General features: G+C 63.3%; 46 protein-coding genes and 6 pseudogenes (1 of these 52 running past the window's edge). 40 read left to right on the top strand and 12 right to left on the bottom strand.

Annotation, left to right across the window (positions count from 1 at the left end):
* The 3 genes from DVS29_RS30210 to DVS29_RS30200 all read right to left on the bottom strand — a co-directional run.
* Positions 1–1,290, bottom strand: the 5' portion of a protein-coding gene (locus tag DVS29_RS30210; protein WP_118184195.1) for an ABC transporter ATP-binding protein. Its footprint begins 522 nt before the window's first position; only the first 1,290 of its 1,812 coding nucleotides appear in the window; it begins with the start codon at positions 1,288–1,290; its stop codon lies off the left edge, out of view.
* 332 nt (positions 1,291–1,622) lie between these two features.
* Positions 1,623–5,642, bottom strand: coding sequence for a CheR family methyltransferase (locus DVS29_RS30205; RefSeq protein WP_118184204.1), 4,020 nt, complete (start codon positions 5,640–5,642; stop codon positions 1,623–1,625).
* A gap of 496 nt (positions 5,643–6,138) precedes the next feature.
* Positions 6,139–6,615, bottom strand: a complete 477-nt coding sequence (locus DVS29_RS30200; RefSeq protein WP_118184194.1) for a PRC-barrel domain-containing protein — start codon at positions 6,613–6,615, stop codon at positions 6,139–6,141.
* Between the two features lie 33 nt (positions 6,616–6,648).
* Here DVS29_RS30200 and DVS29_RS37065 point away from each other — a divergent pair, with 33 nt between their 5' ends.
* Positions 6,649–7,122, top strand: coding sequence for a hypothetical protein (locus DVS29_RS37065; protein ID WP_124800736.1), 474 nt, complete (start codon positions 6,649–6,651; stop codon positions 7,120–7,122).
* Between the two features lie 515 nt (positions 7,123–7,637).
* Entirely contained in the window at positions 7,638–7,964 is a 327-nt protein-coding gene (locus DVS29_RS30195; protein ID WP_118184193.1) for a DUF4148 domain-containing protein, read from the top strand.
* 255 nt (positions 7,965–8,219) lie between these two features.
* Here DVS29_RS30195 and DVS29_RS30190 read toward each other — a convergent pair whose 3' ends face one another.
* Positions 8,220–9,536, bottom strand: a complete 1,317-nt coding sequence (locus DVS29_RS30190) for an NRAMP family divalent metal transporter (RefSeq protein ID WP_240655855.1) — start codon at positions 9,534–9,536, stop codon at positions 8,220–8,222.
* A gap of 451 nt (positions 9,537–9,987) precedes the next feature.
* Here DVS29_RS30190 and DVS29_RS30185 point away from each other — a divergent pair, with 451 nt between their 5' ends.
* The 7 genes and pseudogenes from DVS29_RS30185 (at position 9,988) to DVS29_RS37990 (ending at position 14,801) form a co-directional block, all read left to right on the top strand.
* Positions 9,988–10,431 (top strand): pyridoxamine 5'-phosphate oxidase family protein, encoded by a 444-nt coding sequence (locus DVS29_RS30185; protein ID WP_240655853.1) that lies wholly within the window; start codon positions 9,988–9,990, stop codon positions 10,429–10,431.
* A gap of 620 nt (positions 10,432–11,051) precedes the next feature.
* Positions 11,052–11,171: pseudogene (locus DVS29_RS38000) on the top strand (DUF1328 family protein); the annotation flags it as partial.
* Between the two features lie 596 nt (positions 11,172–11,767).
* Positions 11,768–12,546, top strand: a pseudogene (locus DVS29_RS30175) (IS5 family transposase); the annotation flags it as partial.
* 355 nt (positions 12,547–12,901) lie between these two features.
* Complete coding sequence (locus tag DVS29_RS30170; RefSeq protein ID WP_118184191.1) at positions 12,902–13,330, top strand: antitoxin Xre/MbcA/ParS toxin-binding domain-containing protein; 429 nt, start codon at positions 12,902–12,904, stop codon at positions 13,328–13,330.
* The gene (locus tag DVS29_RS30165) at positions 13,327–13,812 is read left to right on the top strand and encodes an RES family NAD+ phosphorylase (protein WP_118184190.1); all 486 of its coding nucleotides are present in this window, start codon (positions 13,327–13,329) and stop codon (positions 13,810–13,812) included. Before DVS29_RS30170 ends, DVS29_RS30165 begins: the two co-directional genes overlap by 4 nt.
* A 178-nt stretch (positions 13,813–13,990) precedes the next feature.
* Positions 13,991–14,425, top strand: coding sequence for a phage integrase family protein (locus DVS29_RS37995; protein ID WP_338069353.1), 435 nt, complete (start codon positions 13,991–13,993; stop codon positions 14,423–14,425).
* Entirely contained in the window at positions 14,346–14,801 is a 456-nt protein-coding gene (locus tag DVS29_RS37990) for a hypothetical protein (protein ID WP_240655851.1), read from the top strand. The genes DVS29_RS37995 and DVS29_RS37990 overlap by 80 nt, the downstream gene beginning before the upstream one ends.
* A gap of 442 nt (positions 14,802–15,243) precedes the next feature.
* Here the strand turns inward: DVS29_RS37990 and DVS29_RS30145 are convergent.
* Positions 15,244–15,614: pseudogene (locus DVS29_RS30145) on the bottom strand (YciI family protein).
* Between the two features lie 360 nt (positions 15,615–15,974).
* On the opposite strand from DVS29_RS30145, the gene DVS29_RS30140 reads away from it, so the two are divergent.
* From DVS29_RS30140 to DVS29_RS30120, 4 genes and pseudogenes are all read left to right on the top strand, one after another.
* Positions 15,975–16,757 carry an SDR family NAD(P)-dependent oxidoreductase gene (locus tag DVS29_RS30140; protein WP_118184186.1) on the top strand — a complete coding sequence of 261 codons (783 nt, stop codon included), beginning with the start codon at positions 15,975–15,977 and terminating at the stop codon, positions 16,755–16,757.
* Entirely contained in the window at positions 16,757–17,761 is a 1,005-nt protein-coding gene (locus DVS29_RS30135) for an AraC family transcriptional regulator (protein ID WP_118184185.1), read from the top strand. Before DVS29_RS30140 ends, DVS29_RS30135 begins: the two co-directional genes overlap by 1 nt.
* Positions 17,762–18,052: 291 nt before the next feature.
* Positions 18,053–18,478, top strand: a complete 426-nt coding sequence (locus DVS29_RS30125; protein ID WP_205962542.1) for a type II toxin-antitoxin system VapC family toxin — start codon at positions 18,053–18,055, stop codon at positions 18,476–18,478.
* A 99-nt stretch (positions 18,479–18,577) separates the two neighbouring features.
* A pseudogene (locus DVS29_RS30120) lies at positions 18,578–19,285 on the top strand (ShlB/FhaC/HecB family hemolysin secretion/activation protein); the annotation flags it as partial.
* A gap of 209 nt (positions 19,286–19,494) precedes the next feature.
* Here the strand turns inward: DVS29_RS30120 and DVS29_RS30115 are convergent.
* Positions 19,495–19,971 (bottom strand): annotated as a pseudogene (locus DVS29_RS30115) (transposase domain-containing protein); the annotation flags it as partial.
* Between the two features lie 197 nt (positions 19,972–20,168).
* Here DVS29_RS30115 and DVS29_RS30110 point away from each other — a divergent pair.
* From DVS29_RS30110 to DVS29_RS30095, 4 genes are all read left to right on the top strand, one after another.
* A complete protein-coding gene (locus DVS29_RS30110; RefSeq protein WP_118184183.1) occupies positions 20,169–21,413 on the top strand; it encodes an efflux RND transporter periplasmic adaptor subunit in 1,245 nt (414 codons plus the stop codon).
* Positions 21,414–21,424: 11 nt separating this feature from the next.
* Positions 21,425–24,649 (top strand): efflux RND transporter permease subunit, encoded by a 3,225-nt coding sequence (locus DVS29_RS30105; RefSeq protein ID WP_118184182.1) that lies wholly within the window; start codon positions 21,425–21,427, stop codon positions 24,647–24,649.
* On the top strand, positions 24,646–26,097 hold the full coding sequence (locus DVS29_RS30100) for an efflux transporter outer membrane subunit (protein ID WP_118184181.1): 1,452 nt from the start codon (positions 24,646–24,648) through the stop codon (positions 26,095–26,097). Before DVS29_RS30105 ends, DVS29_RS30100 begins: the two co-directional genes overlap by 4 nt.
* A gap of 105 nt (positions 26,098–26,202) precedes the next feature.
* Entirely contained in the window at positions 26,203–26,625 is a 423-nt protein-coding gene (locus DVS29_RS30095; RefSeq protein WP_124800734.1) for a hypothetical protein, read from the top strand.
* 992 nt (positions 26,626–27,617) lie between these two features.
* Here DVS29_RS30095 and DVS29_RS37055 read toward each other — a convergent pair.
* Positions 27,618–28,277, bottom strand: coding sequence for a hypothetical protein (locus DVS29_RS37055; protein WP_124800733.1), 660 nt, complete (start codon positions 28,275–28,277; stop codon positions 27,618–27,620).
* A gap of 265 nt (positions 28,278–28,542) precedes the next feature.
* Between DVS29_RS37055 and DVS29_RS30085 the strand changes: the two genes are divergently transcribed.
* From DVS29_RS30085 to groL, 4 genes are all read left to right on the top strand, one after another.
* Positions 28,543–28,860 (top strand): hypothetical protein, encoded by a 318-nt coding sequence (locus tag DVS29_RS30085; RefSeq protein ID WP_118184178.1) that lies wholly within the window; start codon positions 28,543–28,545, stop codon positions 28,858–28,860.
* A 183-nt stretch (positions 28,861–29,043) separates the two neighbouring features.
* The gene (locus DVS29_RS30080; RefSeq protein WP_118184177.1) at positions 29,044–30,573 is read left to right on the top strand and encodes a PAS domain-containing sensor histidine kinase; all 1,530 of its coding nucleotides are present in this window, start codon (positions 29,044–29,046) and stop codon (positions 30,571–30,573) included.
* A gap of 935 nt (positions 30,574–31,508) precedes the next feature.
* Entirely contained in the window at positions 31,509–31,799 is a 291-nt protein-coding gene (gene groES, locus DVS29_RS30075) for a co-chaperone GroES (RefSeq protein WP_118184176.1), read from the top strand.
* A gap of 48 nt (positions 31,800–31,847) precedes the next feature.
* Positions 31,848–33,488 carry a chaperonin GroEL gene (groL, locus tag DVS29_RS30070; protein WP_118184175.1) on the top strand — a complete coding sequence of 547 codons (1,641 nt, stop codon included), beginning with the start codon at positions 31,848–31,850 and terminating at the stop codon, positions 33,486–33,488.
* Positions 33,489–33,657: 169 nt separating this feature from the next.
* Here groL and DVS29_RS30065 read toward each other — a convergent pair whose 3' ends face one another.
* The 3 genes from DVS29_RS30065 to DVS29_RS30055 form a co-directional block, all read right to left on the bottom strand.
* Positions 33,658–34,893, bottom strand: coding sequence for a DUF3443 family protein (locus tag DVS29_RS30065; protein ID WP_118184174.1), 1,236 nt, complete (start codon positions 34,891–34,893; stop codon positions 33,658–33,660).
* Between the two features lie 10 nt (positions 34,894–34,903).
* Complete coding sequence (locus DVS29_RS30060) at positions 34,904–35,419, bottom strand: DUF2844 domain-containing protein (RefSeq protein ID WP_164708020.1); 516 nt, start codon at positions 35,417–35,419, stop codon at positions 34,904–34,906.
* A gap of 180 nt (positions 35,420–35,599) precedes the next feature.
* Positions 35,600–36,463 carry a hydroxymethylpyrimidine/phosphomethylpyrimidine kinase gene (locus DVS29_RS30055; RefSeq protein ID WP_118184172.1) on the bottom strand — a complete coding sequence of 288 codons (864 nt, stop codon included), beginning with the start codon at positions 36,461–36,463 and terminating at the stop codon, positions 35,600–35,602.
* A 275-nt stretch (positions 36,464–36,738) separates the two neighbouring features.
* Between DVS29_RS30055 and DVS29_RS30050 the strand changes: the two genes are divergently transcribed.
* The 8 genes from DVS29_RS30050 to DVS29_RS30015 all read left to right on the top strand — a co-directional run bounded on the left by DVS29_RS30050 (position 36,739) and on the right by DVS29_RS30015 (position 43,583).
* A complete protein-coding gene (locus tag DVS29_RS30050; protein WP_118184171.1) occupies positions 36,739–36,909 on the top strand; it encodes a rubredoxin in 171 nt (56 codons plus the stop codon).
* A gap of 192 nt (positions 36,910–37,101) precedes the next feature.
* On the top strand, positions 37,102–38,535 hold the full coding sequence (locus DVS29_RS30045; protein ID WP_118184170.1) for a hypothetical protein: 1,434 nt from the start codon (positions 37,102–37,104) through the stop codon (positions 38,533–38,535).
* Positions 38,536–38,750: 215 nt separating this feature from the next.
* Positions 38,751–39,329, top strand: coding sequence for a YqgE/AlgH family protein (locus DVS29_RS30040; protein WP_118184169.1), 579 nt, complete (start codon positions 38,751–38,753; stop codon positions 39,327–39,329).
* Positions 39,326–39,781 carry a Holliday junction resolvase RuvX gene (gene ruvX / locus DVS29_RS30035; protein WP_118184168.1) on the top strand — a complete coding sequence of 152 codons (456 nt, stop codon included), beginning with the start codon at positions 39,326–39,328 and terminating at the stop codon, positions 39,779–39,781. Before DVS29_RS30040 ends, ruvX begins: the two co-directional genes overlap by 4 nt.
* Positions 39,768–40,286, top strand: coding sequence for a bifunctional pyr operon transcriptional regulator/uracil phosphoribosyltransferase PyrR (pyrR, locus tag DVS29_RS30030; protein ID WP_118184167.1), 519 nt, complete (start codon positions 39,768–39,770; stop codon positions 40,284–40,286). The genes ruvX and pyrR overlap by 14 nt, the downstream gene beginning before the upstream one ends.
* A gap of 100 nt (positions 40,287–40,386) precedes the next feature.
* The gene (locus DVS29_RS30025) at positions 40,387–41,403 is read left to right on the top strand and encodes an aspartate carbamoyltransferase catalytic subunit (protein WP_118184166.1); all 1,017 of its coding nucleotides are present in this window, start codon (positions 40,387–40,389) and stop codon (positions 41,401–41,403) included.
* A 25-nt stretch (positions 41,404–41,428) separates the two neighbouring features.
* The gene (locus DVS29_RS30020) at positions 41,429–42,706 is read left to right on the top strand and encodes a dihydroorotase (RefSeq protein WP_118184165.1); all 1,278 of its coding nucleotides are present in this window, start codon (positions 41,429–41,431) and stop codon (positions 42,704–42,706) included.
* 16 nt (positions 42,707–42,722) lie between these two features.
* Positions 42,723–43,583, top strand: coding sequence for a lysophospholipid acyltransferase family protein (locus tag DVS29_RS30015; protein ID WP_118184164.1), 861 nt, complete (start codon positions 42,723–42,725; stop codon positions 43,581–43,583).
* 24 nt (positions 43,584–43,607) lie between these two features.
* On the opposite strand, the gene DVS29_RS30010 is transcribed toward DVS29_RS30015, so the two are convergent.
* The gene (locus DVS29_RS30010; RefSeq protein ID WP_118184202.1) at positions 43,608–44,468 is read right to left on the bottom strand and encodes a symmetrical bis(5'-nucleosyl)-tetraphosphatase; all 861 of its coding nucleotides are present in this window, start codon (positions 44,466–44,468) and stop codon (positions 43,608–43,610) included.
* Between the two features lie 421 nt (positions 44,469–44,889).
* On the opposite strand from DVS29_RS30010, the gene rfbB reads away from it, so the two are divergent.
* From rfbB to rfbD, 4 genes are read left to right on the top strand one after another with little or no spacing between them, the layout of a single operon-like run.
* Positions 44,890–45,951, top strand: coding sequence for a dTDP-glucose 4,6-dehydratase (gene rfbB / locus DVS29_RS30005; protein WP_118184163.1), 1,062 nt, complete (start codon positions 44,890–44,892; stop codon positions 45,949–45,951).
* A gap of 10 nt (positions 45,952–45,961) precedes the next feature.
* Positions 45,962–46,855 (top strand): glucose-1-phosphate thymidylyltransferase RfbA, encoded by an 894-nt coding sequence (gene rfbA / locus DVS29_RS30000; protein ID WP_118184162.1) that lies wholly within the window; start codon positions 45,962–45,964, stop codon positions 46,853–46,855.
* Positions 46,840–47,391, top strand: coding sequence for a dTDP-4-dehydrorhamnose 3,5-epimerase (gene rfbC / locus DVS29_RS29995; protein ID WP_118184161.1), 552 nt, complete (start codon positions 46,840–46,842; stop codon positions 47,389–47,391). The genes rfbA and rfbC overlap by 16 nt, the downstream gene beginning before the upstream one ends.
* 8 nt (positions 47,392–47,399) lie before the next feature.
* Complete coding sequence (rfbD, locus tag DVS29_RS29990; protein ID WP_118184160.1) at positions 47,400–48,293, top strand: dTDP-4-dehydrorhamnose reductase; 894 nt, start codon at positions 47,400–47,402, stop codon at positions 48,291–48,293.
* 34 nt (positions 48,294–48,327) lie between these two features.
* Here rfbD and DVS29_RS29985 read toward each other — a convergent pair whose 3' ends face one another.
* Entirely contained in the window at positions 48,328–49,230 is a 903-nt protein-coding gene (locus DVS29_RS29985; protein ID WP_118184201.1) for a glycosyltransferase family 2 protein, read from the bottom strand.
* A 68-nt stretch (positions 49,231–49,298) separates the two neighbouring features.
* Here DVS29_RS29985 and DVS29_RS29980 point away from each other — a divergent pair.
* The 7 genes and pseudogenes from DVS29_RS29980 to DVS29_RS29950 all read left to right on the top strand — a co-directional run.
* Positions 49,299–49,623, top strand: a pseudogene (locus tag DVS29_RS29980) (sugar nucleotide-binding protein); the annotation flags it as partial.
* 262 nt (positions 49,624–49,885) lie between these two features.
* On the top strand, positions 49,886–51,313 hold the full coding sequence (locus DVS29_RS29975) for a mannose-1-phosphate guanylyltransferase/mannose-6-phosphate isomerase (RefSeq protein ID WP_118184159.1): 1,428 nt from the start codon (positions 49,886–49,888) through the stop codon (positions 51,311–51,313).
* Positions 51,314–51,413: 100 nt separating this feature from the next.
* The gene (locus DVS29_RS29970) at positions 51,414–52,202 is read left to right on the top strand and encodes an ABC transporter permease (protein ID WP_240655847.1); all 789 of its coding nucleotides are present in this window, start codon (positions 51,414–51,416) and stop codon (positions 52,200–52,202) included.
* The gene (locus DVS29_RS29965; protein ID WP_118184157.1) at positions 52,192–53,550 is read left to right on the top strand and encodes an ABC transporter ATP-binding protein; all 1,359 of its coding nucleotides are present in this window, start codon (positions 52,192–52,194) and stop codon (positions 53,548–53,550) included. Before DVS29_RS29970 ends, DVS29_RS29965 begins: the two co-directional genes overlap by 11 nt.
* Positions 53,551–53,626: 76 nt before the next feature.
* On the top strand, positions 53,627–56,518 hold the full coding sequence (locus tag DVS29_RS29960) for a glycosyltransferase (RefSeq protein WP_164708019.1): 2,892 nt from the start codon (positions 53,627–53,629) through the stop codon (positions 56,516–56,518).
* Between the two features lie 56 nt (positions 56,519–56,574).
* Positions 56,575–57,582 carry a D-glycero-beta-D-manno-heptose-7-phosphate kinase gene (gene rfaE1, locus DVS29_RS29955; protein ID WP_276314353.1) on the top strand — a complete coding sequence of 336 codons (1,008 nt, stop codon included), beginning with the start codon at positions 56,575–56,577 and terminating at the stop codon, positions 57,580–57,582.
* On the top strand, positions 57,579–57,671 hold a 93-nt coding region (locus DVS29_RS29950; protein ID WP_116603299.1), incomplete at its 3' end, for an NAD-dependent epimerase/dehydratase family protein. The genes rfaE1 and DVS29_RS29950, both read left to right, overlap by 4 nt.

The following is a 57,671-nucleotide window of genomic DNA, read 5'->3' as shown; positions in this document are numbered from 1 at the left end:
GTTCGAGATGTCCTGTCCGGAAATGCGGACGCAACCAGAAGTAGTCCCATAAAAGTGTTGAAGCAATGCGAGGATCGTTGACTTTCCGGCGCCGGACGGCCCGACGAGCCCGACACTCTCGCCGGCCCCGATGTGCATGGACAGACCGTCAAGCACCGGCGGACGCCCGGGATAGGCAAAGGTGACGCTCTCAAAATCGATGCTGGCCTCGGCCAAAGTCAGCGTGGATGCCCTGGCCGGCTCGGGCATCGAATGCGGAATGAGCAGTGTGCGCGAAGCTTCTCCCAGCCGGGCAACGTGCTGGGTCAGCTCTACCATTGCAACGGCCACATCACGGGAGCCATGCAATATGGAAAATCCAAGTGAACCCAGAAGGACGACATCGCCGGTGGTTGCACGACCGACGCTCCACAGCCATATGCTCCAGCCCAGTACGATCGCCGAAAGAATCGCGGTCGCGATCGCGTGGAGAAGCCGCAACCGTTCAAGGTAAAGAAGGCTCGCACGCCGCGCCACGGTTTCGGAGTGCAGATGCCCGTTGAAGCGCCGCGCCTCCAGCAGGTGGGCGCCAAACGCGTGCACCAGGGTCAGGTTGCCGATGACGTCCACCAGCTCGCCGTCTACGGACGCCGCGGTTATCGCGAATGCTTCATGCTTTTCAGCACCCCTCCGGGCGAGGACGAAAAGACCGCTTGCCAGCAACACCGACCCGAGAACCAGTGCGACGCTCATCTGGACGCTCACCAGCGCTGTCATCATGATCGAACCGATCACTGCCAGTGCCGGAGGGAGCGCGACCCACGCTACCGAATTCTCGATGGTGTAGACCGCGTTTGCAGTTGCGCTGATGCGACTCGACAGCACGCCAGGTTGTCTGTCGGCAAAGTAGGTAGGCGCATGCCCGGTCAGATACTCGAACATGTCGCGGCGGATGTCGCCCGTCACCGAAACGAAGGTGCGTGCGGCAGTCCAGCCCGAGACGCGCCAGAAGAGATTGTCGGCAAAGATCAGCGTGACCAGGATGGCGAACGCGCGCACGACACCTGCCGGGTGGGCATGCCCGGCGGGTAATGCGTCGATGAGAACGCGCACCCCGTATTGAGAGGCGAGAGCACAGGCGACGGCAGCCACGATGGACGCCATGACAATCGCGTGTGCCATCTTCCGGCGCGCAACATAGCGCAGCAGCAGCGATAACGGATGGCCGGCATAACGCGAAAGTACCCTGGAGCGACGACGCCAGCGGATACGACGGGCGCGAACGCCTTGATCGGCGACTGGCGTAGTCATGATAGGTATGGAACGTGATGGATCGAGCGAAGCATTCACGTCACGCAAGGCGTGTGCCGCACGTTTGTCGACAACCCAATGTCCCGAGGGTGCACGCGGGCGCCTCTGCACAACCGCGGGCAAGGGTCTCCGGTTACCCCTACGGAAGTTCGCCCTTCACCGCGCAGTATTTCGGTCCTCCAATCTGGGCTCTCGCGAGGCCATCGCGCGTCGGTCGTTGAGGCACGGCGGTTCGTCTCGCATCTGCTGGGGTTCTTTCATCGTACTAACGGATCCGCTGTCGTCAGCAAGGTGAGCATGAGCGATCCAGTTGCAGTTTCGCCCGGCGCTCATCAGGCACTCTGTACAAACAGTCGTGCCAGCTCTTCGGGGTCGACTGGTTTGACCAGGTGATGGTCGAAGCCAGCTTCGGCCGACCGGATGCGATCGGCGGGAAGTCCATAGCCAGTCACAGCGACGAGGTTCGCCTCCTTGCCGGCCGTGAAAGTCCGCAGTATGCGCGCGACCTCGTAGCCGTTCATGTCGGGCAAACCGATGTCAAGCAGAATGACGTCCGGATTGAAAATCGCAGCCGCCTCGATCCCCGACGTCCCGTCCTGCGCACGTTCGACCTCGTGGCCGTCGATGGTGAGCAGCAGGGCGAGCGCTTCAGCAGCGTCCGCATTGTCGTCAATAATGAGAATACGCTTCGGTGACACCGCCGGTCGGGCCGGTGCGGCGTCCTTCCCGTCGTCAGTTCCGGGTGGTGCGGATCGGGGCAGGTCGACCACGAATTCACTGCCGCTCCGGCCGTCACTGATCGCCCTGACCGAGCCTGCATGCAGTTCGACCAGCCGCCGGACAACCGACAATCCGACGCCAAGCCCGTGGTGACGCTGATCGTCGCTGGCGGCCCCTTGCGCAAACAGCTCAAAAAGACCACCAAGCATTGAAGGCGGAATGCCTCTCCCGTTGTCCTTGATACTGAGTGACACCCGATGGGTCGAAGTCGTAGCCCGAACCTTGATTGAGCCGCCGGGAGCGGTGAACTTCGCCGCGTTGATCACGATGTTTTCGATTACCTGCGAAAGGCGCGTCGGATCCGCGTTGACAAACACAGGTTCATCGGGCAATGACACGCTCAGACTGTGCTGTCGTTCGTCGACAATGGGCTGGCACACCTCGAAGGCGCTCTGGATCACCGTTTTCAGCGGCACAATCTGCCGGTTCAACTCGATCGTATTGTTCGTGATACGCGTGATGTCGAGCATGCCATTTACGAGATGGGTCATGGCGCGACCCTGTCGCTGGATAACACCCACGGCCCACTGCCGCCTCGACTCCGGCAGCGCGTCCGAGGCAAGAAGGTTGCCCGCGGTGTACAGCGCGGCGAGCGGGTTGCGGAGCTCATGGCCAAGAACGGCCATGAATTCGCTCTTCCGCCGGTCCGCCTGCGCAAGCTGTTCGGCGCGCTCCCGAAGCTGCGCATTGCTCACGCTGCGGTTGGTCAGATCACGTTCGGTGGATGCGACGGCAACCGCGTTGTTCACGGAATCGACCAGAATGGACATCGTCAGCCAGATATCGACTTCATGGCCGTCCTTCGCCACTCGCCGCGTCTCGTAGGAATGCAGGGCTTCGTTGTTCGTTGCCTGCAGGACGAAGTCCAGGTGATCCTGTCTGGCGCCCGATGGAACAAGATCGGAAACGGACATCGTCAGCGCCTCCGCCTCACTGTAGCCGTACATCTCCGTAGCGGCCTTGTTCCATGCAAGGATTCGGCCCTTCAGATCAAACACCGTAACCGCGTCGTTGGAGTCCTGCACGAGCGCTGCGAGATGGCGTGCGCGTTCGTCCGAGCGCTTGATCTCGGTAATGTCCGTCCACGTGATTACCGTGCCGGCAGGTACCTTGCCATGCACCGGGGCATAGGGCGTGATCCTGCGGACAAGCCATCGGCCGGTTGCCGTTTTTACTTCCCGCTCGGCCTGCTCCTTCTCTCCCGAGACGACCCGCTCCACGTCCCACATCAACGCATCGCCCAGCGGCGCTCCGAGAACGTCCGCGATGGTACGACCTGTATCCGCAGGCGCCAGGCCGAACATCACTGCCGCACTGGGCGTGAAACGCCGGATCACTCCGTTCGCATCAAGCAGTACAGTTGCGATCTCGGTGCTTGCAAGCAGGTTCGTCAGATCGGTACTCAACTCTTCCAGCTGGCGGATCTTGTTTTCAAGCTGTGAGTTGACCAGGTTCAACTGTTCGTTGACCGCCTGCAGTTCCTCTTTCGACGTCTCGAGTTCTTCATTGGTGGAGCGCAACTCCTCATTCATCGAGAGGATTTCTTCGTTCGAGACTCTCAGCTCGCTGTTGCTCTGTTCGAGCTCGTCGATCGTGCTGCCCAGCGCGACCTGGGTCGTCCGCAGTTCACTCTCCAGATGCCACAAGTCAGAGTCAACCCCTGAAGGAATGGGCGATACGGGTCGATCAGGCATCGGCACCCGGGAGAAAATGACCAGCAGGGCCCTGCCCGAATGTGCGGTGTCGAAAGGTTGCGTCACGGTGAGTTTTACGGTCGGACCTTCTCCGTTTGATACCACTTCGCTAACCGCGGCGCCGGCATGCTCCTGCACCGCGCGCCGCAGCACGATCCTGAGTTTGAGGCGCAGGTTCGCACGCGCCATATCGAGAATATTCCCCGTCGGCTCCCCGGCCGGCTGCCCAAGATACTCGTCCGCGTCACCACTGACGTAGAGCACCTGGTGCGCGAGGTTGACCAGGACCGACGCCGCATGGTGCTCGGCCAACAGCGTGGCGTTCACCAGTTCTGCGTAACCCTTGCTGCGGGCCGCGACGCGGTTCGCCGGCGAGAACTCTTCACGACGGACTGCGCGGCTGGAGAACCGGTACCCGGAAAAGCTGGGGGCCGCGACGGGACTGCGCTGGTAGATGCGCCACGCCTTCGACACCTCGTGGAAATGCGTCGAGTCCGGATCCGTGCTCTCCGAGCGCCCCAGAAACAGATAGCGGTCCGGATTGAGCGAAAAATGGAACAGCTCAAACGCCCTCTGCTGTGCCTCGGGATCGAGATAGATCAGCAGATTGCGACAACTGATCAGGTCCACACGGGAAAACGGCGGATCAGCAATCAGGTTCTGTGGCGTGAAAAGAATCGTCTCGCGAAGTTCCTGACGGATCTGGTATCCGTGTTCGTATGCCTGAAAAAACCGTGCAAGCCTCGCTTTACCCACCGGCAACGCGACGCTCGGAGAGTAGACACCCGCCCGGGCTCTGGCGAGCGCGGTACGATTGACATCCGACGCGAGGATGAGAAACTTGCGTGATCCTCCCCGCTTTTCTATTTCCTCCGTGAGCAGGATTGCCATCGAATAGGCCTCCTCCCCGGTGGCGCACGCGGGCACCCACACGCGTAACACCTGGTCGCCTTCTGGCTCCTCCAGCAGGTGCTGGACGACCCGATCAGCGAGCGCCTGCCAGGCGGCGGGATCGCGGAAGAATTCTGTCACGCCGATCATCATGTCGAGGCTCAACGCGTCGGCCTCTTCGCTACTTCCCTTCAGTACTTCGCAATAGGCCGTGAGCGTATTCACGCGGTTCACGCTCATCCGGCGCGCGATGCGCCTCGCGAGAGTGCCTCTCTTGTATCCCCTGAAATCGGTGCCGGCTGCGGCCAGCGCCATGAGTATGGGCTCGAGATTGGCCGGTTGGTCCGGATTTTCGTCGTCCGGCAGGCTCACCGTCGCCAGGCGTTCGATGTATTCGACGAGCATCCCAGGCATTTCTTCTACTGGAAGCACATAGTCAGCAAGTCCTGTCGCAATGGCGTGCCCAGGCATCGCATTGTGCTCGGCGGACTCAAGCGTCTGCACCATCACCATTCCACCGCCAGCCTTGATCAGTCGAAGGCCGGCAGCGCCATCCGCATTTGCTCCTGTCAGCACGATCGCGATGGCCCGCTCGCGCTGGTCGGCGGCAAGGGAGGCGAAGAGCGCGTCGATCGGCATCGGGATTTCAGGGCGACCGACTGCTGGCACAAGGTTGAATCTACCCTGTGATATCGCGACCGAGACGCCCGGTGGGACGACATACACGTGGCCACCACGGATAGCGGAACCATCCGCGATGGCGGAAACAGCGAACGACGTGAACCCCGCCAGCAATTGGGGCAGATGACTTTCGGAATCGGGCGCCAGGTGCACAACCACAACAAATGCGATTTCTCGCGGCATGGCAGATGCGGCGCGGAAAAACTGGCCAAGAGCCTTCAGGGCGCCTGCGGAAGCACCAATCGCGACAACGTGCGACGGCGCGTGCTGCTCGCGCGCGGTCGAAGAATCATTTGGCTCGTTCATCTTTGGTTCCGTATCCCGACGATCGACCAGTGTAATCGACAGCAGCATTATTCATGCGAGCAGCCGGAAATCGTCTGCCACGGTTCACACGAACCTGAGCTGACAAGAACAATACGCGCGTGCATTTGCCCAATGACGTCCACGACGCGGGCGATGCCGGCCAACATCGATCCGATGCCACGGATGATGTATGGTCCCTTTTCGGTCATTTTTGATCTGCTATCCTAAATATACGCCTCATCGCCGCGGAGCGGTTGATTGGGATTCCGCCTCGGGATCATCGACTCGGAGACTCCAGGTCGTTACGCCTGGAGGACGTGGCCGTGAAGCTTCAACAGACTGCATCGACGGTTCATCCGGACGAATGGAATTCGCCAGACACGCATTCCAGGCATCGCCCGTTGAATTTCTCGTGTTTGCCCCGCCTTGAATGTGCACCGCCGTCGTGGCGGCCGGCAGGCGACGGATGTCGCGCACCGGCCGTCACGCTGTGCCGTCAGCGTTCGAGGGGCGGTTCGTCGCCGAGGTCACCTTCGGCCACGTCCATCCCGCCGAGCCAGTACGGGTCGCGGTTGTAGTACGTATGCAGCGACGCGGCCCAGGCGGGGTCGGCCATCGACGGCCAGTGGTCCTTGTCGAAGCCCGCGTCGTCCTTCAATCGCTGGGCCGCGATGTCGACGTGGAAGCACTTCTGATCGGTATCGAGCATCAGCGCACTCCACGGAATCGCGTGCAGCGTCGTGCCCATGCCGAGGAAGCCGCCCTCGGACAGCACCGCATACGCGACCCGGCCAGAACGCACGTCGAGCATGATGTCGGAAATCTTGCCGACGTGTTCGCCGTCGGCTGACATCACCTTGTTGCCGTCCAGTGTCGCGGCCGCCATCACCTCCGGTCCCGGGCCTTCGCCCCGGCCGCCTCCAACGATCTTTGCGCCGCCCGTGCGGTCGCCTTGCGGATTGATCGAGCCCATGATTCGCCTCCCTTAATAAATTGTGGCCTTGACATGGCGCAAGCGCTGTACCACCGGCTGGCGGTCGTGCCGGCCGCTCCGTCGCACAGCGCTGCATCAATGGAGCTGCCCGGTCAGATCGCCGGCGTTCTTCGGCAGCTTCGCTTCGGGGGGCACCTTCGCTGCGTGAGCTTCCTGCCGGGCGCTTCGAGCTCGAGCCAATGCCGGATAAAGCCCGCTTTCCTCTACCTCGATGTGATGACGGGTCATCCCGGTCAGCACCCTGAAGGTCGCATCGAAGCCGGGCGCACCGGGCTTCAGGTCCGCGAACTTGCCGATCAGCGTCCTGACAAGAAAATGCTCGACGTACGCTTCTTCTGCGTCTCGGTGTCGGGCACATCGCTGTTGGGCAACGCATGCTGCGCGGCTGGATTCAGCAGTTCTTCCTCGATGATCGAAGGACCGTCGGCTCTTCGCACGCCCTCAGTACAGTTGAACCGCGCTCACCGCGTTTGGCGACAATGCTAAAGAGCAGGTCGGCCCCTTCACGCCACGAAGGGCGGGTCTCCGGCCTGACGGGCACTGCAGGAAGGCATTGCAGCTCATCCAGCAGCATTGCCAGGTGGCGGAGACGCTTGCGAGCAGCAAAAGCGTGTCGCAGTGAGATCAGAAAGCGGACATATCGGAATTCAGCAGACACCTTTCGGATCTCCAATACCGGTCCAAGGCAAGATCTTCGGCTTTCGCACGCGAAGATGCCGAACGCTTCGTCGCATGCCTGCGCGGCACAGCCGCGGGGCGAATGCATCGCCCCCATCACGCTGAAAAAACCGAAACCACGGATCCGCCGGGGCTCGATTCGGGATTGGGCGGTGGGATCAGGAATGCTCACTATCCGGGCAAGTCGACGAAATCCGCTGACGCGTGTTTCGCACCTTCGCTTCAGCGGTCCTGAACCGCACTTTGCATGAAACTCAAAGGGCGCCGGCATCCGGCTTGCTCGGGGCAAGAACGGCCCACATCTGCCTATTCAGGAGAATGCGATGCTTACGACCCCTTCCAGGCTGCTCATAGTACTGTCGCTCGTTGTGCCGCTCGCCGCTGCGCCGACCTTGTCACTCGCGCAGGGCGCTGCGAGCGGCGGATCGGCCGGTGCCACGAACACCAGCAAGGCACAGGTAAAGGCTCAGCGCAAAGCCGCGCGCAAGCAGTCGCGTGCGCAGCGCAATGCGGAGCTGAAAAAGCTTGAGGACAATGGCTACAACCCTGGCCAGAGCAATGATGCAAACTACCCACAGGGTTTGCAGAACGCCGAAAAAAAGCTGCGGGACAACAACCCGCAAGCCAGTAGTGCCTCGCCTGGCGATTGACGGCGCTGGCATTGAGGGGGCAGGCAGTCATATCGTGCTCACAGCGCCACAAGGTATTCGGGACAGGCGTGCAGGGCCGGGGAGCGAGTGTGCACGTCATTACATCCCGCATCCACCGCGATGCGCTTGCCGGAAAGCAACCTGACGGCAAGGTGATCGGACCAATATTACAGCCGTGGATACCAACCTATCATCAACGAACGGGAGAAAGCCCTGTGCTTTCGAGGCCCTGCTGCTCCCCGGTCCGCGGGCGTTTCAGCCGGACCAGTAACTGACGTAACGGGCGACGACGGCCGCTCCCATGCCCGCGGTCGCAAGCCAGCCAAGTGCGCGTAACATCCAGTGCGAGCTGAGATCGCCCACAGCGGAGTGCCTTGTGCTGAGTAACACCAGCAATACCATCACGGGCGTTGCGGTCGTACCGTTGACTACCGCGCTCCAGTACAGCACGCGCAATGGATCCAGTCGCATCGCAGACAGCACTGCGCCAAGGGTCCCACTCGATACGACGATAGCAATCAACACAAGCGCGATGCGCCGGCTGTGCTGCTGGTCGTTTGGCCAGCCGAGCGTCGCCGCGACCGCGTGAGCCGCCGATCCCGCCAGCGGTGGCAACGCGAGCAGGGAACTGCTGATGAACGCGATACCGAGCAGATCCTTGTCGAATCGGCCGGCCGCTGGCGCCAGCACGCTGGCCAGGGCCGCCGTCGAATCAAGCGTCCGCCCGCTCGCATGTACGGTCGCCGCGGACGCAATCAGGATGGAGAGGGCAACGGCATTCGACAGCGCGGTCCGGATCAATGTTTCCCGGCGCAGGTCCCGCAGGCGGCGTTGATGTGCCTCGCCATGTCTTTCCCTGCAAGACCGCCCATCTTCCGGACGCTCTGCTTCCACCTGCTGTTCTGCCTGCGAATACAGCAGGTACGGACTGATAGTTGTACCAAGCACCGCAAGAAGCATCTCCAGAAAATTCCCGGAGAAGGAGATACGCGGAATGAAAAGTCTTGGGGAGAGCGCCGTCCATGGCAGGCGCAGCACGATGTCGACCGCGACATAGGCAAATAGCGACAACGCCAGCCATCTGAGCAGGCGCGCGTATCTTGCATAGGGCACGTACCACTGCAGGCTGATGGACAGCACGAGGAATACCGCTGCGAAGGCCGGGATCGAACCTCGCCACAGCAACTGCGCGCCCACACCCATCGCAATCACGTCCGCAGCGATATTGAAAGCGTTGGCGATCAGGAAGCGACCCACTGCAAGGAGAAACCATATCCGCGAATAGTGCTCGCGCATGTTGGCCGTCAAGCCATTACCCGTCAGAACCGCGATGCGCGCTGACACGAGCTGCAGGGCGACGATCGATGGATAGCTCAACACGCAGGTCCACAGCATGTCGTAGCCGAACTGCGCGCCCGCGAGGCAATAGGTGACAATACCCGCCGGATCGTTGTCGGTGGCCGTAGTGATGACACCGGGTCCGATGCTGGTTGCCCATGAATGCGCGGCATTGCCTCCTTCGCTGTTGTCGGGCGGCTGCTCTGCAGTACCGGTCTGATGGCGTGAAAGCATGGAGGCTTGAGCCAGGCATCTGGATTGGGAGCATTCGGCGCAGCCGTCCCGTTGTCGGGCACTGCGCTGACCGCCGACACATCGGACACGGGTGGCAGCACCGGCTGCTGTCTGCCTCGCATGGAGACGGGCAAGCGAAGCTCGCGCGAACAGTCGGCACGCATGATTCATGCCGGTCAGCTCGGGCTGGGAGTGGCACTTCTGGCGGGCACAGTTCGCCTGCATCCGGCCCCGCGCCGATCTCCTGGCGTCAGGGACTTCCTGCGACCGCTTCGGCATCCGGAATGCTTCCCGGGCCTGAACGCGAGGTTGCGCAGTCACCGACACGGACAGTGGGGAACACCTATGAAGCTCGACCAGATCTTTTCCCGGATATGGAGTTGCCTTGCTGCCGCAACGGGCGACGGTCATCCACCTTTCAAGGTGATGCAGGCCGCCACGATTGGCCTCGATGGGCTCGCCTAATGTCCGCACAGTGGAGCTGCGACGGGTCAGCGCGTCGGAAAACCTGATTGCCTTCCATACCGATCTGCGCTCGCCGAAGGTCGCGGAACTGTGCAAGGATCCAGGAGTTGCGCTCGTGGGCGTCAATCGGGCGAGCAACCTGCAGATTCGCGTGTTCGGCAAAGCTCACGTTCTTCGCGACGGGGCTGGCCGGCTCGATGCCTGGAACTCAAGTCCCGATCGTCAGCTGATCCTGTACCGGACCCTGCTCGCGCCAGGCAATCCTATAGGCTGGCCGGAAGAAGCGTTCGGCGAAACGCACGGCATTCCAGGCCCGGGGGAGTGTCCGCTGAAACTGGACTGGCTCGACCTGTCCGAGACTGACAGCCCCAGGCGAGCATCCTTCGCTCGCAACGGCGACATGTGGTCCCATAGTTGGGTTGCTCCCTGACCGGTCAGACACGGAATCACACGGTCGATCATCATGCGTGCGCGTCCCGCCACCGTCTGCTTTGCCGCGCAACACAACAGCCAGGGCGCTTGGTTGACCGACGCAAAGCGTGCGGCAAGCCGCGCGGGCGCGCCCTGGATATAGCATCACCGCCGACGCGGGCCGGAAATGCTTCGGCAGGGCAGGCGGCGAATTGAGGTCGCCTCTCCTTTGCAGGCGCAGTCGAAGGCCGGCACTGGACTGCTGCTATCGGCAGCCGCGCTGTGCGGCATCGCGGCGGTTCCGTGGATGCACCCAGGAAATCGACTGGATCACGCCCGCAAAGTGCGCGCATCGAGCCGCTACCAGCGTGTCCGCCGCGCTGCTCCAGGCCCGGCGTGAGAAATGCGCAACCGACGGCTCATGGTGCCACGGAGGTGGCACGGTAGCGCTTTCGGGATCGGACGCCATGGTTTCGTGAGATTGTCGCCGACATGGCACGCGACCACCCGGGCAGGCGCGGGAACGGGCGGGATGGCTGGTCTGAACTCGCGGCGGATGCAACGCACGCCACGCCGTCCGCAGGGAAGGTGCCTTGCTGGATTTCGATACGATCATTGCGTCACGTCGGAGTTCGCCCCATGCTGTATGACGCTCTCGTGCTCTTCATCTTCGCCATCATCGCGGCTGCGTTCGGCTTCGGCGGTATTGCCGCGGACACGGCGAGCATCGCGAAAATCTACTTTGTCATCTTCGTTGTCGGTGTGCCAAGAAGGAAAGCGACAGTCTGTCGCCGTACATGCTGTATCCGTGATGAGGGCGGGCCCCTCGGTTTCGCCGATCAGGCGGTGATACCAAACCACCCAGAACTGCATTCGTTAAGAGCGGGTGTGGTGAGCGTCTAGGGAAAAGGCGGGATTGATCCCGTCAGGTGTGCAGGAAGGAGGCGAACGCAAGTGAACCATCGAAGAAGTGTCGATAATTGCAATGATGTCAAAACCGAGGACTCGACAACGCCTCGGGATCAGTCAAGCGGCAGCCTGAACGTTGGCTTGACGGCATCCGGCATAGAGGTGGCGCGACCTTCCTGCAGGCATGGATACGGAACTTGGGAACCTGTCGTCTCGATGCCAAGGGAGACGCTCAAGCGGAAAACCCGTGAGAGCCAGAGTACCAATGCGAGGCACAGGGGCGCAGTCATGCGTAGTAGCGTCGAAAGGGTTGTAATGACCTCTGGAGCGAAGGCATGACCTTGTCCGGTGGAGATCATGGAACGACTGCAACGCGGGAAGATTCCCGGGTTTCCACCAAGTCGTTCGAGATACCCAAGCGGTTGATCTGGGAAGCCTGGAAGCGCGTGCCCACGGTCTTCACGAAGATCCGCGAACGGTTGATCAAGCATGATGCGGTGATCGAGTTCTTCAACGAAGTGGTGGCCATCGCTGAGAAGAAGTGCCTGCTTTCGGGCGAGCACTTCAGCGTGGACGGCACGCTGATCCAGGCGTGGGCGGGGCACAAGAGCTTCGTGCGCAAGGACAATGACGATCAGGACAACGACGGTGACAACCCGGGCGACTTCAAGGGCAGCAAGCGCAGCAATGAGACGCATGAGTCCAGGACCGATTCCGATGCGCGTCTGTTTCGCAAAGGCAAAACGGCCAGCGAATTGAGGTACATGGGTCATACGCTGACCGATAATCGGCACGGCCTGTGGTCAACGCGCGAGCAACACACGCCGATGGGCATGCCGAGCGTGAAGCGGCGAAGATCATGATCAACGATGCGCGGCAAGCGGCAGAGGATGCGAACGCAGAAATCACGTTGGGTGCGGACAAGGGCTACGATGCACAGGAATTCATCGAAGCCTGCCAGGAGATGAAGGTCACACCGCGCGTTGCACAGAACACCTCGGGGCGGCGTTCAGCAGTGCCCGATACTATTGCCTCGAGCGTGGGCTACGCAATTTCGCAGCAAAAGCGCAAGCTGATCGAACAAGGTTTCGGCTGGGCGAAGACCGTGGGGCGCATGCGCCAGGTGATGGTGCGGGAGCTGAAGAAAGTGGACCAGATGTTCGTGTTGAACATGGCCGCCTACAACCTCGTGCGCATGCGATCCCTGGCACAAGTCCGCCCATAGTGGCGGAAAACGCGGCAATGCGGCCAGAAATTGGCCTTAACACGCTGGAAAAGACGTTGAATCCGCGTTGGAATTGCACAATGCGGAAAACTTGCGGCGAGAGCCGCACTAACCAAGCGAGGCGGCTTCCGCTGGGGTGTATTTCAGCGGCCTGTTAGCGTACGAAAAAATCCGTTTCTTGAGGCCACCCCGTGTCGGGCGAGAAGAAAATACTCATACATTGCGAATTGCTATTACCAATATTGCATTTGATCGCTATTTCTCCCGAAAATATCATCGCGCGACCAGATCCATTCTGGATCGGTATCGGATGAGCTATGATTGGGTATCACATGATCCTTTCTGGACGGCCGCCATGCAACTGGTAACCCCCGAAGCCATCGCCGAGGTCATGGCGCTGCAGCCGGTACCACACACGCTGGCCGAGCTCGAGGCCCGGGTGCGTGCCGGCCTGCCCCGATCGGCGCTGCGCGCCGGCGTCGAGCAGGCAGCGGCCAGCGCCGAGGCCCGCCGCGCGTTGCTCGCGCAGATCATCCCCGAGGCCACCTACAAGCGGCGCCGTGAGCGGCTCAGCCCCGACGAGTCCGAGAAGGCCGAGCGGCTTGCGCGGGTCGTGGCGACCGCCACCTATGTCTGGGACGATGCAGACGACGCGCGGCAGTTTCTGGGCGCGCCGCATCCGCTGCTGGAAGGCCGTGCGCCGCTGCAGGTGGCACTGACGGAACTGGGCGCGCGCCGTGTCGAGGAACTGCTGTGGCAGCTTTTCTACGGGCTGCCCGTGTGAGGCTTTACCGGATCGCTGACCGCCGTCATCCGGTCTGGAGCGGCACTGGCGCGATGCTCAACGGTGGCCGCTTCAACAGCCCGGGGCGGCCGGTGATCTACGCGGCGCTCACCTTCGCCGGCGCGATGCTCGAGGTACTCGTCCACGCGCGGATCGGCAAGGTCCCTAAAACCCACGTGTTCGTGGAGGCCGACGTGCCGGAGGACCTGGCGGTTGAACGCCACGATGTGGGCTCGCTGCCGGCGGGATGGGACGCGCCGGCGCTGGGAGTGGCACGGGGTTTTGGCGACGCATGGCTCGATGGGGCCCGCAGCGCCGTGCTCATCGTGCCGTCGGTGGTCGCGCGCGCCGAGTTCAACGTGCTGGTCAATCCGCTGCATCCGGACGCCGCGCGCATCGTGGCCGCCCCCGCGCAGCCAGTCGTGTGGGACGAGCGCCTGTTCGTCGCCCCTGTATCCGGGCCAGGCAGACAGGGGTCCTGATGGCGAATCGTCCGCAGCAGCTTGACCTGCTACCGCCGCGCACCTATACGCGCACCGACTTCGCCGCGCTGCGCGTGTACGTCCAGCGCGTGTCGCCGGCGACCATCATGCGCCTGTACTTCGATCCGGAGGCGCCGCATGCCGCCTCGGGCGAGCACGCCGACGGTATCTCAGACAGATGCGCGACGACTTCGTGCAGCTCGCACTGCTGCACCGCTCGCCAGTGCTTGCCGATCACCTGAAGCAGTCGATCCGGAAGCACGGCAGCGCGCAGCTCACGGCCGTCGGCCTGCGGATGTTCGAACGGACATCGAAGCTGGCTGCGGCTGCACCGGCGCCGGATCACCCGGTGGGCCTGTGGTTCCGGCCGCTGGTCGCGCAGCGCCTGGCAGGCGAGGGCATCGCGACACCTGGCGAACTCGTCGCGACCTGCAACCGCCGCGGTGGAAGCTGGTGGCGACCGGTACCGCCCATCGGTCTGCTGCGTGCGCATACGATCGTCGCTTGGCTGCGCCGTCACGCTGGGCGTGACGGTGGCCGCCGACGTCGACGGGGACGACCCCCTGATCGCGCCGACGGCGACCCATGTAGTGATCGACGATGCGCGCAATAGTCCGCTTGCGCCGCTCGAGCGGATCGAACTGCCGCACGTACTGTCCGGTGCGCAGGGTACCAATCGCATGGTGGGTCTCTGCTACCTGCAGTCGAGGCACGACCTCGAGGCGGTGCGCTCGTATCTGCATCGCTACAGTGACCGGCCACAGGCACTGCGCGCCTGTACGCGCGAGCTCGAACGGCTGGTGCTGCGGGCCGAGACTGAGCGCGGCAAGCCGATGTCGTCCCTCGACGTCGACGACTGCGAAGCCTTTCTGCGCAAGACATTTCCCTACGTCTCTGAAAGAGGTGTAACAGCCGGTGTGGCCATCACGTTCGCCGACGTCAGCGACCGTATGCGTGCAGAGGCATCACGCCATCTCACCGATGCATGACTCCGGCGCGAGGCGAGCGCTTAAGAGGCCATGAACGGCGAGCCATTTGAGGGCCGTCAGGGCATTTTTGATTGCGCACCTGTCACCGGCCGCCTGACGGCGCAGGTGTGCGTTTCGTGTTGCGGACAGGAGCGTCTGGCGACTGATAGTCCTCATGTCCGGCAAGTGGCGCGATATGTCGGAAACTTGCGACCGCGCTCACGAAGACAGCGTCAATGAGGCTCGGGGAGCACCTTCCGCTGCACGGGCCCCGAACCGGCACTGACGGCTGCTCAAATGTTGCTAGCGGCCTTACGCTTTTTCTCGCGAAAGGCGGCTCAGGGTCGGTCACAGGCGTCGCCGCTTGGCCCAGAAGTAGCATCGCCGCGATGACTCACGACGCCGTGAAGGTGTTTGAGGAGAACAGGGCGCCAACGCATATTTGAGACACGGGACCAGGCCCTCATCGGGTCCAGTAGAAATCCATGGGGATAAGCTCGACGACCCATCCACCTTCTTCGCCCAGCGTGGCCGCCGGATGCATGGAGGCGATGCGCAACGCCTCGTCATGGGTGTCCGCCTCGACGATGAACAGGCCGCCCACGACTTCCTTCGACTCGGTATAGGGTCCATCGGTGACGTGCGTCTTGCCACTGCGCGGGCGCAGCGTCCTCCAGTTGTTCAGATCGCCAAGCGATGCGGAAAGCAATACCTTGCCGGTAGCCCGCATCCTGTCGTCAAATGCGGGACATTGGCTCACGAGTTTCCTGACGTCGTCTGGCGCCATCGCGGCGAATTTATCGGGGTGAAGTAGGCCAGGCCGAGGTATTTCATGGGCGATCCTTTGGGTGTGAATAACCTGACGACGAAGCTGACGGTCGAAAATCGACAATCTTCTGAAAAGTTTGTAGCGGGTCTCGCCAGACTGTCCGCTTTTGGGGGCGTGCGGTGCCGACCGCCGGGCTCGTGCTGCACATGCGGATCGCCTGAGGTAGAGGTCAGGCCAGTTTCGGCCAGTCGCTGTATCCGCAGCCTTGTCATTCAAGCGACTGCTTCCGTCCAAAACTTGCGACGGCGCGTCTGTTGTGCGCAACCGAATTGGCGCGATCGGAATTATGCCTGGCGCGTTTTGCCAGTGCCACCCGTGGTTCAAACGCCTACTATCTGGCTATCCAATCAAACCAGGGAGAAGGCATGAAACCCGGAATGGCATTGATTACTGGCGCGTCAAGCGGCATCGGTCTGGAACTGGCGCGCATCCATGCAGGCAAGGGCGGCGATGTCGTTCTGGTTGCGCGTTCGCGTGACAAGCTCGAATCAATCAGGCAGGAATTCCAGACGAAGCATCGCGTGAAAGCTTATGTCATCGCGGAAGACCTCGCCGACCCCGGTTCGGCCGATCGAGTCTTTGCTGCCACTGAGGCACTGGGGCTTTCCATCGACGTCCTGATCAACAACGCCGGCTTTGGCGGCCACGGCAAATTTGTCGAACGCAATCTCCAGGCCGAGCAGGCGATGATGCAGGTCAACGTCGTGACGCTGACCAACTTGACACATCACTATCTGAAGGGCATGGTGGCCCGTCGGCGTGGACGTGTCCTGAATGTCTCTTCGACCGCATCGTTCCTGCCGGGCCCCCTCCAGGCCGTGTACTACGCGACCAAGGCCTATGTCACCTCGTTCACTCAGGCTGTTGCCGAAGAAGTCCGCGAGTACGGCGTGACCGCCACGGCACTATGCCCTGGCGCGGTGGCGACTGGTTTCGTCGCCGCCGGCGATCTGCAGGGCGTGAGCGTCTGGAAGAACGCCAGGTCAGCAGATTCAGTGGCACGCTGCGGCTACGAGGCCATGGAGCGCGGCGAACTGGTGGCCTTCAATGAAGGCAAGCTGCAGATCATGCTCGACTGGATTGTTCCGTTGCTGCCGCGCAAAACAGTGTTGACGATGTCGCGGCGGGCGATGGAAAAGGCTGCTTGATGAAACAGGCTACCCGCTTTTCCGTGCATCCCGGATGGAAACTGATCGTCGTCGATATGGGCATCGCACCCGGCGACTTGCTAGCGCTGGCCGAGCTGCCCTCTGACCTGTTTAGCCGCAAGGATGCCTCGCTGACGCCTGCCGAATACTTTCGTATTTTTCACAGTCTCGAGACGATGGTCGGGGAAGCACAGTTGCCGGTACGGCTTGGTAGTGGCATCTCGGTCGAGGCCTTCGATACGTCGCTCTTCGCATGCCTATGCAGCCCGAATCTGAATGTCGCGCTCACCCGGCTCGCGGAATACAAGCGCCTTTGCGGACCATTGGCGCTGGATGTAGCCGTTGGTCGAAACAGTACTGAGGTGCTCATCGAATGCTACGGCTACGACCGTCCGCTACCGCGCAGCCTGTGCGCGATGGAAGTGGTCTTCTTCACGCAACTGGCGCGCCTTGCCACGCGGCACGCGATTAACCCGATAGAAGCGGAATTGACGACCCTGCCGAGTCAGACCAGGCCGTGCGAAGAGTTTCTCGGCTGCCGCTTACAGCAAGGTAGCCACAATCGCATCAGCTTCTCGGTAGAGGACGCCGCGCGACCGTTCCTGACCGAGAACGTGGCCATGTGGCAATTCTTCGAGCCGGAGCTACAGGCGCGACTCTCGAAACTCGATGCCGATGCAAGCGCGCGCGAACGCGTACGCAGCGCGCTGCTCGATATGCTGCCGAGCGGCCGGAGCAGCATCGACGATATTTCGAGCCGTCTGGCAATGAGCAAGCGATCGCTACAGCGTCATCTTGCCGACGAAGCGGTCAGTTATCAGGACGTGCTTAACGGCACGCGACAGGAACTGGCTAGCTACTATCTTGCCCGTTCGGCAATCTCGCCTGGCGAGATTGCGTTCCTGATTGGTTTTCAGGATACCAACTCATTCCTGCGTGCTTTCAAGGGATGGACGGGTGTTACGCCAGGGGAATACCGCAATTTGCACGCTCGTCCGGTGTGATGCACACGCCGTCTGAATAATTGAATCAACTGGTGTTCCTGCGGCAAGTCGCGTGGCCGCTTCGCTTCGAAATGCGACATCGCCTCCCTTCGGGGCCAACCTGCCGCTCAGGGTCGACTAGCCGTTCGCGTCGCGCGATCGCGGTCGCTCCGCACACGTGCTTCTGTCGATCCAGGAATATCAGCGACTGACGCACCAGCGGCGTAGCATCGTCGACGCGCTCGCCATGCCCGTGGATGTCGAATCCGATCCTCCGCGATTGCGTGAACTACCGCGCCCGGTGGACTTTGAGTGATGTTTGTTCTCGACACCAATGTGGTTTCCGAGATGCGCAAGGCGGGCAGCGGCCGGGCGAATCCCCATGTGGTGCGCTGGCTCGTTCAGGCGGATGCCACCAGCTTCTATGTCTCTGCTGTCACGCTGCAGGAACTTGAATTCGGCGTGCTGCTTGCGGAACGCCGTGATCCCCCGCAAGGCCGGCATCTTCGCGCGTGGATCGATAACCAGGTGCAACCGGAATTTGTCGAGCGCACCCTGGCCATCGACCGCGCGGTCGCCCTGCGCTGCGCGCGGCTGCACGTACCCGATCCGCGCCCGGAACGCGAGGCGTTCATCGCGGCCACTGCGTTGGTTCGCGGCATGACCGTCGTGACGTGTAACGTTGATGACTTCCTTCCGACCGGCGTAGCCGTCGTCAACCCGTGGGAGCCTCAATGACCGATGCCGGCACGCTGGTAACGGGTCCGCACGAGTGGGTGACCTATCCTGGCAGGCAACGGCATGGGCTCTGGACGCAGCTGGATGAACTGCGTGCACCGTGGCTATGTGACGACACGCGTGCTGGTGCCCGAGCAGGACCTATCGACAGGCACGCTCAAGCTTTCGCTGATACCGGGCGTCATCCGCCAACTGCGCTTTGCGGATGCATCGACCCGCGGCACCTGGAAGTCGGCGTTTCCCACACGCGGTGGCGACGTGTTGAACCTGCGCGATCTTGAGCAAGGCCTCGAGCAGATGAAACACGTGCCGAGCCAGGATGTCGACATGCAGATCGCGCCGACGGAAGTGCCCGGCGAAAGCGATGTGGTGATCAGTGTGAAGCGCACGAAACCGTGGAGCGTAGTCGCCTCGGTCGACAATTCCGGCCAGCGCGCGACCGGCAAACTCCAGGGCAATCTCTCGCTAGGCCTCGACAATCCGCTTGGCCTGAACGACGTGTTCAACATCGGCGCCAACCAGGATCTCGAATTCGGCGACAAGCATCTTGGTTCGCACGGCTTCAACAGCTTTTACTCCGTGCCGTGGGGATACTGGACCGCCACGGTATCCGGGAATTCGAACACGTATTACCAACAGATAGCGGGCGTGAATCAGACCTTCGTGTCGAGCGGCAACCAGCAGACGCTCGGAGCGAAGCTTCAGCGCGTACTGACACGCGGCCAGAACGATGTATTCGGAGTCGAGTTCCAGTTGAGCAAACGCTGGGGCGCAAGCTTCATCGACGATACCGAGATTCCGCAGCAGTATACCTCCTGGCTAAATCAGGTGGAAAACTGGTTCGCGCGTATCCAGCGCGACGTAATCGCGCGAGGCGTCTTCACCACCGTTAAGGATCTGGATCGCAAACTGATGCGCTATATCCGTGAGCACAACAAGAATCCGAAACCGATCAAATGGAAGTACAACGATCCATCGCGGCGAATTCGCCCGGTGCCATTTCAATGACGCGATGGACTAGCCAGCCAGTGGCCCATGGTGCCCGGCTCGATCTCGACGCCGTCACGCGCGTACATGACAGACTGCCGGTAGAACGGGATGTGGTACGCGAACTTTGATATGGCGATATGTGCGAGCATTGCCGGCCGAGGAAGGCCACGATCGATAGGGCGGCTCGGCGCTGCGGCCTGCACGATGCAGTCGCAGCACCAACAGGCGAACTTGAGGCGGCGATGATGGATGACGCGGAAGTGTGTGCGCACGCATTCGAGCTGGCCGGAGACATCTTTTCCCAGCGGTTTGAGCACGCCACCGCATCCTGGCCAGTGCTCATCAATGGGCAGATGTACGCGCTCTTCTCACTCAAGGTGATCGGGCAGCGATTTACGACCGGTGCTCTCGCGACGTGGTTGCGTCTTCGTCGCGTCAGCTCGGGCGGCCGCACCTTCGTCAGTCTGAAGGTCCTCAAGTCGTAGCTCAAGCTGCTCGATCTGACGCTTCGGAGCGGCGCGTGCAGGCTCGCAACCTTTCCATTTCTTTATCGCATCGGCTTGTAGCACGGCGGTTTATTTCACGGTGAAATGTTTTCCTAAGCATCCGTAATGCGTCCTCCGATAGGCTTGCTCCTCCACGGGAAAGCGCGCCTGGCCTTCGTGTCGCCGGGCCTCGTACCCCACGTATGGAAGACGACATGCCTGAAAAAACCTATCTGGAACGTTTCATCGCGGGTTGGGTGCGGCCCCGGCTTTCGCCGGGTTTCTCAACGGCCGCACTCATCGCAGTGTTGCTGGTAACCGGCTGCGGACAGCACGAATCCCAGGCTGGCGGCCCAGGTATGGGCGCCGGGCAGCAGGCTGCGCAGGTTGGCGCCGTGACCATTGCTCCGCAGCGCATCGTGCTGACGACCGAACTGTCGGGTCGCCTTTCCGCGCTGAAAGTGTCGGACGTGCGGCCGCAGGTCAGCGGCATCGTTCTCAAGCGCCTGTTTGCCGAAGGCGGCAACGTCAAGACCGGTCAGGTGCTCTACCAGCTCGACCCGGCAAGCTACCAGGCGTCCTACGACGAAGCCCGCGGCACACTCGCGAAGGCGAAAGCCACGCTGGCATCCGCGAAGACCAAGGCGGACCGCTACACGGAGCTGGTCAAGATCAACGCGGTAAGCCAGCAGGATCGTGACGACGCACTCGCCGCCGTCAGCGAGGACGAAGCGGACGTCGTTGCGGACGCGGCATCGCTCGAATCGGCGCGTGTCAATCTCGCCCGAACCCGCATTACCGCAACCATCTCCGGGCGTATCGGCGCTTCCAGCGTCACCGAAGGCGCGCTCGTCACATCGGACCAGACCACGGCGCTCTCGACGATCCAGGCTTACGACCAGATGTACCTCGATGTCACGCGCTCGAGCGCCGAATGGCTGCGGCTGCGCAAGGAGTTTGTGTCGGGGCAGCTTGTGAAGGAGGGCGACAATGCTGCGCAGGTCAGACTCGTGATGGAGGATGGCACGGAATACTCGCATCCGGGTGTTCTGCAGTTCTCTGGTATCACGGTGGACGCGACCACAGGCTCGGTGACGCTGCGCATGACGTTTCGGAATCCGGACGGCGAACTGCTGCCTGGCATGTTCGTTCGCGCGCGGCTTGACGAAGGTGAAAACGACCACGCGATCCTCGTGCCGCAACTCGCGGTGACGCGCGGATCTGAAGGACGGGCAAGCGTGTTCGTTGTCGACGCAGCGGGCAGGGCGCAGCAGCGCGTCGTACACGCGGACACCGCGTATGGCGACCAGTGGATCGTCACCCAGGGGCTGCAGCCTGGTGACCGGCTGATCATCAGCGGCCTGCAGCAGGTGCGGGCGGGCGCGGCCGTGAAAGTCGTGACCGAGGCGTTGCAATCTCCCGCACGCGAGGCTTCGGCCGCTGCGGTCGCACAGCAGTAAGCGGGGACGGTATGGCGAATTTCTTCATCAACCGGCCGATCCTCGCATGGGTCATTGCAATCGTCATCATGCTGGTGGGCACTGCGGCGATCACCACGCTGCCCGTCGAGCAATATCCCACCATCGCGCCGCCGTCGATCCAGATCACCGCGTCGTATCCGGGCGCGTCCGCGGAAACCATCGCGGCCACGGTCACGCAGGTTATCGAACAGAAGATGAGCGGGATCGACAACATGCTGTACATGTCGTCCAGCAGCAGTTCGGCGGGGCAGTCCACGATCACCGTGACGTTCAACCCGGGCACCAATCCCGACATTGCGCAGGTGCAGGTGCAGAACAAGGTCAGCCAGGCGACCTCGTCGCTGCCGGAGACGGTTCAGGAGCAGGGCATCCAGGTTGCCAAGGCGTCGACCAACTTCCTGATGATCATCGCGTTGTCGTCGCCGGGCGGCACCTACAATTCGGTGGACCTCGGCAACATCCTCGCCACGCAGGTCGAGGATCCGCTCACGCAGATCAACGGCGTGGGTGACGTGACGCTGTTTGGCGCCCAGCACGCGATGCGCATCTGGCTGAACCCGGTCAAACTGCGCAGCTACGGCCTCATGACGTCCGATGTGACGACCGCGATCTCGAACCAGAACGTGCAGCTTTCCGTGGGTCAGGTCGGCGGCACGCCCGCCACTAACTCCCAGGCGATCAACGCGACGATCCTCTCGTCGAGTCTGCTCACCACGGTCGACCAGTTCGGCGACATCCTGCTACGGGTCAACAGCGACGGCTCGAAGGTGCGGCTGAAAGACGTGGCGCGCATCGAGGTGGGCGGCGATGACTATTCGACCTCGGCGCGGATGAACGGCAAGCCCGCCGGGGCGCTTGCGATCAAGCTCGCGACCGGCGCGAACGCGATGACGGTGGCGAAGGCCGTGCGCGCGAGGCTCGCCGAGCTGCAGCCGCAGCTTCCGAAGGATGTGGCGGTCAGCTACCCGTACGACACGACTCCATTCGTGCGCATCTCGATCGAGGAAGTGATCAAGACGCTGTGCGAGGCGGTGATTCTCGTGTTCCTCGTGATGTACCTGTTCCTGCAGAACCTGCGGGCCACGCTGATCCCGACCATCGTCGTGCCGGTGGCGCTGCTCGGTACCTTCGGCGTGATGTCACTGATCGGCTTCTCGATCAATGTGCTGTCGATGTTCGCGATGGTGCTGGCGATCGGGCTGCTGGTGGACGATGCGATCGTGGTGGTTGAAAACGTCGAGCGGATCATCAGCGAAGAGCAGCTGCCGCCGAAGGAGGCAACCCGCAAGGCGATGGGTCAGATCACCGGCGCGCTGCTCGGCGTGACCACAGTGCTCACCGCGGTGTTCATCCCGATGGCGTTCTTTTCCGGGTCGACGGGCGCGATCTACCGTCAGTTCTCGATCACGATCGTGTCGGCGATGATCCTTTCGGTGGTGCTCGCGCTGACGCTCACGCCGGCGTTGTGCGCGACCATGCTGCTGCCCGCGAACAGCGCGCATCAGCCAAGGCGCGGCTTCCTGGGCTGGTTCAACCGGGTGTTCGCATCAGGCAGCGGCCGCTACAGCTCGGTGCTGACCCGGGTGGTGGCGAAGCCGGTGCGCTACCTGGTGGTGTACGCACTGATCGGTGGCGTGGTCGGGCTCCTGTATGTGACGCTGCCTTCGTCGTATCTGCCGGACGAAGACGAGGGCTACTTCATCGTCTCGGTGTCCACGCCGGTCGGCACGCCCGCGTCGAAAACCCTGAAGACCGTCGAGGAGGTCGAGCAGTACTTCCTGCAGAAGGAGCCGGCCGTCCAGCAGATGATCACGGTCAATGGCTTCAGCTTCAACGGGCAGGGGCAGAACAATGCGATCGCCTTCGTCTCGCTGAAAGACTGGAGCAGGCGCAGCGACAGCGCAGCGGCGTTGATCCGGCGCGCCAACCAGCACTTCGCGGGCAATCGTGACGCGCAGATCTTTGTGCTGAATCCGCCCGCGATCCAGGAGCTCGGCACGCAGAGCGGTCTGGACTTCGAGATCGAGGACCGCGGCGGCGCGGGACACGACCGGCTGCTGCAGGTGCGCAACCAGCTCATGGGCCTTGCGTCGCAGGACAGGTCGCTCGCGATGATGCGTCCGGCCGGGCTTGAGGACACGCCGCAGCTGCAGGTCGTGATCGACCGGGAAAAGGCCAGCGCGCTCGGCCTTTCGATCTCCGACGTGAACGACACGCTGCAGACCGCATTTGGCTCGTCGTACGTGAACAACTACATCGACACCGGGCGAATCCAGAAGGTCTACGTGCAGTCGGATGCGCCGTACCGGATGATGCCTGCCGATATCGGCAACTGGTACGTGAAGTCGGGTTCTTCGTCATCATCTTCTTCGGGTTCGAGCTCGTCGTCGTCGTCGTCGTCCTCGTCCTCGTCTTCTTCATCCGGCAGCGGCACGGGTTCGGGCTACGACTCGTCAATGGTGCCTTTCTCGGCCTTCGCGACGAGCCACTGGATCACCGGCTCGCCGCAGATCGAGCGCTATAACCGTGCGCTTGCCGTCGAGATGTCCGCGCAGACTCGCCCCGGCGTCAGCACGGGCCAGGCGATGACGGCAGTGGAGCGGCTCGCGAAGCAGCTGCCGGCCGGCTTTGGAGTCGAATGGACCGGCCAGTCGTACCAGGAAAAGCAGTCCGGCTCGCAGGCGGGCTGGCTGTATGCGATCTCGCTTGTCGTGGTGTTCCTGTGTCTCGCCGGGCTGTACGAGAGCTGGTCGATTCCGTTCGCAGTGGTCCTCGTCGTACCGCTTGGCGTGTTTGGCGCGCTGGCAGCGGCGCATCTGCGCGGACTGTCGAACGACATCTACTTCAAGGTGGGTCTGCTGACGACGATCGGGCTGTCGACCAAGAACGCCATCCTGATCGTCGAGTTCGCAAAGGATCTGCAGGTGCAGGGCCGCAGTCTGATCGACGCGACGCTGGAAGCGGCACATCTTCGACTCAGGCCGATCCTGATGACGTCCCTCGCGTTCGTGTTCGGCGTGCTACCACTGGTGGTCAGCTCAGGCGCGGGCGCCGCAGCCCGGCATGCGATCGGCACGGGGGTGACGGGCGGCATGATTGCCGCGACGGTGCTGGCGATCTTTTTTGTGCCGGTGTTTTTCATCGTGGTTCGTCGCCTGTTCAAGGAGCACGGGCAGGTCGCTGACGATGCGCCGACTGGGAGAGATGCAGCATGAAGGTGAAGTTCGTGGCGATTTTTTTAGCGGCTTTGCTCGCTGGCTGCACGCTCGATCCTGCCTATCAGCGGCCTGATGCGCCGGTGGCGGTCGCATGGCCCACGACTGGCGCGACGGCGGCATCGGCGACGGCAGCGGGCGGCGCGCCGTCTGTGACGTCCGTGCCGGCGGCGCCGCTCGCCGCCGACACCGGCTGGCGCGACTTCTTCAGGGATGCGCGGCTGCAGCGCCTGATCGAGCTGGCGTTGCAGAACAATCGCGATCTGCGCGTCGCCGCGCTCAATGTCGCGGAATACGAGGCCAAGTACCGGATCGCCCGCGCGAATCTCGGGCCGACAGTCGACGCGTCCGCGTCCAGTACGCGCGAGCGCGCGGAAGGATACGGCACGAGTCTCAGTTCGAGCAGTGTCGAGGTGGGCTTCACGTCGTGGGAGGTCGATTTCTTCGGCCGGCTGGGCAGTCTCAAGCGACAGGCGCTCGAAGAGTATCTGTCCACTGATGCCGCGCGCACCAGCACGCAGATCAGCCTCGTGGCGACGGTTGCAACCGACTATCTGCAACTGCTGTCGGACCAGGAACTGCTGAAAATCACGGCCGACACGGTCGACGCGGACCGCTCCACTGTGGAGCTTACCCGTAGCGAGATGAAGATTGGCACGGCGTCGCTCCAGGACGTGCGTCAGGCTGAGAACTCGCTTGCCAGCGCGCGCGCCAGCCTCGCGTCGTACACGCGGGCGGTCGCGCAGGACCGCAACAATCTCGAAGCGGAAATCGGCTGTCCGCTGCCTGACGATCTGGCGCAGGGGCCGCGCCTCACGCAGAGCACGGCCCTGCTGGCAGACATCGGCGAAGGCGTGCCGTCGGATCTGCTGATGCGACGGCCGGACATCGTCGAAGCGGAGCACACGCTGAAGGCTGCCAACGCAAATATCGGTGCGGCACGCGCCGCGTTCTTCCCGAAAATCGAGTTGACAGCCACCGCGGGTAGCTCGAGCAGCAGTCTGTCGGGCCTCTTCAAGGCGGGCAGCGGCGTGTGGGAATTCGCACCGTCCATCTCGATCCCTATCTTCGATTTCGGCAACAACAAGGCATCGCTGGACGTCGCGAAGATCGAAAAGAACATCGATATCGCGGATTACGAGAAGACGATCCAGACCGCCTTCAAGGAAGTGGCGAATGCGCTGGCCGGCCGTGCGACCTATGTGGACCAGGTCGATGCGGACCGCGACTACGTCGGCTCCGCACAGCAATACTACAATCTCGCACAGGCGCGCTACCGGCAGGGAACTGACAGCTTCCTGACGCTGCTGGATGCGCAGCGTACGCTCTATACGGCACAGCAGCAACTGGTGTCTGACACGCTGTCGCAGCTGTCGAACCTCGTTACGCTGTACAAGGTGCTGGGCGGCGGATGGTCGGAAACCACGGTGACGGCGAAGCAGCCGTGAGCACGCTGTCGACAGGGGTCAGGCGCGGCTGTTCATCTTTTGGCCTGCATCGTCGATCGAATACCAATGCGCGCCAGGCCGACGCCCGGGCACGAGGACATCCGGATGGCACCTGTGACCATTGCGGAGTTGCTGACCCTTCGCGACCGGATCCTTCGTGCAGACTTGCCAGCCGCTGGCAGCGTGCTGCGCACTCACGCGAAAGCAGACACGCTATGCCGCAGGGAGCACTGTCTGGTGCCGCGCTCGAGATATTTCTACCGACGTATCGGCTTCGAGTTCATGGGCGGAGTTTATAGCCGTCCCGGCATGTCCGCCGAAAGCCAGGTCCGCATGGTCCGTTATCTGACCGGCTGGTCGGACGATCGACGGCGAGCAGGTAGTTACCGCGCCAGGTACTTCCCGGCGGCCACGCCCGGCCAATATGACATTCGCGTGCATCGGCGCGCGGTCCTCAGGAAGTCGGACAGTGGCCTCACAACGGTCACTGGCAAGATGGGACGACCAGCTGGCCACGTGTCGAACTGACTGCGAGCAACCCACAGGGCCGCACCAGTTGCCGACGGTTACCGGTCCGTTGCCCTTATGCGCAATTCACCAATTCCACTACCCGAAATGGAATCACGCAGTTCACGGCCTCAACCGTCAAATGGCTTCCAGGTCCAAGTGGCCTGTCAAACGCGGAGAGTATGCTGTTGCCGCAAACGTCCTCAAGGTATGACGCAACGCGGATGAAATACGACCCTGCCGGCCACGGCCGCTCGGGAGCAAAGCACCATCGCCGTTCACCGTGTTCGAGCGAGACTCGTCCAGATATCGGTGGCCCGTCGTCCGGAACAACCGCGATCGCACGCCAGAGCATCGCCCAGTCCAGTTGCCTCGGAAAGAGGATTGCGGTTGCCGGCTCTTTGCGACGGGCGGCAGCACCTTCCACTGCCCAACTGCAACGGGCTCACGCACCGCCTCCGCAGCAACGAACGGCTTATAGAAATTCTGTCGTATTGCACGCCCCAATGAATCGATCATTCCGGGGCCAATGACCAGCACGTACCGTTGCCCCACCTGCAGCGGCGGCCCCAGCTCGCGATTGGGGCCTGCCCAACGTTTCAATCTGCCAGGGTCCAGCAGGCCTGTTGCTCCGCCCGGCCGCGCTGCATCGAGTGGGAAAACCGTACGTAGAAGCGCAGCAGGTTTTCCAGCAGCACTTCGGCGGACGGAAAAATGCCGCACACGGCCGCCGCTCACTGACTATCCGGTTTGGCAGCGAGAATTCGAGCGTGAGCACGTCAGAACGCGTGGCACGCCATAGCGATCGGGGATCGACGCGCGCGCAATAGCGAACGCCTGATTCGAACGGGAAATGCGGAATGAACCGAAGCCCGGCTTGAAGGATCTCATAGCGCCCAAACACGTCGGGAAGATCGACGCAGCCTGGTCTACCCGGCTCGATCACGTTCACGCGGAGCGCAGCCGGCAACCGGCGACCTGCCTGCCCGGGCTCCCCAAGGAACACGACCCGCTCAGGATCGAGATTGTGTACGCCGATGCAAGCTGGACCGCCGGGGTACGCGTCGTGATCGACCTGCAATGTCGGTCGGAGCCTCACCTGAATCCTCACCCATGCTCACCTGGTCGTGGCCATCACGGCCAGGCAGACCCGCTATGCACGATCGACCTCGTTGCGATGATCCCGGTAGTGGAACGGGGCCGGACCATCTGGCCAGTTCATTTCCGCCATGTCCAACCGGCGGTCGAAGAAGTACGGCACCATCAGCGTCCCGATGTTGAGGCGATACGATGTTTTCGGGTGCCGCCAGATGGCGACCGCCCATCGCGAATCCCAGAATCGCAAAATGCTCCGCCCGTATCGGCAGATCTCGCTGTGTGCGTCCCAGGCCGCCCGGTCCGAAATCGATCGACCCTCCGGTCGGCTCCGGTTGTGCCGATGCCAGTTCCGCGGCCTCGATGCGCGAAGCACTGCGCACGTCGATCGTGACAAGCAGATAGTCCTTGTGATCGAACGGGTCGGTATAAATCATCATATCCAGCGGATTGGATCCATAGCCAGGTTCGCCGATCGTGTCTCCGTGCACATGAGCGCCGTCCTTCAATGTGTTCAAGTCGAAGCGGACGAGCGGTGTGCAGCCATACACGGCGAACAAATAAGGCTTCCCCTCCATCTCGCGGATTAGTCGCCGGATAATTGGCGCGCGCGTTTCGAACTCCCGGTGCGTCGGATGCCAGATCTCGACGGTGCATGTCGCGACGCACGAGTTGAACGGGTAGGGAATGCGATAGAGCGTCGACGCGAATCGCTGATTCGAAAATGCCGGTCACGAAGATTTCGCCGTTGTAGTACTTGACGTCAGTGATGGTATAGACGCGCTGCGGCTCGAATTCGAGCCTTGCGCTCTGATCCGGTTCGTTCGGAATGCAAACGTGTGTGTGCCCAATACGTTCGAGTTCGAGCAGCTCGATCTTGCCGTGATTGACCTTCACGATGGCAGGAATGGCATCCGGCCCGCGGCCGCGCTCGACCGACATGAAGATCTGCCGCGATGGCTGATGAATCGCCATATCGTTGATGACGATATGTTCGACAGTCGTGCCGAACAGCGCGACAAGCTTCTGATCGACGCCGACCACCAGATCGCGGCCTTCGAAGTTCTGAAAGAGAGGTCCAGCGGGCAATGTGCGGGCAATGCACCATATCCGGTCCGTTGGCTTGGGTTGGTTTCAAGTATGAGCAACGTGTGTTCCTGACTGAGTGGCAGAAAACCCGCGCGGGCATACCGCCATTGCCCGTAGTCCTGCTGTCGCCTGCAGGTGACCCCGCGTCTATGGGAGAGCCGATCCAAAGGAGCGTTCTTGCGGGATAGCCCTCTTTTCGCAGCTATGTGAAAGGTTAGAATCGGAAACAACGCCTTGCGAGCATGTATTCCTCATATGAGCGATCTCCAGAAGCCACAAGACACGGCGCGTCAGACCGAAGAGCAATTCCGTCTCCTGGTTCAAGGGGTCACGGACTATGCAATCTTCATGCTTTCGCCGGCAGGTGTCGTGACGACCTGGAACGCCGGGGCCGAGCGCATCAAAGGTTACTGCCACTCAGAGATCGTCGGTCAACACTTCTCGTGTTTCTATACAGAAGAGGACCGGGCGGCCGGAGCGCCAGCACTCATTCTCTCGACGGCAGCTCGGGAGGGGCGAGTCGAACGGGAAGGATGGCGGGTGCGAAAGAACGGCACCCGTTTTTGGGCACACGTCGTGGTGGATGCCATTCGTGACGAAACGGGTTCACTGGTCGGTTTTGCGAAGGTCACCCGGGACATTACCGAGCGCAAGGAGGCTTTGGCTGCGCTCGAGAAAGCAAAGGCTGCCTTGTTCCAGGCGCAGAAAATGGAGGCCATTGGACGCTTGACAGGAGGTGTCGCCCACGACTTCAACAACCTGCTCGGGGTGCTGTCAAATGGTCTGCAGGTTCTCGCAATGCAATCGCGCACGCATATGGACACGAAGATGATTGAAAGCATGCGCCGGGCGATCGACCGGGGAACGTCGCTCACGCAGCAACTTCTCTCATTTGCGCGTCAGCAGCCGTTGCAGGCGGAAGTGCACAACCTCAGCTCGCTGCTGCGCGATTTTGAGCCGATGCTTACGCGCGCCGGCGATCGCAAAACGCGCGTTGAACTGAGAGCACAGACTCAACATGCCTTCGCTCTTGTTGACGTGGCGAGGTTTGAGGCGACCCTCCTGAATCTCGTGGTAAATGCGAGCGACGCCATGCCCGAAGGGGGTACCGTGACGATCACCGCGGATACCGTCGAATCAGACAGCGAAGTGACGACGGCGCTTTCTGCCGGTCACTACGTGCGGATATCGGTTTCAGACACGGGCACGGGCATGTCCAGGGAGGTACTGGCGCAGGCATTTGAGCCGTTCTTCACTACGAAGCCGGCGGGTGAGGGAACGGGGCTAGGACTCAGTCAAGTGTACGGATTCGTTACCCAATCGGGCGGCGACGTCGTCATTTCGAGCGAAGACGGGAAGGGTACGACGGTCGATCTCTATTTTCCACTGGTCGAACCGGAGGAAGCCACCATTCCCCGGGCTTCCTCAAAGGGTGAGAGGGTCATGGTGGTGGATGACGAGCCCGATGTGCTCGGCCTGGCGACTGAACTGTTCAGGAAAATAGGATGCGAGGTTGTGGCCGCCAGTAGCGCCTCTGAGGCGCTAGCAATATTGCGGGCGCGCACCGATATCAATGTCGTTTTCGCGGACATTTCAATGCCGGACGGTATAAGCGGCATGGAACTGGCGCGCCTGGCCAGGTCGGAATATCCGGGCATCAAGGTGGTCCTTACGTCGGACTATCCACTCGCCGCGCTGCGCCGCGAGCCTGCAACGATCAGCGAATTTCCGTTCGTATGCAAGCCGTACAGCCTTGCCGATATCGCGAAGGCACTAAGAGCCTGATCGACTTGCCAGCCGCGCGTCTGGTTGCCTGACGGTGTTGCTCCTTTGAGCGGAACTAGATGCAGGCACTGTCAGCGATCTGCCACGGTGCTTATGTAGAACCCGGCGCGCCCCAACGTCCGCGAACTATTGTCGCCGAGAAGCCGGCATGGGTGACCGGACCACTTTGTTAGCTGCCCTTTGATGCCCGACCGTGCGTCCGTCTGCAGTGGGTCGGCTTCGGCCAAATGCCGCTTGCCGCAGGGTGACGCACTGACGGTGGAGCCTCGTCGCAGCGAAGAGGCTGCGCGATACGACGCCGGCATCGAGGCACTGACCGGCAAAAGTTACCGGCAAACACTTGAGCACTCATTCGAGGACCGCTGATCGGACCATACCTTTGATTTGTTGCGAAGGGGATCAAGCGCGTTGGCGATCCCGAATTCGAAAGCATCGAGAGGCAGGGGCGGCAGGACCGTTTGCGCTGCCTGCGCAGATAGCCTTGGCGCCAGATTCGCTCGTGTCGTACTGCCGCGAGTGCGTCTTCCAATCCTCCCCTAATTATTTGTGCGCGATCTGCGGGATTTCCCCAAGCTCGACGCGGGACCCGCATGGTCGGCCAGAATCGCACCAGGTTCGCTGTGTCTGAACCGTTGCCGAAGCACCTGGCTGTCGATGTGTTTCAGCGGTAACGCATTGTTTTTTTGATGGAATTTTCAGATCAACAGGCCTTCGCCAAGGATGGAAAGTTCAAAGTTAAGCGAATCTCGACACATGGATTGCGACATGACATTTCCTTCCGGCCCCGGGTCTTGAATTTGTCATTCGCCATCCCTATACTTAGCACTCACCACGGGAGAGTGCTAACAACGCTCCCCGAACCCTGATTTCGCCGGCAGGCGTCGCTTGCCGGGGTTTTCTCAAGCGTGTCAAGTCCTATCGAAAGAGGAGCAAGTATGAACCTTCGTCCTTTGCACGATCGTGTGATCGTCAAGCGTCTGGATCAGGAAACCAAGACGGCATCCGGCATTGTGATTCCCGACGCTGCAGCAGAAAAGCCGGATCAAGGCGAAGTGCTGGCAGTGGGCCCGGGCAAGCGTGACGACAAGGGCGCGCAGATCGTGCTCGACGTGAAGGTCGGCGATCGCGTGCTGTTCGGCAAGTACGCCGGCCAGACCGTGAAGGTCGACGGCAACGAACTGCTCGTCATGCGCGAAGAAGACATCATGGCTGTGGTGACGAAGTAAGACCCCCACGGTTCATTCGAAAGCACACCAGAATCAAGGAGTTGAAAGATGGCAGCTAAAGAAGTCACGTTCGGCGATTCCGCACGTTCGAAGATGGTTGAAGGCGTGAACATTCTCGCCAACGCAGTGAAGGTCACGCTGGGTCCGAAGGGCCGCAACGTGGTGCTCGAGCGCAGCTTCGGCGGCCCGACGGTCACGAAGGACGGCGTCTCGGTCGCGAAGGAAATCGAGCTGAAGGACAAGCTGCAGAACATGGGCGCGCAGATGGTCAAGGAAGTCGCGTCCAAGACCAGCGACAACGCTGGCGACGGCACGACGACGGCTACGGTGCTGGCCCAGTCGATCGTTCGTGAAGGCATGAAGTACGTCGCGTCGGGCATGAACCCGATGGACCTGAAGCGCGGCATCGACAAGGCTGTGGCCGCAGCAGTGGAAGAACTGCGCAAGGTCAGCAAGCCCTGCACGACGAACAAGGAAATCGCCCAGGTCGGCGCGATCTCGGCAAACAGCGACACGTCGATCGGCGATCGCATCGCTGAAGCGATGGACAAGGTCGGCAAGGAAGGCGTGATCACGGTCGAAGACGGCAAGTCGCTGTCGGACGAACTGGAAGTGGTCGAAGGTATGCAGTTCGACCGCGGCTACCTGTCGCCGTACTTCATCAACAACCCGGACAAGCAGGTCGCCATCCTCGAAAACCCGTTCGTGCTGCTGCACGACAAGAAGGTGTCGAACATCCGTGATCTGCTGCCGGTGCTGGAGCAGGTCGCAAAGGCTGGCCGTCCGCTGCTGATCATCGCCGAAGACATCGAAGGCGAAGCGCTCGCAACGCTCGTCGTCAACAACATCCGCGGCATCCTGAAGACCGTTGCCGTCAAGGCCCCGGGCTTCGGCGACCGTCGCAAGGCGATGCTGGAAGACATCGCGATCCTGACCGGCGGCCAGGTGATCGCGGAAGAAACCGGCCTCACGCTCGAGAAGGCAACGCTGAACGAACTGGGTCAGGCGAAGCGCATCGAAGTGGGCAAGGAAAACACGACGATCATCGACGGCGCTGGCGAAGCGTCGAACATCGAAGCGCGCGTCAAGCAGATCCGCACGCAGATCGAAGAAGCGACGTCGGACTACGACCGTGAAAAGCTGCAGGAACGCGTGGCGAAGCTCGCCGGCGGCGTGGCAGTGATCAAGGTCGGCGCTGCGACCGAAGTCGAAATGAAGGAAAAGAAGGCACGTGTCGAAGACGCGCTGCACGCCACGCGTGCTGCCGTTGAAGAAGGCATCGTTCCTGGCGGCGGCGTCGCGCTGATCCGCGCACGTTCGGCTATCGCTTCGGTGAAGGGTGTGAACGCCGATCAGGACGCCGGCATCAAGATCGTGCTGCGCGCGATGGAAGAGCCGCTGCGCCAGATCGTCACGAACGGCGGCGAAGAAGCGAGCGTCGTGGTGGCGGCAGTTGCAGCAGGTACGGGCAACTACGGCTACAACGCAGCGACGGGCGAGTACGGCGACCTGGTGGAAGCCGGTGTGGTCGACCCGACGAAGGTGACGCGCACGGCGCTGCAGAACGCAGCTTCGGTCGCTGGCCTGCTGCTGACGACGGACGCAGCCGTTGCCGAACTGCCGAAGGACGATGCTCCGATGCCTGGCGGCATGCCCGGTGGCATGGGCGGCATGGGCATGGACATGTAATTCGGCGTCAGGTCGAATCACAGTCTTGCCGGGGCGCGCCGCGAGGCGTGCTCTTCGGCAAAGAAAAACCCCGCGGTGCGAACTGCGGGGTTTTTTTGCGCGCGTGGCCTCGCGGAGTGTCAGCGGCGACGACTGGTCGTCGTCTCTGCGTTCGGCTCTGCGAAATCGCTCACTGCACCGCGACGTACGGCGAGCCGCTGGCGGTCGACGTATCGGCGTCGGCGATGCCGAAGAACACCGACTTGCCGAAGAAATACGGCAGGCCGAGATCGAGCACCGCGGACGAGAACACCGTCTCATTGACACCCACGTCGTTGAACGCGACATGGCCGTTCGACAGCAGCGTCTGCGCGTTGCCGACTGAAAACGTCGTGGCCAGCGTGCCGGTCGTCAGCCCTGTCAGCGTCGCGCTCAGCTGCGTCACCGAAGTCGGGCAATACCAGTTCGCCCCACCGAGGCTGCAGGTGCCAAGCGACGAATCCACGAAGAAGTAGACGCTCGAACCGCTGTCGATGAAGCCCTGGGTCGACGTGCCGTTGAGGACCACGTTGAAGTTGCCGCTGTCGTCCGTCGTCAGCAGCGTTGCGGAGGCACGCTGATTGTTCGACTGCGTGTTGATGCCGAAGGTCAGCGTGCCGGTCACGGCGGCCGAGCCGCTCGACGCGATGGTCGGCAGCGTGAGCAGCATGCCGTTGTTGTCGATCGGGAAGCCGAGGATCGGATTGCTCACCTGCGAGGTCGTTGCGAGTTTCGACTCGGTGCAGGTCGTGCCCGGGCACACCCAGTACACATCCGTCGCCGCGCTCGCGCAACCCGAGCCGCAATCCTCGCGTCCGACGCCGAGCCCGACGATGCCCTTCGCAAACAATGACGCGGTGCCCGACGCGCCCATCGACGAACCCAGCGACGAGCACGCACTCGGCACGGTCGCGAAGCTGTCGTTGATGATCTGCACCGGCAGATTGTGCGCGGTCTCGCCGCCAAGCGTCACGTCGTACTTCGACAGCGGTCCCCACGTGTAGCCGGAGCCGAACTCGCCGCATTCGGCCAGCTGTTCGCCGGTGGTCGGGTCCGACACGACCGGTTGCGCGAAGCCGGTCGGCAGCGCGGATGCCAGAATCCGCAAGCCGACCGATCCCGAGTCGACCTGCACATGATCGATGGTGGTACAGGTCGTCGTGCCCACCGCGCAGATCGTCACGTTCACGTACGCGCCGTTGACCGCGCCGTAGGTTGCATCGACGGTGAACGGGACGGTATTGCTCGACTGCGTGACAACGCCGGTCGAAGATGCGGGCGTGGCCGCGGAGGAGGTCGACGACGAACTGCTGCTGCCACCACTTCCGCCGCCGCCGCAACCGGCGAGACACAGCGCGAGCGCGCAGCTCAGGAGGAAAGTCTTCATGCGCACCCCGTCACTGAATGTCGCTGGCGCTGACGCCGGACGGCAGCCGCTCGGGCAGGTAGGCCTTGCCGACGAAGAGCCCCATATGCCCGCCCGACTGGACGACGAGATCGGACGCGACGAGGCTGCGGTGCGACGCGCCCATCGCGGTCGATTCGGGCTGCTGCGTCGCGCTGCCGGCAAAACGGATGAATGACGTGCCGAGCAGCTGGCGCAGATCCGGCAGGCGCGGGCCTTGCCACGCGAGGCCGAACACCTGGTTGGTCGATGTGTTCACGTACTCGCGCACCACGGTGCCCGACTGGAGCGTGATCGTGTTCGTCGAGTAGGTCGACGCGGGCGTGCTGCCCGACGACGTGCCGGCGGCCGCATGCGCGACGTGCGCGATCGATACGACGCTGACGACGTGACTATCGACGCCCGACAGCGGTGTGCTGCCGAGCGTGGCGAAGGCGGGCGCGCTCGCGGCCATCGAGGCGCCAATGGCCAGCGCGATGGCGCCGGCCAGGTTGAATCGGACTCTCACAGGTATATCCCCGTATGGGGGCGCGGATCGCGCCCCGTCGTTCATGTTGTTCCAGACATCGGCTGTTCCTGGTGCCATCGTCTCCGTAAGAGATGGAAAGGCGCCAATGCTGATGACGGCAACTGAGCGTCAGTTCTTTAGTGCGGGTAGGGATACGGGTGGGAGCCGATGCGTTCCGGATCAGTGTCGCGCTTCGTCCGGCGGGGAGTCCTGCGAGGCGGGCGGCGGCGTTTCGTCGTCGTCGCCGCTGCGGGCCCAGAAGAACCGGTCAGGCAGGTGAGCGCCCATGCCGGGCCGGAACGCGGCGCGGGTGGCCTGGAACAGGTATTCCTGCGCTTCGCGGACGGCTTCGGCTGGTTCCTGTCCGTTTGCGAGCAGCGCCGCGATCGCCGTGCCGAGCGTGTCGGTGGCACCCATCATCCGGTTGACGCTGCGATCCCACAGGTCCTGGCGCAACTGGCCGTCGTCGCTGTAGAGCGTGTTCACGTGGCGGTGCGTGCCGGTTTCCGTCGACAGGATGTACTCGCAGCCCTGCGACAGCAGATGCGCGATCGCAGCGTCGAGGCTCGGTGCCTCGGCGTCGCCATCCGGCTGCGCGAGCGCGAGCAGCGTGGTCGCGTCGGCGACGAGAAGCGTGGTCTGCGGCGCGAGCAGGTCGGCGATTGCCTCGCGCAGTTCGTCGGCGGCGAGCACGTGCTCATCGTCGAGCGTGAAGTCGGGCGCGAGGATCAGCGGGATGTCGTCGTAGTCGGCGACCACTTCGGCGATCGCGCTCACCACTTCCGCGCGGGTGGCCGCGCCGACCTTGAAGGCCGCGATCGGCATGTCCTCGAGCAGCATGCGCGCCTGGGTCGCGACCACGTCCGGGTCGAGACCGGTCACTTCGTCGCAGGTGGCGGAGTCGCGCACGGTATAGCCGGTCAGCACCGTGACACCGTGGCAGCCCATGCTCGCGAGCGTCATCAGGTCGGCCTGAATGCCGGAGCCGCCTGTCGGGTCGGAGAGGCCGAAGGTCAGAACGATCGGGGGAGTGTCGCTGGGCATGAAAGATAGGAGGCGAACAGTGAGCGGAAAAACGCGTGACGCCGACACGTGGCATGGCGTCCAGTCGGCTCAATTATGCGACCAATCCGTTCGGATGGGGCCATTCGCCCCGTAGCGCACCGCGGCGGACCGTCTGGCATGGCCGAACCCCGCTCGCTCTCGCTCGCTAGGCAGTGGGGCAGCAACACGGTACCATCATGGGTCCCGATACAACGGACCCTCTGGCGGAACGCGCCAGAGGGTCCGTTTCCTGCACTTTTCGACGCGGCATAAGAATGGAATTCAAGAGCTGGATGTGCCTGATCTGCGGCTGGATCTACGACGAAGAAGCCGGCCTGCCTGACGAAAACATCGCACCGGGCACACGCTGGGAAGACGTGCCGATCAACTGGACCTGCCCGGAGTGTGGCGCGCGCAAGGAAGACTTCGAGATGGTCGAGATCTGACCGGATCGGCAATCGTATCTCGCAGTCGACATCGATCAGGCGCGGCGAACGTGGCACGCATAGTGCGGGCGCTGACGTCGGCCTGGTCCGTAGCTTGATGAGCGGTTGGCAGTCTGTCATCGTTGTGTCGTGGGTTCGCGAAACAGCCGCAGTCTGGCGTCGCGAGGCCGCGCGCGTTCCAGTCGCATGCCCATGACTCCTGAACCCGATCTCCCGCTGTCCACCTTCGCGTCCACGCGTTTCGAGGCGCTGCCTAATCCGCGCGGGGGCACCGTGCGTCCAGCCGAAATCGCGCTCGCCGACGCCCAGCACGCGTTCGATGCGCGCCACGACACCGCGTCGGCGCTGCTGCGCGCAGTGCTCGCATTTCGCGAGGCAGGCTGGCTGAGCGCACAGCGTTTTGCGGACACGCTGGTGCTGATGTCGCCGCTCGTGGTCAACGATGGCGCCGACAACGCCGCGCTGCGCGCATCGTTCGGCGCCGCGCTGCAGGACTTCCGCCACGCGGTGAGTCGCCACAACCTGCGCGAACAGTCCTGCTCGCCCACGCTGTTCACGCACTACACGTCGCTCAATCGCGAACTCGCCACGCGCATTCCCGGCTCGAACGTATCGTTCGAAGACTTCGCGCTCGCGGGCCGTCCGATCGCGCCGTCCACGATGCGCCCGATGCCTGCCGCGCAGCTGAGCCACCTGCGGGCCTGTTACGAGCAGGCGTTGTTGCCCGCGCTGAGGCGCGCGAACGGCCACGACGCTGACGATCCCGAAGCGAATGCTCACGTGCAGGCCGCGTTCGATGTGCTGGACGCCTGTCTTGCGCAACTCGCGGGCGATTACCCGTACGACTTCTGGCGTCTCGCGCGTGCATGCGCGCGTGCGCTGCGCGCGACCGGCAACGCGAACGGCCTCGCGGACGCGCGCCGCTTCTACGCGCGCTGCAATCTCGCGCTCGCCGATCATGCGCATGGCTTGCTGCTCGCGCCGCGCTCGCTGGTGCGCGTGGCGCTCGCGCTGCTGTGGCGCGACTACGCGCTCTTCGGCGCGGCAGCCGAAGACGCGGACGAAGTCGAACTGCTGCACGACTACGGGCTGACGGTCGGCTGGCATGTCGTCGGCACGCAGGCTTCGGAAGTCCTCTGGGAAGCCGCCACCGACGAAGCCGGGAGCGCAGCCGCGCACGATCCGCAGACGCGCTCGCTGGGCGCGCTGTCGGTGAACGCGAACGCGTACGAAGACTTCCTGCAGACGGCGGATGTCGCGATCGCATCGCTTGCCGACTACGCGCAGCGCGCGGACCAGCCGGAGAAGGCCGATGCGAGCGCCGCCCTGCAGGCAGGCGACGCCGCGTACCGGCTCGGCGCCGCGGCCAGCGCGCTGGGTCTCGGCCACGTCGCGCTGCTCGCGGATGCGCTCGGACTCGCATGGCGCCGCCGCGCACATGCAGAAGTGAACACGTCCGCCGTGCGCGAGGCGAGCATCGTCGAGCCGCCGGATGCCGGCGCGCTGCACCGTGCTGCGCTTGCGCTGCAGGCGATGCTGCACAAGATCGCCGCCGGTCTGCCACCCACCGACGGCAGCGCCGCACTCGCCGCACTCACACGCGTGATCGAGCGCGGCGCGCGCTGACGAACCGGCGAAGAAGGCGCGAAAGTGCGCCTTCGAGCCGGCGTCCACGGGCCCCGGCTGGCCCGTGATAGAGTGCATCATGATCCGTCGCAGGTGGAATGAAATGAACCTGAACGAACGGGGGCGGCCGGCGCGCAAGCGCGCATTGGACGCGGTGTTCGGCCCGGAACCGACACGGGCCGCCGTCCTGCATCGCCTTTGCTAGAATTCCGACCATGTCCAAAAGTAACGATTCGATCAACCTGACCAACCAGTTCCTGATCGCCATGCCGAACATGGCGGACCCCACGTTTTCAGGCACGGTGGTCTATCTCTGCGATCACAGTGAACGCGGCGCGCTCGGCCTCGTGATCAACCGGCCGACCGACATCGATCTGCAGGCGCTCTTCAATCGCATCGATCTCAAGCTCGAAATCGAACCCCTTCTGCATGTGCCCGTGTACTTCGGCGGCCCGGTGCAGACCGAGCGCGGCTTCGTGCTGCACGACCAGCGCGAAGGCAGCGCCTATACGTCGTCGATGACGGTGCCGGGCGGGCTCGAGATGACCACGTCAAAAGACGTGCTCGAAGATGTCGCGAACGGCCGCGGCCCGGAGCGTTTCCTGCTGACGCTCGGCCATGCGGGCTGGGGTGCGGGCCAGCTCGAGGACGAGATCTCGAAAAACGGCTGGCTCACCGTCGAGGCCGATCCGAAGATCGTGTTCGACACGCCCGCCGAAGACCGCTTCGAAGCGGCGCTCGCGCTGCTCGGCATTTCGTCGTCGATGCTGTCGGGCGAAGCGGGCCACGCATGAGTGGTGGGTTGTCTGGACGTGAAGCGACGCTGCTCGCGTTCGACTACGGCGAGCAACGCATCGGCGTGGCGGTCGGCAACTCGCTGACACGCAGCGCGCGGCCGCTCGTCGTGCTGCAGAACCGCAATCGCGAATACCGTTTCGAAGCCGTTGGCAAGCTCTTGGCCGAGTGGAAGCCGGACGCGCTCGTCGTCGGTCTGCCGATGCATCCGGACGGCACGCCGCACGCGATGACCCAGCTCGCGAAACGCTTCGGCAACCAGCTGAACGGCCGCTTCAATCTGCCGGTGACGTGGGTCGACGAGCGCTACTCGTCGGTCGAAGCGGAAGCTTCGATGCGCGGCTCGGGTCGCGGGTCTGCCCGTGACAGCGCGATGCTCGATGCTGAAGCCGCCTGCGTGATCCTCCAGCAATACCTTGACGGACTTTCCGCTGACCATGAATCCCCTTGATGCCGAGGCGCTGTACCGCGCGCTTCTGGACCGGCTGCGACCGGTGTTCGCGGCGGGCAGCGCGCCAGGCGCCGATGCGCCGGTGCTCGCCGGCATCTTCAGCGGCGGCGCATGGCTCGCGGAGCGTCTCGCCGCGGACCTGTCGCTGGCTGGTTTCGGCGTCGTGAATGTGGCGCTGCATCGCGACGACTACGCGAAGAAAGGTCTGCACACCCAGGCGGGCCCGACCGCGCTGCCGTTTGACGTAAAGAATCGCAGCATCGTACTCGTCGACGACGTGCTGTACACCGGCCGCACCGTGCGTGCCGCGCTGAACGAGCTGTACGACTATGGCCGGCCGGCGTCGGTCGAACTCGCGGTGCTTGCCGATCGCGGCGGGCGCGAGCTGCCGGTTGCCGCGCGCTATGTGGGCGGCGAAGTGGATGTGCCACAGGACGCGAACCTCGTGCTGTCGCGCAACGATGCCGGACGTTTCGCATTCCATATCGAGGTGCGCGAACACTGACGGCTCGCAGCGTAACCATTCGCCACGGTCGAAGCCACAGCAACCCGGGCGTTTCGTCGCGAAGCGTCTCTTCATTACGCGTTTTCATTCGCAGCCAGCCATGACCACACCGAACCCTCCCGCCGACAGCGCCACCCCGGAGCGCTTCCGCTACGGCTTCCTGAAGCGCAACCCGCAGCTCACGAAGAACGGCGAGCTGAAGCACCTGCTGTCGATCGAAGGGCTGCCGCGCCCGATCGTCACGCACATCCTCGATACGGCCGCGCAGTTCGTCAGCGTGACGGACCGCGAGGTGAAGAAGGTGCCGCTTCTGCGCGGCAAGTCGGTGTTCAATCTTTTCTTCGAGAACTCGACGCGCACACGCACCACCTTCGAGATCGCGGCGACTCGGCTGTCGGCGGACGTGCTGAACCTGAATATCAACGCGTCGTCGACGAGCAAGGGCGAATCGCTGCTCGACACGATCAATAACCTCTCGGCGATGCACGCGGACCTGTTCGTCGTGCGTCATGCGTCGAGTGGCGCGCCGTACCTGATCGCCGAGCACTGCGCGCCGCACGTGCACGTGATCAATGCCGGTGACGGCCGCCATGCGCATCCGACGCAGGGCCTGCTCGACATGTACACGATCCGCCATTTCAAGGGCGATTTCACGAACCTGCGTGTGGCGATCGTCGGCGACATCCTGCATTCGCGGGTCGCGCGCTCGGACATTCATGCACTGACGACGCTCGGCGTGCCGGAAGTGCGCGCGATCGGTCCGCGCACGCTGCTGCCGGGCGGTCTCGAGCAGATGGGCGTGCGGGTGTTTCACAACCTTGACGAAGGCCTGAAGGACGTCGACGTGATCATCATGCTGCGCCTGCAGAACGAGCGGATGAGCGGCGCGCTGCTGCCTTCGGCGCAGGAGTACTTCAAGAGCTGGGGGCTGACGCCCGAGCGTCTCGCGCTCGCGAAGCCCGATGCGATCGTGATGCATCCGGGGCCGATGAACCGCGGCGTCGAGATCGACTCGCAGGTGGCGGACGGGCCGCAGTCGGTGATCCTGAATCAGGTGACGTTCGGCATCGCGGTGCGGATGGCCGTGATGGGTATCGTCGCGGGCAATAACGATTGATGAGAGAAGAGCACAAGGGCAGCGCATGAAGATTTATATTCAAGGCGGCACGCTGATCGATCCGGTCGCCGGCTCGAGCGACAGGCAGGACGTCTTCATCGACGACGGCAAGATCGCCGCGCTTGGCAACTCGCCCGCCGGCTTTGCCGCTGACCGCACGATCGACGCGAAGGGGCTCGTGATTGCGCCGGGCCTCGTCGATCTGTCGGCGCGGTTGCGCGAGCCGGGCTACGAGCACAAGGCGACGCTGCAATCGGAGATGGCGGCCGCGCTCGCGGGTGGCGTGACGAGTCTCGTGTGTCCGCCCGACACCGACCCGGTGCTCGACGAACCCGGCCTCGTCGAGATGCTCCGGTTTCGCGCGCGCAACCTGAACCAGGCGCACGTGTATCCGCTCGGCGCGCTGACCGTCGGCCTGAAAGGGCAGGTGATCACCGAGATGGTCGCGCTGACCGAATCGGGTTGCGTCGGTTTCTCGCAGGCCGATGCGCCGATCGTCGATACGAAGGTGCTGCTGCGCGCGCTGCAGTACGCGAGCACGTATGGCTTCACCGCGTGGCTGCGGCCGCAGGACGCATCTCTGTCCACAGGCGGCGTCGCCGCGGGCGGGCCGGTGGCGTCGCGGCTCGGGCTGTCGGGCGTGCCGGTGTCGGCGGAAACGATTGCACTGCACACGATCTTCGAACTCGTGCGGGTGACCGGCGCGCGCGTGCATCTGTCGCATGTCTCGTCGGCGGCGGGCATCGCGCTCGTTCGCGAGGCGAAGACGGAAGGGCTGCCCGTGACCTGCGACGTCACGATCAACCACGTGCATCTGATCGACGTCGACATCGGCTACTTCGATGCGCAGTTCCGTCTCGATCCGCCGCTGCGCGCGCAGCGCGATCGCGAGGCGATCCGCGCGGGCCTCGCGGACGGCACGATCGACGCGATCTGCTCGGCCCATACGCCGGTCGACGACGACGAAAAGCTGCTGCCGTTCGCCGAAGCGACGCCGGGCGCGACGGGCCTCGAACTGCTGCTGTCGCTGACGCTGAAGTGGGCCGACGAAGCGAGGCTGCCGCTCGCGAAAGCGCTGAAGCTGATCACGGCCGCGCCCGCTGACGTGCTGAAGCTGCCTGCCGGCCGCATCGCAGTGGGCGCCACGGCGGACCTGTGCGTGTTCGATCCGGCCACGCACTGGTTCGTCGAGCCCCGCGCGCTGAAGAGCCAGGGGCACAACACGCCGTTCCTCGGTTACGAACTGCCGGCACGCGTGAGCGCGACGATAGTCGCGGGCCGCGTCGCGTACGGGCAGCGCTGATTCCGGAGCCGACACCATCATGCTGATACTCCGCAAGGTCCGGCTCGTCGTCCACCTGCTGGTGGGCATGTGGACGATTGCCACGCGTTTTCCGAAGGCGTCGAAAGCCGCGCGGCTCGAGATGAATCGCAGGTGGTCGCTGAAGATGCTGCGGCTCGCCGGCATGCGCCTCGTCGTGCACAACGACGAAGCGCGGCTCGACGAAGGCGCGCTCGTGGTCAGCAACCACATCTCGTGGATCGACATCTACGTGATCAACGCGTGGCGGCCGACGCCGTTCGTCTCGAAGGCCGAGATCCGCAAGTGGCCGGTAGTGGGCTGGCTCGCCGCGCAGCTCGACACGATCTTCATCCAGCGCGAGAAGCGCAGCGACGCGAAGCGCATCATGCACGAGCTCGCCAGCCGCCTGAACGCGGGTCAGCTGATGTGCGTGTTTCCGGAAGGCACGACGTCGGACGGGCTGCAGTTGCTGCCGTTCCACGCGAATCTGTTTCAGGCCGCGGTGTCGGCGTCGAGTCCGGTGCAGCCGGTCTGCATCCTGTACGAGGATGCGCAAGGCCGGCAATCGACCGCGCCCGCGTATATCGGCGACATGTCGCTCGGCGAATCGCTGGATGCGTTGCTCACGGGCGGTCCGTTGACCGCGCATGTGTACGTCGGCGAGGCGCTCGCGCCGGGCGCGGACCGGCGGCTGCTGGCGGCGGAGGCGGAGGCTTCGGTCAGGCGGGCGCTGGAGGGGATGCAGCATCAGCGGATCGCGAATGGCCTTGCGTCGCGGGTGCCTGTGTCCGATGCATCGTCGAAGCAAGAAGCCGACACATCGGATACGCCGCTCGATCACGACCCAGGCCTGCCGCATTCACCTGGATCGCCCTGACGTCGCATTGACCGTCGCGGACGGCTACTCTTCGCTGCTTGCCGATTTGCAGTCGCTGCAATCCACCTGCGTCAACGTGCGCTCGGCAGGATTCGCCGCGAGCCGTACCGCCGACAGCCGATTGCCCCACACGCAGCCCGAATCGAGCCCGATGATGTCGTCGCGCATCGTCAACCCGAGCGCTGCCCAGTGACCGAACACGACGGTGATGTCGCGGGTGCGGCGCGACGGTGCGTCGAACCACGGCAGATAACCGGGCGGTGCCGAATCGAGGCCGCCGCTCGAGCTGAAGTCCATCTGGCCCACCGTGTTGCAGAAACGCATGCGGGTCAGCGCCGTACAGGTGATGCGCAGACGATCGATGCCCTTCAGGCTGTCGGTCCAGCGGTTCGGCTCATTACCGTACAGGCCCGCGAGCGTCTCCTGCCAGTTCGGCGCGCGCAACGCGCGCTGCAGGTCTTCCGCCAGTTCCAGCGTCATCTCGACATCCCATTGCGGCAGCACGCCCGCGTGCACGAGCAGCATGCCATGTTCGAAATGCGCGATCGGACGATGGCGGACCCAGTGCAGCAGGTCTGCCGCGTCGGGCGCGGACAGGATCTCGTCGATCGTGTCGCCTTTCTTCGACTTGCGGATGCCGGCCGATACGGAGAGCAGATGCAGGTCGTGGTTGCCGAGCACCGTCACCGCGCGGTTGCCGAGCGCGATCACCTCGCGCAGCGTGGCGAGCGAATCCGGGCCGCGGTTGATCACGTCGCCGGCAAACCACAGCGGCGTATCCGGTGCTGGCGCGGCCTTGTCCAGCAGTTGCCGGAACGCGGCGTGGCAGCCCTGCAGATCGCCGAAAGCGAGCGGGACGGAAGCGGTGGTGGTGGCGTCGGTCATCGATTCACAAATGGGTGGATGGGCAAGGGCGACGTACGCGGCGTGCATCTTGCGCTGCATCGTGGCGCATGGCCCGATTCTAGACCAGCGGTATCGGCGGCACTGGAGTCGACTGCTCCGCACGATGCGTTCCCCGCCCGTCTGTTTGCCGCTCGACATACGCCTGAAACACAATGTGAAAGGCAATTTGTCAAGCTGTTTCAAGATGTTAGGGCTGTGGTTTTCGCATTCCGCCGATTTATAATGTGTGCCTCATAAAAGGAGGGTGACGGGCTTCTTGTCCGGTAAAATTACCGTCGCATCGGCACGTCTTCGACCTATTTACCGCTTCTACGTTGTCTGACGGTGTCCGTAGTGTCCGAGGGTTGTCGAGGATGACCGAGGGCAACATCAGGCAATCCTGAACTTCAAAAGGAACTCCATGATTCTGGTAACGGGCGGCGCCGGTTTTATCGGCGCCAACTTCGTGCTTGACTGGGTGCGGCAATCCGACGAACCCGTGCTGAACGTCGACAAGCTGACCTACGCCGGCAATCTCGGCACGCTCAAGTCGCTGCACGGGGATCCGCGTCATGTGTTCGCGCGCGTTGACATCTGCGATCAGGCGGCGCTCGCTGCGCTGTTCGCCGAGCACAGGCCGCGCGCGGTGCTGCATTTCGCCGCCGAGAGCCACGTCGACCGTTCCATTCATGGTCCCGCCGACTTCGTGCAGACCAACGTCGTCGGCACCTTCACGTTGCTGGAGGCGGCGCGTGCGTACTGGAACACGCTCGAAGGCGACGCGAAGTCGTCGTTCCGTTTCCTGCACGTGTCCACAGACGAAGTCTTCGGCTCGCTGTCCGTAACGGATCCGCAGTTCTCCGAAACCACGCCGTATGCGCCGAACAGTCCTTACTCGGCTACCAAGGCCGGCTCCGACCATCTGGTGCGCGCGTATCACCACACGTACGGCCTGCCGGTGCTGACCACGAACTGCTCGAACAACTACGGTCCGTACCAGTTCCCCGAGAAGCTGATCCCGCTGATGATCGCCAACGCGCTCGCGGGCAAACCGCTGCCGGTGTACGGCGACGGCCGGAACGTGCGTGACTGGCTGTACGTCGGCGACCACTGCAGCGCGATCCGCGAAGTGCTCGCGCGCGGCACGCCGGGCGAGACGTACAACGTCGGCGGCTGGAACGAGAAGAAGAACCTCGACGTCGTGCACACGCTGTGCGATCTGCTCGATGAGGCGAAGCCGAAGGCCGAAGGTTCGTACCGCGATCTGATTACCTACGTGAAGGATCGCCCCGGCCACGACCGCCGTTACGCGATCGATGCACGCAAGCTCGAACGCGAACTCGGCTGGAAGCCCGCGGAAACGTTCGAAACCGGTCTCGCGAAAACCGTGCGCTGGTATCTGGACAACCAGCCGTGGGCGGACGAAGTGGCTTCCGGCGAGTACCGGAAGTGGGTCGAGACAAACTACGCGCAGCGCGCGTAGGAGGGCGACGATGGCGCGCAAAGGCATCATTCTGGCGGGCGGCTCCGGAACGCGGCTGTATCCGATCACGCACGCGGTGTCGAAGCAACTGCTGCCGGTGTACGACAAGCCGATGATCTACTATCCGCTGTCTACGCTGATGATCGCGGGCATTCGCGACGTGCTGATCATCTCCACGCCACAGGACACGCCGCGCTTCGAGGCGATGCTCGGCGACGGTTCGCAGTGGGGGATGAACCTGCAGTACGCGGTGCAGCCGTCGCCGGACGGGCTCGCGCAGGCGTTCATCATCGGCCGCGAATTCGTCGGCAACGATCCGTCGGCGCTGATTCTCGGCGACAACATCTTCTACGGCCACGACCTCGCGAAGCAGCTCGACCGCGCGAACGCGACCACCGGTGGCGCGACGGTGTTCGCCTACCATGTGCTCGACCCCGAGCGTTACGGCGTAGTCGAGTTCGATCAGGCGTTCCGCGCGCTGTCCATCGAAGAAAAGCCCGCCAGTCCGCGTTCGAACTATGCGGTCACGGGCCTCTACTTCTACGACAACCAGGTGTGCGACATCGCCGCGGACATCAAGCCGTCCGCGCGCGGCGAACTCGAAATCACCGACGTCAATTCGCGCTACCTGAGCCAGCAGCAGCTCAATGTCGAGATCATGGGCCGCGGTTACGCGTGGCTCGATACCGGCACCCATGAATCGCTGATCGAGGCCGCGACCTTCATCGCAACGTTGCAGAAGCGTCAGGGCCTCGTCGTCGCTTGCCCCGAAGAGATCGCGTTCCGCCGCAAGTGGATCGGCGCCGAGCAACTGCTCGCGCTCGCGAAGCCGCTCGCGAAGAACGCGTATGGCAAGTACCTGCAAAACCTTCTTACGGATCAAGTCGCATGGCCATCACGGTAACCGCTACAGCACTGCCTGAAGTCAAGATCATCGAGCCTAAGGTGTTCGGTGACACCCGGGGCTTTTTCTACGAAAGCTTCAACGCCCGCGAATTCGCCGAGCACGTACAGGCCGGCGTCGAATTCGTGCAGGACAACCACTCGCGCTCCGCGAAGGGCGTGCTGCGCGGGCTGCATTACCAGATCGAACACGCGCAGGGCAAGCTCGTGCGCGTGGTGGAAGGCGAGGTGTTCGATGTCGCCGTCGACATCCGCAAGAGCTCGCCGAACTTTGGCAAGTGGGTGGGCGTCGTGCTGTCGAATGACAACCACCGCCAGCTGTGGGTGCCGCCGGGCTTCGCGCACGGCTTCGTCGTGCTGTCGGAGTCCGCGCAGTTCCTCTACAAGACGACGGACTACTGGTTCCAGGAACACGAGCGCAGCATCGTGTGGAACGACCCGGAGATCGGCATCGAATGGCCGATCGACTTCGAGCCGCTGCTCGCGGCGAAGGACGCGGCGGGCAAGCGCCTGTCGCAGGCCGACCACTTCGAGTGAGGACGGCCATGACGTCGCTTGAACAACCCACCATCCTGCTGACCGGCGTGAACGGCCAGGTCGGCTTCGAACTGGCGCGCACCCTGCAGGGTCTTGGCAAGGTGGTTGCGCTGGACCGCAGCGGGCTCGATCTGGCGGACCTTGACCAGGTGCGCCGCGTCGTGCGCGACGTGAAGCCGCAGCTGATCGTGAATCCGGCCGCGCACACCGCCGTGGACAAAGCCGAAAGCGAGCCCGACGCCGCGATGCGCCTGAACGCCGAAGCGCCGGCCGTGCTCGCCGAGGAGGCGAAGAAACTCGGCGCGCGGCTCGTCCACTATTCGACGGATTATGTGTTCGACGGCGCTAAAGACGGTGTGTACGTCGAAACGGACGAAACCAGTCCGCAGAACGTGTATGGCAGCAGCAAGCTGGCGGGCGAACAGGCGATCGAGGCATCGGGTTGTGCGCATCTGATCTTCCGCACGAGCTGGGTGTATGGCGTGCGCGGCAAGAACTTCCTGCTGACCATGCTGCGCGTGGGCGCGGAGCGCGAAGAACTGAGCGTGGTGGCCGACCAGATCGGCGCGCCGACGTGGTCGAACACGATCGCGACGCTGACGGCCAACGTGCTGGCACAGGCGAACGCGGTGCCGGATAGCACCGAATGGTGGGCGCAGCATTCGGGTGTCTATCACCTGACGGCCGGCGGCGCGACGTCGTGGCACGGCTTCGCCGAGGCGATCTTCGAGCTGTCCGATCTGCCGAAGAAGCCGGTCGTGAAGCCGATTCCGGCTTCTTCGTACCCGACGCCGGCGAAGCGGCCCGCGAATTCGCGCATTTCGAACGACAAGCTCGCGGATGTGTTCGGTGTGAGGGCGCCGGACTGGAAGGACGCGTTGCGGTTGTGTATGGCGAAGTAAGCGCCGGCGCCGGCGAGGGCGGTCGACCGCGAAGTCAGTGGTGATCGAACTTGCCCGACACGCCTCGCAGGCCGTCCTTTATTCCCTGGATCATCATCGATAGATCGGCGCGCCGACGGGGCGACAACGCACCGAAGATGAAGAACTTGGCGCCGAGCCTGACGCACTCGTTGATTTTCCACATCAGGGGAATATAAGGACGACGGCACAGCAACAGGGCGTTCCGGTAGTAGTAGTAGCGGCGCAGCGGCTTGTGCATCGCCAGCTTCACGCCGGCTACATCGAGTGCCGCGTCACCGATGCGATGGTCCATGCGCACGTCATACGCGCCGTAGCTCTGATAGCCTTTCGCCTTCGCACGCAGCCCCCATTCGATATCGACGTAGTCAATGAACAGCGTTTCGTCGAGGTCGCCGATTGCGCGGATTGCGTCGATCGAGATGAGAGAGCCAGATGAAATCAGATAGTCGGCTGTTGTCCAGGTGCCACCACCTGCGTCGTACTTTCGGCGCGGAACGCCGCGCTTGAATTCGATGAACGGGAGAAACTGCTCGCGGTTGTGCTCGTAAAAATACGGTCCGATCTGAGCCACAGGGCCTCGCTTACGTAGCTGATCCTGATAGCCTTCGAGGCGGTCGATCAGGTCTGCGCTCAGATCGCTGTCCTGATCGAAGATAGCGCAGAACTCGACCTGCGGCAGCGCATGCGCGGCCTGGAAGCCGACGTTGAGTGCGTGGGCTATGCCCATGTTAACCGTCAGGTGAATGACCCGGCACGTGTCTTTTTCCACCTGCGCCACCCAGTGTGCTGCGTTGGACGACGCGTTGTCGACGATGAAGAGCATCTGTGCCTGGTTGGACAGTTGAGCGGTCAGGCGCAGCAACGACTCCAGGTCGGGTTCGTAAGTGACGACAACGGCAGCGGAGCGAGAAGACAAAATGAAGGCCGGCAAAAGTGGAACGAAGCTGAGCGTAATCGAATGGACGAGCGCGGGTCAATAACGCACGAACGGTTGTCGACCAGATCGGTGCGCCGACCTGGTCGAACACGATCGCGACGCTGACCGCGGACGTGCTAGCGCAGGCGAACGCGGTGGCGGATCACACCGGGTAGTGGGCGCAGCGTTCGGGGGGGGGGCATGACGGCGGGTGGCGCGACGTCGTGGCACGGCTTTGCCGAGGCGATTTTCGAACTGGCCGATCTGGCGAAGAAGCCCGTCGTCAAGCCGATTCTGGCTTTGGCGTATCCGACGCCAGCGAAGCGGCCAGCTAGTTCGCGGATTTCGAACGACAGGCTCGCGAATGTTTTTGGCGTGCGCGCGCTGGATTGAAAAGCGGCGTTGCGGTTGCGCATGGCGGACGCTGAGTGTCCTGCTGCGGCAGCGTCGCTGGATGTTACAGGATTGACCGAGGCATGATCCGGGATCGATGCAGGGTCAAGTGCGGATCGCCCCGGCTGAGGTGCGGTGTCACGGCGCAACAACGATGGTGGCGGGCCGAGCACGCAGTACATGCGATAATCGCGTGTTCGCCGCCATCGGCGTCCCGCCACAATTCACGGGCGACGCCCTTACAAGCTCCTCAGTCACGACTATGACGATCACTCCGGTCATTCTTTGCGGTGGCTCCGGCACACGTATGTGGCCGCTGTCCCGCAGCGGATATCCGAAACAGTTTCTGTCGCTGTACGGCGATTCGACCTTGCTGCAGCAGACGGCGGGGCGGCTCGCCGGCGTCGCTGATGCGGCCGCGCCGATGGTCATTACGAATGAGCAGCAACGCTTCCTCGTCGCCGAGCAGCTGCGCGAGATCGGGCTGCAGGGCCGCCTCGTGCTCGAACCGACGGCGCGCAACACCGGTCCGGCCATCGCGGCGGCCGCGCTTATCGCGCTGGCGGACGATCCGGACGCCGTGCTGCTGGTGCTGCCGGCCGATCACGTGATCGAAAGCGGCGATCTGTTCCGCACGAGCGTCGAACGCGCGTTGCCGCATGCGGCGGCGGGCAAACTCGTCACGTTCGGCATCGAGCCCACCGAGCCGCATACCGGCTACGGCTACATACGCCGCGCCGCGGCGCTCGACGGTGCCGAGAGCGCCTTCGAAGTCGGCGCGTTCGTCGAAAAGCCCGACGAGGCTCGGGCCAGGACCTTCCTTGCGGCAGGCGGCTACTACTGGAACAGCGGGATGTTCCTGTTCCGTGCCGATGCTTATCTGCGCGAACTCGCGGCGCATGCGCAGGACGTGGTCGGTCCGGTCACCCAGTCCGTCGAACTCGCGAAGGAAGACCTCGACTTCCTGCGCCTCGACCGCGACGCCTTCGCCGCGTGCCGATCGGACTCGATCGACTACATGGTGATGGAGCACACCCGCGATGCCGTGGTTGTCGCGGCGGCCGGGCTCGGCTGGAGCGACGTCGGCACGTGGACTGCGCTCGCCGCGATCAGTCCGCGCGACGAGCAGGGCAACACCTGCCAGGGCGACGTGATTGTGCATGATGCGACGAATACGTTCGTGCGCAGCGAGTCCCGCATGGTCGCAGTGCTCGGCGTTGACAATCTCGTCGTCGTCGAAACGGCGGATGCGGTTCTCGTCGCGAACAAGGAGCGGGCGCAGGACGTCAAGAAGATCGTCGATCAGCTCAACGCCACCGGGCGCGTCGAATCCGAACTGCACCGCAAGGTGTTTCGTCCGTGGGGCAGCTACGAAGGCGTGGACAGCGGCGAGCGTTTCCAGGTCAAACGGATCGTCGTCAACCCGGGCGCGTCGCTGTCGCTGCAGATGCACTACCATCGCGCCGAACACTGGATCGTGGTGCAGGGCACGGCGCGTGTCGTGAACGGCGAACACACCATCCTGCTGTCCGAAAACCAGTCGACCTACATTCCGCTCGGCACGAAGCATCGCCTCGAAAACCCCGGCAAGGTACCGCTGGAAATGATCGAAGTGCAGTCCGGATCGTATCTGGGGGAAGACGACATCGTGCGCTTCGAAGATAACTATGGCCGTACGCATGACCGCTGATTGCCCGCGGCCCGCGTCATTGTCCGCATGCCGGGCCGCCGCGCAACCGGCGGCTCCTTTCTGAAGAACTATGCTGCGTCTATTAACGTCTCCGCAACGGATGCTTCGCTCACTGATCGCGAACCGCGGGCTGATCGTTGCGCTTTCCGTCCGTGAAGTGCTGGGCCGCTATCGTGGCTCGATTTTCGGGCTTGCCTGGTCGATCTTCCAGCCGATCCTGATGCTTGCCGTCTACACCTTCGTGTTCGGGCTGATTTTCCGTTCGCGCTGGCCGGGCGGGACGGGCTCGCGTGCGGAGTTCGCACTCGTGCTGTTTTCGGGACTGCTCGTCTTCAACATGTTCGCCGAATGCCTGAACCGGGCGCCAGGCATCATCCTGTCGAACGCGAATTACGTGAAGCGGGTGGTGTTCCCGCTGGAGATCCTGCCGTTCGTCGCGGTGGCGGTCGCGCTGTTTCACCTGTTCGTCAGCTTCCTCGTGTGGCTACTGTTTTACGTGATCGCGATCGGCGTACCGTCACTTACGGTGCTGCTGTTCCCCGTCACGCTGATCCCGCTGATCTTCCTGTCGCTCGGCATCGCGTGGTTCTTTTCCGCGCTGGGCGTGTTCGTGCGCGATACCGCGCAGATCACGGGGCTCTGCACGACGGTGCTGATGTTCCTCACGCCGATCTTCTATCCCGCGGACGCGATTCCGGCACGCTTCCGGCCGATCGCGGGGCTCAACCCGCTAGTACCCGTGATCGAACAGGTACGCCGGGTGCTGATGTGGCACCGCGGCATCGATCTGCAGGCCTACCTGCCGATACTCATACTGTCGCTCGTCACGCTCTGGATCGGTTACTGGTGGTTCGAGAAGACACGAAAGGGATTCGCCGATGTCCTCTGATTTCGCCATCAAGATCGAGAATCTGAGCAAGTGCTACCAGATCTACGACCGGCCGGTGGACCGTCTGTTGCAGATGCTGTTTCGCGGCAAACGCACCTATTTCCGCGAGTTCTGGGCGGTGCGCAACGTGTCGTTCATGGTGGAGCGCGGCACCACGGTCGCGATCATCGGGCGCAACGGCGCCGGCAAGTCGACCTTGCTGCAGATGATCTGCGGCACGCTTACGCCGACCGAAGGCAGCATCGAGGTGCACGGCAAGGTAGCCGCGCTGCTCGAACTGGGCGCGGGCTTCAATCCCGAGTTTACGGGCCGCGAGAACGTTTACCTGTCTGCGTCGCTGCACGGCCTCACGCGTGAGCAGACGGACGCCCGCTACGAAGCGATCGCGGCATTCTCGGGGATCGGCGACTACATCGATCAGCCGGTCAAGACCTACTCCAGCGGCATGTTCGTGCGGCTCGCGTTCGCGGTGATTGCGCACGTCGACGCGGACATCCTGATCGTCGACGAAGCGCTGAGCGTCGGCGACGCGTTTTTCCAGCAGAAGTGCATGCGCTTCCTGCTCGACTTCAAGGACAACGGCGGCACGCTGCTCTTCGTCAGCCACGACATGGGCGCCGTGAACGCGCTTTGCGAGAATGCGATCCTGCTGCGCCGCGAGGGTTCGCAGTACGTGTATGAGTCGGGTACGCCGAAGGACATCGCGATGATCTATCTGCGCGATCTCTATTCGGAGAAGGCCGCGGAGCAGCTGGGTGAAAGCGGCGCGCCGCACGACACCGCGCACACACCGGCCACCGCTGGCGCGGCTCCGGCGCGCTCCGCCGAATCGCGCCGCTATGCGGTCGATGCGGTGCCCGCCGTGCGCTATCACGCGTCGACGTTCCGGCGCGACGCGGAAAGCTTTGGCCTCGGCGGTGCCACCATCACGGCGACCTTCTTCCAGAACGCCGAAGGCCATCAGGTCAGCGAGTTCCAATCCGACGAAACGGTCAGTCTCGTGATCCGCGCGAGCGTGAAGAAGAACATGACCTATCCGGCCATCGGCTTCGTCCTGAAGGACAACAAGGGGCAAAAGCTGATCGCCGAAAGCACCGACAGCTATCTGCGCGATCACGCGATCGTCGCCGGCGCCGGTACGGAGGTCGAGGCGGTCTTTTCGATGCGCTTCCCCGCGCTGATCCGAGGCGAGTATCCGATCGACGTCGCTTTCGCCGAAGGTCCCGGCAGCGACCACGTGCAGCATCATCTGATGCACGACGTGATCGTCGTGACCGCGCTTGGCACCAACCTCGTGCACGGCAAGTTCGGCGCGCCTTCGCTGGCCGTTTCCTTCGATGTCACCTGACCTGAAAGTCTGTCCAATGGCGCAAGTGCAATGCAAGTACGGTTTCTTTGAGACGCCCGGCCCGGCTGCTGGCGCGATGGCGGAGTCCCTGCGGAGGTACGGTGAGTTCGCGGAACGCCAGCTGGTCGCGCTGCGGCGGTTCATCGAACCTGGCAGCGTGATCGCGGATATCGGCGCCGACGTCGGCGCGTTCGCGATCGCGCTGGCGCGCTTCGCGGGCGGCGCGGGCCGGGTCCACGCGCTGGAACTGCAAAGCGAGCTCGCCGATGCGTTGCGCGTCAATGTCGCGCGCAATTTTCTGCAGGACGTGGTGCTGACGCCTGACGTGGCGCTTCACCCGAGCGCGGCAGCGGCATCCGCCGATACGTACTTCGCCGCGCTCGAGGCGCTGGCGTTGCCGCGTGTCGATCTGGTCCATGTCGCGCGGAGCACAACGGCAGCGGTTGCGGCTACAACCACTGCAACGACGCTGTTCGATGCCGCACCCCAGACCATCCAGCGCTGCCGGCCTGTCGTCTGCGTGAATCTCGCAGGTGCGCAGCACGGCGAAGCATGGCTCGCCGTCGCCTCGCGCGAGCGTTACAGCGTGTTCGGCCACGGCGAATTCGCATTCAATCCGGACAACTATTTCCGCTGCGCGGACAACGTCTACGGCGAAACCCGTGATCCGGTGCTGGTGCTCGTGCCGGCCGAACTCGCCGGCCGCTTCGATCTGCACGATTTCGCCGCGATTGGTTCGCACGACGATCTGCGCGTGTGGATGCACGAGCTGAAGATGGACGTGGCCGATACGTCGTCGATGGCCCGTGTCGCTCGCAGCGACCCGTGGACGCCGTTGCGCGAGACGGCAGCCGGCCGGCCGGTTGACACGCCCGTACCGCCGTACGACGCGATCTGCCCCGCGCGCGAGCTGCACGTGGTGGTGCCGTTCTACAAGAAGGAAGCGCTTGTCGCGCAACTGTTTAGCTCGCTCGACGCGATCGGCGCGGAGCTGCGCGAACTGGGCGCGAAAGTCTTCTTCTACAACGACAGCCCAGACTACGCTCCGCTGCAGTCGGCGCTCGACGACTGCCGTTTCAGCGACGCCGCGATTCCGTTCGAGGTCGTCCGCAACGAGGCGAACCTCGGCTTCATCGGCACCTGCAATCACGCGTTCGCGCGCGCGAAGGCCGCACGCGCCGACGTGATCCTGCTGAACTCGGACACGATCGTGTTTCCAGGCGCGCTGCGCGAGATGCGCGAAGTGGGGCGGCTCGACCCGATGATCGGCTTCGTCTCGCCGCGCAGCAACAACGCGACGCTCGCGACGCTGCCGCATTCACTGCTGGACCAGGACGTGACCCCGCAGCGCGGCTACGCGGCGTTCGTGCAGAACGCGGCCACGCTGCCGCGCTACTCGCTGGTGCCGACGGCGGTCGGGTTCTGCCTGCTGGTGAAGTGGACGATCCACAGCGAGCTGGGTGCGTTCGATCCGATCTACGCGACTGGCTACAACGAAGAGAACGACCTGATCATGCGCGCGAACCGGTGCGGCTACCGTGCAGTGCTCGCGAACCGGGCATTCGTCTGGCACCAGGGCGAGCAGTCGTTCGCCGAGTCGGCGCGCGCGAAAGCGGGGCGCGAGGCGAAGAACGCACCGATCCTGCATGCGCGCTACCCCGAGTATCCCCAGCTGATCTACACGCACTTCAACTCGCCCGAGTTTCGCGCGGAGACGCTGCTCGAATACGTTGACGGCAAAAATGGCCAGCTCGTCTACGCGTTCGATTTTTCGAGCTTCGGTGCCTATTTCAACGGCACGTTCGAGTCCGGCCTCAAGCTGCTCGACGCTGCGGTGCGCAACTGGCCGAAGCACGTCCGGATCGCCGTGTACATGCGGCGGGTGGCGTGGGACTTCCACGGCCTGTCGCGTTTCGAGGGTGTGACGCGTTTCGATATCGACGATCCGTCGAACAAGGTCACCGCGATCGTGCGCGTCGGTCAGCCGTTCTTCGCCGATGCGATGTCGCTCGTCATCGAGCGCGCGCCGGTTGCCGGCATCTTCATGCTCGACACAATCTCGTACGATTGCGGCTACCTGTCGCTGACCTTCGATCCGAGCATCTGGCATTACGCGTTCCGCTACATCGATGTGCTGTTCACGAACTCGCGCTTCACGCTCGACCGCATGGCTAGCCGCTTCGAGATCGGCCAGAAGGTGATCCGCAAGGTATCACTGCATTCGCTCGACGCGAGCGAGTACGGCTCCCCGCGCGAACGCAGCGAGGGCGTCAAGCCGCACGTCTTCGTGATCGGCAACCACTTCAGCCACAAGTTCGTGCGGCCGACGGTCGACGCGATCGCGGCCGCGTTCCCCGACCTGCGCATCGTGGCCGCGGGCTACGGTGACGAGCCGTCGCCTTACGGCAACGTCGAGGCGTTCGAGGCCGGCAGTCTGTCGGACGAAGCGTTCGAAAAGTTCTACACCGACTCCGCGGCGGTGGTATTTCCGAGCCACTACGAGGGCTTCGGATTTCCGATCCTGCACGCGCTCGGACGCCGCCGGCCAATCTACGTGCGCGATTCCGCGCTGTACCGCGAGATCGCGGACGGGATCGAAGGCGCCGAAAACATCCACTTCTTCTGCACGACGGACGACCTGATCGCGGATATCCGCGCCAACGGCATGCAATGGCAGATGCCGGCGGGCGCCGGCGAGCGCGACGGCTGGGATCGTTCGGTGCGCGAAGTGTTCGACGTGCTCGAAACGGCGCGCCGGACCGTCAGGTACGACACGCTCGTCGAGCGTCTTCGCCAGCTTGATCAGCTGACGCTCGCCACGACCGCGGTCGCGACGATGCCGACCGTGGGCAAGCTCGTGGGCCGCAAGGTCGAGGCGGTCGTCGAGCGGATGCTGCGGGTGCCGGGCATGCGGCCGCTCGCGCGGCGGAGCTGGCGGGTGGTTCGCCGTCTTGGACGGCGGAGCTAGGCTTTATCCAGATATCTTTGGATCGGACAGTGACGACTTCTATTCGGGGCAATGACATTGGGGAACACGGTTCGCCTACGCAGGCAGGCCAATGTCTGCCGCCGGCCGGCATTGCCGCTGCGCGCGTGCTGGTGGTCGGCGACGTGATGCTCGACCGCTACTGGTTCGGCGACACCAACCGCATTTCGCCGGAAGCGCCGGTGCCGGTCGTGCGTGTGTCACGCACGGAAGACCGGCTCGGCGGCGCCGCGAACGTCGCGCGCAACATCGCCGCGCTCAACGCGCAGGCGGGGCTCCTCTGCGTAGTCGGTTCCGACGAGGCGGGCGAGCGGATCGTCGACCTGTTGCACGACAGTCGCGTGCAGCCGCATCTGGTGCGCGATCCGTCGCTGCCCACGACGATCAAGCTGCGTGTGCTGTCGCGCCAGCAGCAGTTGCTGCGCGTTGACTTCGAAGACGCGCCGGCCCATGAGGTGCTGCTGGCCGGCCTCGCGCGTTTCGACGATCTGCTGCCGGCGTACGACGTCGTGCTGTTTTCGGATTACGCAAAAGGCGGCCTGACGCACGTGACGAAGATGATCGCGGCGGCGCGCGCGGCGGGCAAGTCGGTGCTGATCGACCCGAAGGGCGACGACTGGGAGCGCTATCGCGGCGCGACGCTGATGACGCCCAACCGCGCCGAATTGCGGCAGGTGGTCGGGCAATGGAAATCGGAGGAGGACCTGCACGCGCGCGTCGCGCGTGTGCGTGCGGAGCTCGACCTTCACGCGCTGCTGCTGACGCGCTCCGAAGAGGGCATGACGCTCTTCACGGATGCCGGCGCCCTGCACGAATCGGCGCTCGCGCGCGAAGTGTATGATGTTTCCGGCGCGGGAGACACGGTCATCGGGACGCTCGCTGCGATGCTAGGCGGGGGCGCATCGCTCGCCGACGCTGTTGCGATCGCGAACCGTGCGGCCGGTATCGTGGTCGGCAAACTTGGCACGGCGACGGTCGAATTCGACGAACTCTTCCCCGACACGCCCTTGGGCGAGCGACGCGGAGTACTGGAGACCCAACCATGACCCTCATCGTCACCGGCGCGGCCGGCTTTATCGGCAGCAACATCGTCAAGGCGCTCAACGAGCGCGGCGAAGACCGCATCATCGCGGTG

Source organism: Paraburkholderia phosphatilytica, from assembly GCF_003443895.1.
Lineage (GTDB): Bacteria > Pseudomonadota > Gammaproteobacteria > Burkholderiales > Burkholderiaceae > Paraburkholderia > Paraburkholderia phosphatilytica.
Note: the sequence above shows the minus strand (reverse complement) of the source record. Positions and strands in the feature narration are given on the sequence as shown.

Coding starts and splice junctions, on each gene's coding strand:
- DVS29_RS30205 (WP_118184204.1), bottom strand. CDS start 5,642: ATGAACGAGCCAAATGATTCTTCGACCGCGCGCGAGCAGCACGCGCCG.
- DVS29_RS30200 (WP_118184194.1), bottom strand. CDS start 6,615: ATGGGCTCGATCAATCCGCAAGGCGACCGCACGGGCGGCGCAAAGATC.
- DVS29_RS37065 (WP_124800736.1), top strand. CDS start 6,649: ATGGCGCAAGCGCTGTACCACCGGCTGGCGGTCGTGCCGGCCGCTCCG.
- DVS29_RS30195 (WP_118184193.1), top strand. CDS start 7,638: ATGCTTACGACCCCTTCCAGGCTGCTCATAGTACTGTCGCTCGTTGTG.
- DVS29_RS30190 (WP_240655855.1), bottom strand. CDS start 9,536: ATGCTTTCACGCCATCAGACCGGTACTGCAGAGCAGCCGCCCGACAAC.
- DVS29_RS30185 (WP_240655853.1), top strand. CDS start 9,988: ATGGGCTCGCCTAATGTCCGCACAGTGGAGCTGCGACGGGTCAGCGCG.
- DVS29_RS30170 (WP_118184191.1), top strand. CDS start 12,902: ATGCAACTGGTAACCCCCGAAGCCATCGCCGAGGTCATGGCGCTGCAG.
- DVS29_RS37995 (WP_338069353.1), top strand. CDS start 13,991: ATGCGCGACGACTTCGTGCAGCTCGCACTGCTGCACCGCTCGCCAGTG.
- DVS29_RS30140 (WP_118184186.1), top strand. CDS start 15,975: ATGAAACCCGGAATGGCATTGATTACTGGCGCGTCAAGCGGCATCGGT.
- DVS29_RS30135 (WP_118184185.1), top strand. CDS start 16,757: ATGAAACAGGCTACCCGCTTTTCCGTGCATCCCGGATGGAAACTGATC.
- DVS29_RS30110 (WP_118184183.1), top strand. CDS start 20,169: ATGCCTGAAAAAACCTATCTGGAACGTTTCATCGCGGGTTGGGTGCGG.
- DVS29_RS30105 (WP_118184182.1), top strand. CDS start 21,425: ATGGCGAATTTCTTCATCAACCGGCCGATCCTCGCATGGGTCATTGCA.
- DVS29_RS30100 (WP_118184181.1), top strand. CDS start 24,646: ATGAAGGTGAAGTTCGTGGCGATTTTTTTAGCGGCTTTGCTCGCTGGC.
- DVS29_RS30095 (WP_124800734.1), top strand. CDS start 26,203: ATGGCACCTGTGACCATTGCGGAGTTGCTGACCCTTCGCGACCGGATC.
- DVS29_RS37055 (WP_124800733.1), bottom strand. CDS start 28,277: ATGGAGGGGAAGCCTTATTTGTTCGCCGTGTATGGCTGCACACCGCTC.
- DVS29_RS30080 (WP_118184177.1), top strand. CDS start 29,044: ATGAGCGATCTCCAGAAGCCACAAGACACGGCGCGTCAGACCGAAGAG.
- groES (WP_118184176.1), top strand. CDS start 31,509: ATGAACCTTCGTCCTTTGCACGATCGTGTGATCGTCAAGCGTCTGGAT.
- groL (WP_118184175.1), top strand. CDS start 31,848: ATGGCAGCTAAAGAAGTCACGTTCGGCGATTCCGCACGTTCGAAGATG.
- DVS29_RS30065 (WP_118184174.1), bottom strand. CDS start 34,893: ATGAAGACTTTCCTCCTGAGCTGCGCGCTCGCGCTGTGTCTCGCCGGT.
- DVS29_RS30055 (WP_118184172.1), bottom strand. CDS start 36,463: ATGCCCAGCGACACTCCCCCGATCGTTCTGACCTTCGGCCTCTCCGAC.
- DVS29_RS30050 (WP_118184171.1), top strand. CDS start 36,739: ATGGAATTCAAGAGCTGGATGTGCCTGATCTGCGGCTGGATCTACGAC.
- DVS29_RS30045 (WP_118184170.1), top strand. CDS start 37,102: ATGACTCCTGAACCCGATCTCCCGCTGTCCACCTTCGCGTCCACGCGT.
- DVS29_RS30040 (WP_118184169.1), top strand. CDS start 38,751: ATGTCCAAAAGTAACGATTCGATCAACCTGACCAACCAGTTCCTGATC.
- ruvX (WP_118184168.1), top strand. CDS start 39,326: ATGAGTGGTGGGTTGTCTGGACGTGAAGCGACGCTGCTCGCGTTCGAC.
- pyrR (WP_118184167.1), top strand. CDS start 39,768: ATGAATCCCCTTGATGCCGAGGCGCTGTACCGCGCGCTTCTGGACCGG.
- DVS29_RS30025 (WP_118184166.1), top strand. CDS start 40,387: ATGACCACACCGAACCCTCCCGCCGACAGCGCCACCCCGGAGCGCTTC.
- DVS29_RS30020 (WP_118184165.1), top strand. CDS start 41,429: ATGAAGATTTATATTCAAGGCGGCACGCTGATCGATCCGGTCGCCGGC.
- DVS29_RS30010 (WP_118184202.1), bottom strand. CDS start 44,468: ATGACCGACGCCACCACCACCGCTTCCGTCCCGCTCGCTTTCGGCGAT.
- rfbB (WP_118184163.1), top strand. CDS start 44,890: ATGATTCTGGTAACGGGCGGCGCCGGTTTTATCGGCGCCAACTTCGTG.
- rfbA (WP_118184162.1), top strand. CDS start 45,962: ATGGCGCGCAAAGGCATCATTCTGGCGGGCGGCTCCGGAACGCGGCTG.
- rfbC (WP_118184161.1), top strand. CDS start 46,840: ATGGCCATCACGGTAACCGCTACAGCACTGCCTGAAGTCAAGATCATC.
- rfbD (WP_118184160.1), top strand. CDS start 47,400: ATGACGTCGCTTGAACAACCCACCATCCTGCTGACCGGCGTGAACGGC.
- DVS29_RS29975 (WP_118184159.1), top strand. CDS start 49,886: ATGACGATCACTCCGGTCATTCTTTGCGGTGGCTCCGGCACACGTATG.
- DVS29_RS29970 (WP_240655847.1), top strand. CDS start 51,414: ATGCTTCGCTCACTGATCGCGAACCGCGGGCTGATCGTTGCGCTTTCC.
- DVS29_RS29965 (WP_118184157.1), top strand. CDS start 52,192: ATGTCCTCTGATTTCGCCATCAAGATCGAGAATCTGAGCAAGTGCTAC.
- DVS29_RS29960 (WP_164708019.1), top strand. CDS start 53,627: ATGGCGGAGTCCCTGCGGAGGTACGGTGAGTTCGCGGAACGCCAGCTG.